This is a genomic window from Pyrobaculum islandicum DSM 4184, assembly GCF_000015205.1.
Taxonomy (GTDB): Archaea; Thermoproteota; Thermoprotei; order Thermoproteales; family Thermoproteaceae; genus Pyrobaculum; species Pyrobaculum islandicum.
On the sequence record NC_008701.1, the window covers coordinates 668777 to 724100 of the forward strand.

At 48.5% G+C, this 55324-nt stretch carries 65 protein-coding genes, 2 tRNA genes and 4 pseudogenes (2 of these 71 cut by a window edge); 34 read left to right on the forward strand and 37 right to left on the reverse strand.

Annotated features, from left to right (window positions below):
• Positions 1 to 707 carry the 5' end (the start) of an aldehyde ferredoxin oxidoreductase family protein gene (locus PISL_RS03800; protein WP_011762491.1) on the reverse strand. The gene continues 1138 nt to the left of window position 1, outside the view, so only the first 707 of its 1845 coding nucleotides appear in the window; the start codon lies at positions 705 to 707; the stop codon falls past the left edge of the window.
• A gap of 162 nt (positions 708 to 869) precedes the next feature.
• Here PISL_RS03800 and PISL_RS03805 point away from each other — a divergent pair, with 162 nt between their 5' ends.
• Both PISL_RS03805 and ilvD read left to right on the forward strand, forming a co-directional pair.
• Positions 870 to 1913: a radical SAM protein gene (locus PISL_RS03805; protein WP_011762492.1), complete on the forward strand. Its 1044-nt coding sequence runs from the start codon at positions 870 to 872 to the stop codon at positions 1911 to 1913.
• Positions 1914 to 1933: 20 nt separating this feature from the next.
• Complete coding sequence (ilvD, locus tag PISL_RS03810) at positions 1934 to 3622, forward strand: dihydroxy-acid dehydratase (RefSeq protein ID WP_011762493.1); 1689 nt, start codon at positions 1934 to 1936, stop codon at positions 3620 to 3622.
• 120 nt (positions 3623 to 3742) lie between these two features.
• On the opposite strand, the gene PISL_RS03815 is transcribed toward ilvD, so the two are convergent.
• Together PISL_RS03815 and PISL_RS03820 are read right to left on the reverse strand one after the other, a co-directional pair.
• The gene (locus PISL_RS03815) at positions 3743 to 3979 is read right to left on the reverse strand and encodes a winged helix-turn-helix domain-containing protein (RefSeq protein ID WP_011762494.1); all 237 of its coding nucleotides are present in this window, start codon (positions 3977 to 3979) and stop codon (positions 3743 to 3745) included.
• A complete protein-coding gene (locus PISL_RS03820) occupies positions 3955 to 4569 on the reverse strand; it encodes a hypothetical protein (RefSeq protein WP_011762495.1) in 615 nt (204 codons plus the stop codon). The genes PISL_RS03815 and PISL_RS03820 overlap by 25 nt, the downstream gene beginning before the upstream one ends.
• 132 nt (positions 4570 to 4701) lie before the next feature.
• Here PISL_RS03820 and PISL_RS03825 point away from each other — a divergent pair, with 132 nt between their 5' ends.
• Together PISL_RS03825 and PISL_RS03830 are read left to right on the forward strand one after the other, a co-directional pair.
• Complete coding sequence (locus tag PISL_RS03825; RefSeq protein ID WP_011762496.1) at positions 4702 to 5661, forward strand: DUF488 domain-containing protein; 960 nt, start codon at positions 4702 to 4704, stop codon at positions 5659 to 5661.
• Between the two features lie 250 nt (positions 5662 to 5911).
• On the forward strand, positions 5912 to 7114 hold the full coding sequence (locus tag PISL_RS03830) for a serpin family protein (RefSeq protein ID WP_053240303.1): 1203 nt from the start codon (positions 5912 to 5914) through the stop codon (positions 7112 to 7114).
• An 11-nt stretch (positions 7115 to 7125) separates the two neighbouring features.
• Here the strand turns inward: PISL_RS03830 and PISL_RS03835 are convergent, their stop codons facing one another.
• Both PISL_RS03835 and PISL_RS03840 read right to left on the reverse strand, forming a co-directional pair.
• Positions 7126 to 7794 (reverse strand): hypothetical protein, encoded by a 669-nt coding sequence (locus tag PISL_RS03835; RefSeq protein WP_011762498.1) that lies wholly within the window; start codon positions 7792 to 7794, stop codon positions 7126 to 7128.
• Positions 7795 to 7809: 15 nt separating this feature from the next.
• Entirely contained in the window at positions 7810 to 9192 is a 1383-nt protein-coding gene (locus tag PISL_RS03840; RefSeq protein WP_245218462.1) for a hypothetical protein, read from the reverse strand.
• Between PISL_RS03840 and PISL_RS03845 the strand changes: the two genes are divergently transcribed.
• The gene (locus tag PISL_RS03845) at positions 9176 to 9784 is read left to right on the forward strand and encodes an METTL5 family protein (protein ID WP_011762500.1); all 609 of its coding nucleotides are present in this window, start codon (positions 9176 to 9178) and stop codon (positions 9782 to 9784) included. The two genes, PISL_RS03840 and PISL_RS03845, sit on opposite strands and share 17 nt — an antisense overlap.
• Here PISL_RS03845 and PISL_RS03850 read toward each other — a convergent pair.
• Together PISL_RS03850 and PISL_RS11660 are read right to left on the reverse strand one after the other, a co-directional pair.
• Positions 9778 to 10253 (reverse strand): annotated as a pseudogene (locus PISL_RS03850) (TrpB-like pyridoxal phosphate-dependent enzyme); the annotation flags it as partial. The gene PISL_RS03845 and the pseudogene PISL_RS03850 overlap by 7 nt on opposite strands.
• Before the next feature lie 300 nt (positions 10254 to 10553).
• Positions 10554 to 11348, reverse strand: a pseudogene (locus tag PISL_RS11660) (TrpB-like pyridoxal phosphate-dependent enzyme); the annotation flags it as partial.
• 40 nt (positions 11349 to 11388) lie between these two features.
• Here PISL_RS11660 and PISL_RS03865 point away from each other — a divergent pair.
• Together PISL_RS03865 and PISL_RS03870 are read left to right on the forward strand one after the other, a co-directional pair.
• A complete protein-coding gene (locus PISL_RS03865) occupies positions 11389 to 12393 on the forward strand; it encodes a prohibitin family protein (RefSeq protein WP_053240305.1) in 1005 nt (334 codons plus the stop codon).
• Positions 12390 to 12728 (forward strand): MarR family transcriptional regulator, encoded by a 339-nt coding sequence (locus tag PISL_RS03870; protein ID WP_011762502.1) that lies wholly within the window; start codon positions 12390 to 12392, stop codon positions 12726 to 12728. Before PISL_RS03865 ends, PISL_RS03870 begins: the two co-directional genes overlap by 4 nt.
• On the opposite strand, the gene PISL_RS03875 is transcribed toward PISL_RS03870, so the two are convergent.
• The gene (locus PISL_RS03875; protein WP_011762503.1) at positions 12729 to 13244 is read right to left on the reverse strand and encodes a hypothetical protein; all 516 of its coding nucleotides are present in this window, start codon (positions 13242 to 13244) and stop codon (positions 12729 to 12731) included.
• Positions 13245 to 13606: 362 nt separating this feature from the next.
• Here PISL_RS03875 and PISL_RS03880 point away from each other — a divergent pair, with 362 nt between their 5' ends.
• On the forward strand, positions 13607 to 14641 hold the full coding sequence (locus PISL_RS03880) for an NOG1 family protein (RefSeq protein ID WP_011762504.1): 1035 nt from the start codon (positions 13607 to 13609) through the stop codon (positions 14639 to 14641).
• Between the two features lie 2 nt (positions 14642 to 14643).
• On the opposite strand, the gene rtcA is transcribed toward PISL_RS03880, so the two are convergent.
• A complete protein-coding gene (gene rtcA, locus PISL_RS03885) occupies positions 14644 to 15690 on the reverse strand; it encodes an RNA 3'-terminal phosphate cyclase (protein WP_011762505.1) in 1047 nt (348 codons plus the stop codon).
• Between the two features lie 56 nt (positions 15691 to 15746).
• Between rtcA and psmB the strand changes: the two genes are divergently transcribed.
• Positions 15747 to 16358 (forward strand): archaeal proteasome endopeptidase complex subunit beta, encoded by a 612-nt coding sequence (psmB, locus tag PISL_RS03890; RefSeq protein ID WP_011762506.1) that lies wholly within the window; start codon positions 15747 to 15749, stop codon positions 16356 to 16358.
• 1 nt (position 16359) lies between these two features.
• Here the strand turns inward: psmB and PISL_RS03895 are convergent, their stop codons facing one another.
• The 3 genes from PISL_RS03895 to PISL_RS03905 form a co-directional block, all read right to left on the reverse strand.
• Entirely contained in the window at positions 16360 to 17262 is a 903-nt protein-coding gene (locus PISL_RS03895; protein WP_011762507.1) for an electron transfer flavoprotein subunit alpha/FixB family protein, read from the reverse strand.
• The gene (locus tag PISL_RS03900; protein ID WP_011762508.1) at positions 17259 to 18029 is read right to left on the reverse strand and encodes an electron transfer flavoprotein subunit beta/FixA family protein; all 771 of its coding nucleotides are present in this window, start codon (positions 18027 to 18029) and stop codon (positions 17259 to 17261) included. Before PISL_RS03900 ends, PISL_RS03895 begins: the two co-directional genes overlap by 4 nt.
• A gap of 198 nt (positions 18030 to 18227) precedes the next feature.
• Complete coding sequence (locus PISL_RS03905; protein ID WP_011762509.1) at positions 18228 to 19289, reverse strand: asparagine synthetase A; 1062 nt, start codon at positions 19287 to 19289, stop codon at positions 18228 to 18230.
• A 190-nt stretch (positions 19290 to 19479) separates the two neighbouring features.
• Between PISL_RS03905 and PISL_RS03910 the strand changes: the two genes are divergently transcribed.
• Positions 19480 to 19752 carry an ACT domain-containing protein gene (locus PISL_RS03910; RefSeq protein ID WP_053240306.1) on the forward strand — a complete coding sequence of 91 codons (273 nt, stop codon included), beginning with the start codon at positions 19480 to 19482 and terminating at the stop codon, positions 19750 to 19752.
• Entirely contained in the window at positions 19749 to 21095 is a 1347-nt protein-coding gene (locus PISL_RS03915) for a PFL family protein (protein WP_011762511.1), read from the forward strand. Before PISL_RS03910 ends, PISL_RS03915 begins: the two co-directional genes overlap by 4 nt.
• Here PISL_RS03915 and PISL_RS03920 read toward each other — a convergent pair.
• From PISL_RS03920 to PISL_RS03945, 6 genes are read right to left on the reverse strand one after another with little or no spacing between them, the layout of a single operon-like run.
• Positions 21092 to 21646, reverse strand: coding sequence for a hypothetical protein (locus PISL_RS03920; RefSeq protein WP_011762512.1), 555 nt, complete (start codon positions 21644 to 21646; stop codon positions 21092 to 21094). The two genes, PISL_RS03915 and PISL_RS03920, sit on opposite strands and share 4 nt — an antisense overlap.
• Positions 21616 to 22617, reverse strand: a complete 1002-nt coding sequence (locus PISL_RS03925; RefSeq protein WP_011762513.1) for a hypothetical protein — start codon at positions 22615 to 22617, stop codon at positions 21616 to 21618. The genes PISL_RS03920 and PISL_RS03925 overlap by 31 nt, the downstream gene beginning before the upstream one ends.
• Positions 22618 to 22636: 19 nt before the next feature.
• Positions 22637 to 23887, reverse strand: a complete 1251-nt coding sequence (locus tag PISL_RS03930) for an RsmB/NOP family class I SAM-dependent RNA methyltransferase (RefSeq protein ID WP_011762514.1) — start codon at positions 23885 to 23887, stop codon at positions 22637 to 22639.
• Positions 23884 to 24390: a metallophosphoesterase gene (locus tag PISL_RS03935; RefSeq protein WP_011762515.1), complete on the reverse strand. Its 507-nt coding sequence runs from the start codon at positions 24388 to 24390 to the stop codon at positions 23884 to 23886. Before PISL_RS03935 ends, PISL_RS03930 begins: the two co-directional genes overlap by 4 nt.
• A 36-nt stretch (positions 24391 to 24426) precedes the next feature.
• Positions 24427 to 24966 (reverse strand): 50S ribosomal protein L5, encoded by a 540-nt coding sequence (locus PISL_RS03940; protein ID WP_011762516.1) that lies wholly within the window; start codon positions 24964 to 24966, stop codon positions 24427 to 24429.
• A 36-nt stretch (positions 24967 to 25002) separates the two neighbouring features.
• Entirely contained in the window at positions 25003 to 25827 is an 825-nt protein-coding gene (locus PISL_RS03945) for a proteasome assembly chaperone family protein (RefSeq protein ID WP_053240307.1), read from the reverse strand.
• A 244-nt stretch (positions 25828 to 26071) separates the two neighbouring features.
• Between PISL_RS03945 and PISL_RS03950 the strand changes: the two genes are divergently transcribed.
• The gene (locus PISL_RS03950; RefSeq protein ID WP_011762518.1) at positions 26072 to 26677 is read left to right on the forward strand and encodes an alpha/beta hydrolase family protein; all 606 of its coding nucleotides are present in this window, start codon (positions 26072 to 26074) and stop codon (positions 26675 to 26677) included.
• Positions 26678 to 26861: 184 nt separating this feature from the next.
• On the opposite strand, the gene PISL_RS03955 is transcribed toward PISL_RS03950, so the two are convergent.
• Positions 26862 to 26933, reverse strand: a tRNA-Ala gene (locus PISL_RS03955).
• 382 nt (positions 26934 to 27315) lie between these two features.
• On the opposite strand from PISL_RS03955, the gene PISL_RS11520 reads away from it, so the two are divergent.
• Positions 27316 to 27444, forward strand: a complete 129-nt coding sequence (locus PISL_RS11520; RefSeq protein ID WP_280531784.1) for a hypothetical protein — start codon at positions 27316 to 27318, stop codon at positions 27442 to 27444.
• 203 nt (positions 27445 to 27647) lie between these two features.
• On the opposite strand, the gene PISL_RS03960 is transcribed toward PISL_RS11520, so the two are convergent.
• Together PISL_RS03960 and PISL_RS03965 are read right to left on the reverse strand one after the other, a co-directional pair.
• Positions 27648 to 27953: a hypothetical protein gene (locus PISL_RS03960; protein ID WP_053240308.1), complete on the reverse strand. Its 306-nt coding sequence runs from the start codon at positions 27951 to 27953 to the stop codon at positions 27648 to 27650.
• A gap of 96 nt (positions 27954 to 28049) precedes the next feature.
• Positions 28050 to 28952, reverse strand: coding sequence for a radical SAM protein (locus PISL_RS03965; RefSeq protein WP_011762520.1), 903 nt, complete (start codon positions 28950 to 28952; stop codon positions 28050 to 28052).
• Between the two features lie 43 nt (positions 28953 to 28995).
• Between PISL_RS03965 and PISL_RS03970 the strand changes: the two genes are divergently transcribed.
• Positions 28996 to 29559, forward strand: coding sequence for a transcription factor (locus PISL_RS03970; RefSeq protein WP_011762521.1), 564 nt, complete (start codon positions 28996 to 28998; stop codon positions 29557 to 29559).
• On the opposite strand, the gene PISL_RS03975 is transcribed toward PISL_RS03970, so the two are convergent.
• Positions 29560 to 30753, reverse strand: coding sequence for a pyridoxal phosphate-dependent aminotransferase (locus PISL_RS03975; protein WP_011762522.1), 1194 nt, complete (start codon positions 30751 to 30753; stop codon positions 29560 to 29562). It abuts the gene before it with no gap.
• 86 nt (positions 30754 to 30839) lie between these two features.
• On the opposite strand from PISL_RS03975, the gene PISL_RS10650 reads away from it, so the two are divergent.
• Together PISL_RS10650 and PISL_RS03980 are read left to right on the forward strand one after the other, a co-directional pair.
• A complete protein-coding gene (locus PISL_RS10650) occupies positions 30840 to 30977 on the forward strand; it encodes a hypothetical protein (protein WP_167827614.1) in 138 nt (45 codons plus the stop codon).
• 353 nt (positions 30978 to 31330) lie between these two features.
• A complete protein-coding gene (locus PISL_RS03980; RefSeq protein WP_011762523.1) occupies positions 31331 to 31999 on the forward strand; it encodes a 30S ribosomal protein S3ae in 669 nt (222 codons plus the stop codon).
• Here PISL_RS03980 and PISL_RS03985 read toward each other — a convergent pair.
• On the reverse strand, positions 31996 to 32526 hold the full coding sequence (locus PISL_RS03985) for a KH domain-containing protein (protein ID WP_011762524.1): 531 nt from the start codon (positions 32524 to 32526) through the stop codon (positions 31996 to 31998). The two genes, PISL_RS03980 and PISL_RS03985, sit on opposite strands and share 4 nt — an antisense overlap.
• A 44-nt stretch (positions 32527 to 32570) precedes the next feature.
• Between PISL_RS03985 and PISL_RS03990 the strand changes: the two genes are divergently transcribed.
• A complete protein-coding gene (locus PISL_RS03990; protein WP_011762525.1) occupies positions 32571 to 33371 on the forward strand; it encodes a serine protein kinase RIO in 801 nt (266 codons plus the stop codon).
• Here the strand turns inward: PISL_RS03990 and PISL_RS03995 are convergent.
• Complete coding sequence (locus PISL_RS03995) at positions 33363 to 33890, reverse strand: indolepyruvate oxidoreductase subunit beta (RefSeq protein WP_011762526.1); 528 nt, start codon at positions 33888 to 33890, stop codon at positions 33363 to 33365. The two genes, PISL_RS03990 and PISL_RS03995, sit on opposite strands and share 9 nt — an antisense overlap.
• Positions 33875 to 35653 (reverse strand): thiamine pyrophosphate-dependent enzyme, encoded by a 1779-nt coding sequence (locus PISL_RS04000; RefSeq protein ID WP_011762527.1) that lies wholly within the window; start codon positions 35651 to 35653, stop codon positions 33875 to 33877. The genes PISL_RS03995 and PISL_RS04000 overlap by 16 nt, the downstream gene beginning before the upstream one ends.
• Before the next feature lie 82 nt (positions 35654 to 35735).
• Here PISL_RS04000 and PISL_RS04005 point away from each other — a divergent pair, with 82 nt between their 5' ends.
• Positions 35736 to 36005 (forward strand): DNA-directed RNA polymerase, encoded by a 270-nt coding sequence (locus PISL_RS04005; protein ID WP_011762528.1) that lies wholly within the window; start codon positions 35736 to 35738, stop codon positions 36003 to 36005.
• 539 nt (positions 36006 to 36544) lie between these two features.
• On the forward strand, positions 36545 to 37006 hold the full coding sequence (locus PISL_RS04010) for a bifunctional nuclease family protein (RefSeq protein WP_011762529.1): 462 nt from the start codon (positions 36545 to 36547) through the stop codon (positions 37004 to 37006).
• Here the strand turns inward: PISL_RS04010 and PISL_RS04015 are convergent.
• The 3 genes from PISL_RS04015 to PISL_RS04025 are packed head-to-tail and all read right to left on the reverse strand — an operon-like array spanning position 36993 to position 38760.
• The gene (locus tag PISL_RS04015; protein ID WP_011762530.1) at positions 36993 to 37232 is read right to left on the reverse strand and encodes a KEOPS complex subunit Pcc1; all 240 of its coding nucleotides are present in this window, start codon (positions 37230 to 37232) and stop codon (positions 36993 to 36995) included. The genes PISL_RS04010 and PISL_RS04015 overlap by 14 nt on opposite strands.
• Positions 37213 to 38277 (reverse strand): hypothetical protein, encoded by a 1065-nt coding sequence (locus tag PISL_RS04020; protein WP_011762531.1) that lies wholly within the window; start codon positions 38275 to 38277, stop codon positions 37213 to 37215. Before PISL_RS04020 ends, PISL_RS04015 begins: the two co-directional genes overlap by 20 nt.
• A 27-nt stretch (positions 38278 to 38304) precedes the next feature.
• Positions 38305 to 38760 carry a 30S ribosomal protein S15 gene (locus PISL_RS04025; RefSeq protein ID WP_011762532.1) on the reverse strand — a complete coding sequence of 152 codons (456 nt, stop codon included), beginning with the start codon at positions 38758 to 38760 and terminating at the stop codon, positions 38305 to 38307.
• A gap of 48 nt (positions 38761 to 38808) precedes the next feature.
• On the opposite strand from PISL_RS04025, the pseudogene PISL_RS04030 reads away from it, so the two are divergent.
• The 6 genes and pseudogenes from PISL_RS04030 to PISL_RS04055 all read left to right on the forward strand — a co-directional run bounded on the left by PISL_RS04030 (position 38809) and on the right by PISL_RS04055 (position 43100).
• Positions 38809 to 39610, forward strand: a pseudogene (locus tag PISL_RS04030) (SAM-dependent methyltransferase).
• Positions 39607 to 40485, forward strand: coding sequence for a deoxyhypusine synthase (locus PISL_RS04035; RefSeq protein ID WP_011762535.1), 879 nt, complete (start codon positions 39607 to 39609; stop codon positions 40483 to 40485). Before PISL_RS04030 ends, PISL_RS04035 begins: the two are co-directional and overlap by 4 nt.
• A gap of 1 nt (position 40486) precedes the next feature.
• A complete protein-coding gene (locus tag PISL_RS04040; protein ID WP_011762536.1) occupies positions 40487 to 41452 on the forward strand; it encodes an MraY family glycosyltransferase in 966 nt (321 codons plus the stop codon).
• Entirely contained in the window at positions 41449 to 41664 is a 216-nt protein-coding gene (locus tag PISL_RS04045) for a hypothetical protein (protein ID WP_011762537.1), read from the forward strand. The genes PISL_RS04040 and PISL_RS04045 overlap by 4 nt, the downstream gene beginning before the upstream one ends.
• Positions 41665 to 41781: 117 nt before the next feature.
• Positions 41782 to 42267, forward strand: coding sequence for a Rab family GTPase (locus PISL_RS04050; RefSeq protein WP_011762538.1), 486 nt, complete (start codon positions 41782 to 41784; stop codon positions 42265 to 42267).
• Positions 42264 to 43100, forward strand: coding sequence for a hypothetical protein (locus PISL_RS04055; RefSeq protein ID WP_011762539.1), 837 nt, complete (start codon positions 42264 to 42266; stop codon positions 43098 to 43100). The genes PISL_RS04050 and PISL_RS04055 overlap by 4 nt, the downstream gene beginning before the upstream one ends.
• Here PISL_RS04055 and PISL_RS04060 read toward each other — a convergent pair.
• The 3 genes from PISL_RS04060 to PISL_RS10660 form a co-directional block, all read right to left on the reverse strand.
• On the reverse strand, positions 43077 to 43763 hold the full coding sequence (locus PISL_RS04060; RefSeq protein WP_011762540.1) for a phosphoglycolate phosphatase: 687 nt from the start codon (positions 43761 to 43763) through the stop codon (positions 43077 to 43079). The two genes, PISL_RS04055 and PISL_RS04060, sit on opposite strands and share 24 nt — an antisense overlap.
• A gap of 23 nt (positions 43764 to 43786) precedes the next feature.
• Positions 43787 to 44335, reverse strand: coding sequence for a hypothetical protein (locus PISL_RS04065; protein WP_167827616.1), 549 nt, complete (start codon positions 44333 to 44335; stop codon positions 43787 to 43789).
• A gap of 33 nt (positions 44336 to 44368) precedes the next feature.
• Positions 44369 to 44484, reverse strand: a tRNA-Asn gene (locus tag PISL_RS10660).
• Positions 44485 to 44918: 434 nt separating this feature from the next.
• Here PISL_RS10660 and PISL_RS10665 point away from each other — a divergent pair.
• Positions 44919 to 45125 carry a hypothetical protein gene (locus PISL_RS10665; RefSeq protein WP_167827617.1) on the forward strand — a complete coding sequence of 69 codons (207 nt, stop codon included), beginning with the start codon at positions 44919 to 44921 and terminating at the stop codon, positions 45123 to 45125.
• Positions 45126 to 45138: 13 nt separating this feature from the next.
• Here the strand turns inward: PISL_RS10665 and PISL_RS04070 are convergent, their stop codons facing one another.
• Complete coding sequence (locus PISL_RS04070) at positions 45139 to 45543, reverse strand: hypothetical protein (RefSeq protein ID WP_011762542.1); 405 nt, start codon at positions 45541 to 45543, stop codon at positions 45139 to 45141.
• Positions 45544 to 45587: 44 nt separating this feature from the next.
• Here PISL_RS04070 and PISL_RS04075 point away from each other — a divergent pair, with 44 nt between their 5' ends.
• Positions 45588 to 46316: an MBL fold metallo-hydrolase gene (locus tag PISL_RS04075; protein WP_011762543.1), complete on the forward strand. Its 729-nt coding sequence runs from the start codon at positions 45588 to 45590 to the stop codon at positions 46314 to 46316.
• Here PISL_RS04075 and PISL_RS04080 read toward each other — a convergent pair.
• Together PISL_RS04080 and cobB are read right to left on the reverse strand one after the other, a co-directional pair.
• Positions 46295 to 46657, reverse strand: a complete 363-nt coding sequence (locus tag PISL_RS04080) for a GIY-YIG nuclease family protein (protein ID WP_053240540.1) — start codon at positions 46655 to 46657, stop codon at positions 46295 to 46297. The genes PISL_RS04075 and PISL_RS04080 overlap by 22 nt on opposite strands.
• 37 nt (positions 46658 to 46694) lie before the next feature.
• Positions 46695 to 47450, reverse strand: coding sequence for an NAD-dependent protein deacetylase (cobB, locus tag PISL_RS04085; RefSeq protein ID WP_011762545.1), 756 nt, complete (start codon positions 47448 to 47450; stop codon positions 46695 to 46697).
• A gap of 146 nt (positions 47451 to 47596) precedes the next feature.
• Between cobB and PISL_RS04090 the strand changes: the two genes are divergently transcribed.
• Positions 47597 to 49258 (forward strand): S16 family serine protease, encoded by a 1662-nt coding sequence (locus tag PISL_RS04090; protein WP_011762546.1) that lies wholly within the window; start codon positions 47597 to 47599, stop codon positions 49256 to 49258.
• Here PISL_RS04090 and PISL_RS04095 read toward each other — a convergent pair.
• Entirely contained in the window at positions 49248 to 49541 is a 294-nt protein-coding gene (locus PISL_RS04095) for a hypothetical protein (RefSeq protein ID WP_011762547.1), read from the reverse strand. The genes PISL_RS04090 and PISL_RS04095 overlap by 11 nt on opposite strands.
• Before the next feature lie 113 nt (positions 49542 to 49654).
• Between PISL_RS04095 and PISL_RS04100 the strand changes: the two genes are divergently transcribed.
• Positions 49655 to 50191: a hypothetical protein gene (locus PISL_RS04100; protein ID WP_011762548.1), complete on the forward strand. Its 537-nt coding sequence runs from the start codon at positions 49655 to 49657 to the stop codon at positions 50189 to 50191.
• A gap of 3 nt (positions 50192 to 50194) precedes the next feature.
• Entirely contained in the window at positions 50195 to 50950 is a 756-nt protein-coding gene (locus PISL_RS04105; RefSeq protein ID WP_011762549.1) for a recombinase family protein, read from the forward strand.
• An 80-nt stretch (positions 50951 to 51030) separates the two neighbouring features.
• Here the strand turns inward: PISL_RS04105 and PISL_RS04110 are convergent, their stop codons facing one another.
• Complete coding sequence (locus tag PISL_RS04110) at positions 51031 to 51576, reverse strand: phosphoribosyltransferase (RefSeq protein ID WP_011762550.1); 546 nt, start codon at positions 51574 to 51576, stop codon at positions 51031 to 51033.
• A gap of 367 nt (positions 51577 to 51943) precedes the next feature.
• On the opposite strand from PISL_RS04110, the gene PISL_RS04115 reads away from it, so the two are divergent.
• On the forward strand, positions 51944 to 53533 hold the full coding sequence (locus PISL_RS04115; protein ID WP_053240311.1) for a CTP synthase: 1590 nt from the start codon (positions 51944 to 51946) through the stop codon (positions 53531 to 53533).
• Positions 53534 to 53743: 210 nt separating this feature from the next.
• Here the strand turns inward: PISL_RS04115 and PISL_RS04120 are convergent.
• Positions 53744 to 54025 (reverse strand): annotated as a pseudogene (locus PISL_RS04120) (hypothetical protein); the annotation flags it as partial.
• 27 nt (positions 54026 to 54052) lie between these two features.
• Between PISL_RS04120 and PISL_RS11665 the strand changes: the two are divergent.
• From PISL_RS11665 to PISL_RS04130, 3 genes are all read left to right on the forward strand, one after another.
• Complete coding sequence (locus PISL_RS11665; RefSeq protein ID WP_011762553.1) at positions 54053 to 54436, forward strand: hypothetical protein; 384 nt, start codon at positions 54053 to 54055, stop codon at positions 54434 to 54436.
• Entirely contained in the window at positions 54424 to 54585 is a 162-nt protein-coding gene (locus PISL_RS11670; protein WP_425331204.1) for a zinc ribbon domain-containing protein, read from the forward strand. Before PISL_RS11665 ends, PISL_RS11670 begins: the two co-directional genes overlap by 13 nt.
• Before the next feature lie 239 nt (positions 54586 to 54824).
• Positions 54825 to 55324: the 5' portion of a metallophosphoesterase gene (locus PISL_RS04130; RefSeq protein ID WP_053240312.1), read on the forward strand. The gene runs 268 nt beyond the window's last position; the window shows 500 of its 768 coding nt (coding positions 1-500); the start codon lies at positions 54825 to 54827; its stop codon lies off the right edge, out of view.

The following is a 55324-nucleotide window of genomic DNA, read 5'->3' on the forward strand; positions in this document are numbered from 1 at the left end:
CCATTTGCTATTCTCTGCGCTAGCTTACTAGTTTCTTCTATCCATTTCTTTCTGTCTACAACTAGTGAGTACAAGTCGCGGGTACCCCATGCCACTATCCCCTTGAGTCTTTTCGAGCCCATGACAGCCCCTACGCCGCCTCTTCCGGCAAAACGCTCATAATCACTGAATCTAATGCCGGCTATTCTCGACAGATTCTCGCCAGCTGGGCCTATAGTGGCCACGCCTGCCTTACGCTCATCGCCTTCAAATCCGGCGTCTTCAAGCAAAGCCTTTGTCGCTGCGCCCGTCCACTTGCCCCAAATGTGCTTAGCTGGCCTTATACTTACTTCACCCTCTTTAATCAATATATAGACTGGCTCCTCTGCCTTACCCTCTACTATAATGCCATCATAGCCAGCCCTCCTCAACATGTATGCAAAATTACCTCCGGCGTTTGAGTGTGTAAGAGATCCTGTCAAGGGGGATTTTGTAACGACAGTTACCCTGCTCGTGGCAAGTGTTGCCAAACCACTTAGGGGTCCGGTGAATATGTAAAGTTTATTACTAGGCGAAAACGGATCTATCCCCCGGGGGATCTCCTTCAGAGCTAGGTAAGAGCCTAATCCTCTCCCGCCTAGGAACTTCCTCAAGACGTCTTCCTTATACACCTCTTCTGTTATTTTCTCGGTAGATAGATCTACTCGTATTACTCTAAATACAACCATACATTGTTGTTTAATGAATATTTTAAAGTATTTCTATTCTTTACGTATATTGAGTAATATTTTCTAAAATTAAAAATCTCTTATAAAAATTTAGTAACGATAAAGATAGCTTTAACAATTTGTAAAGATATAAATGGTACAAGACGAATTCTCTATCTGACAATGAATAGCCGCCCGGTATATAGGCTAAAGGCTGACACGCCACAGGTAGGCACTTTAGCCTTTGGAATAGTTGACAGAGGGACTAATATATTAGAAGTAAGGCCTACAAGTCTCTGCGCCTTGTCATGCATCTTTTGCTCTGTAAACGCAGGCCCTATGTCAAAAATTAGATGGGCTGAGTATGAAGTAGAGTTAGATGCTTTATTAACGGCTCTGGAGGAAGTTGTCCACTTTAAAAAACTAGATGACATAGAAATACATATAGATGGAATGGGAGACCCGGGCCATTACCCCGAGCTTGTGGAATTAGTAAAAGGCGCAAAGTCTATACGTGGCGTATCAATTGTATCTATGCAAACTCGTCTCTATATGTTTGACGAGAGTAAAATTAAAGAATTAGCGAAGGCTGGTCTCGATAGAATAAACGTTAGCTTAGATGCACTAGATACAAACCTTGCAAAAAGACTTGCAGACACCGAATGGTACAATGTCGAAAAGGTATTGCATTTAATCGAGGCGGCCCTTAGCGCCGGGATAAACGTAGTGATAAGCCCCGTGTGGGTACCTGGATTAAACGACGGCGAGTTGCCAAAAATAGTCAGATGGGCTGTAGAGCACGGAGTGGGGAGGGGGGTCTACACCCCGGTCTTGATTCAGAAATATATCCCGCATAAAAGAGGGAGACGGGTTAGAGTCAGACCTATGTCTTGGGGCGAGTTTTGGAAAAAACTAAGAGAAATGGAAAAGGAACTTGGCGTGTCTCTAGTTCCAAAACGTGGAGAGTATAACATACATAAAGCGCCGGAGCTTCCAAAGCCATATAAAGTAGGTGAGATAGTAACCGTAGAAGTAACTGCCAGAGGCATATTCAAGGGGGAGATGTTAGGCGTGCCGATTACAAGAAGAGGGACGGCTGTGTTAGATAGGACTTTTACAGTGGCCTACGGCTGGAGGGCTTCCGACGAATTAATAGGGCGTAGAGTAAAGGTGAAAGTGATAGAAAACAAGCACAACATCTACATCGCCAAGCCGTTGACTATATAAAGCCAAGTAGTTCCATATATATGGTAAAGGTCAGAATAAGATCTCCGGCGTGGTACGACGGCGTAGACAACACGCCCCATCGGTCGTATCTTCGTGCCATTGGTTTTACAGACGAAGATTTTACAAAACCGCTTGTCGGAGTCTTAGCGGCGTGGTCTGAGCTAGGGCCTTGTAATTACCACACGCTAGAGCTAGCTAAGTATGTAAAAGAGGGGATAAAAGAAGCCGGCGGCGTGGGACTCATAGCCCCCACAATAGTTGTAAACGATGGGATAAACATGGGGACTCCGGGCATGAGGTATTCTCTAATCAGCCGAGATTTAATAGCAGACACAATAGAAGCGCAGTTTAACGCCCATGGCATAGACGCATGGGTGGGCATAGGCGGATGCGACAAGACACAGCCGGGCATAATGATGGCTATGGTTAGGCTAGACCTCCCCGCTGTTTATATGTATGGCGGTACTGCAGAGGCGGGATGGCTCGGCGAGAGGGAGCTCACCATAGAGGACACCTTCGAGACAGTGGGGTCCTACCTGGCGGGGAAGATCACGCTGGAGGAGCTCAAGAGGATAGAGGAGCTCTCCTTCCCCACCTACGGCACGTGCCAAGGCCTCTTCACCGCCAACACCATGGCGATACTTTCGGAGGCTCTCGGCCTAGCCCTCCTCGGCTCGGCCTCGCCCCCCGCCACCTCGGCCAGGCGCAAGGCCTACGCCGTGGCCTCTGGACGCGCCGTTTTAAAAGCCGCCGAGCTCGGCATAACGCCGCGTAAGGTGGTCACATACGACGCCATCTACAACGCCGCAGTGACGTTGTTTGCCACTGCGGGCTCTACAAACGCGATACTCCACCTCCTGGCCATAGCATATGAGGCGGGGGTGAAGTTCACTCTGGACGATTTCGACGAGATAAGCAGGAGGGTCCCCGTCATAGCCGCCCTAAGGCCGGCAGGGCCCTACGCCATGCAAGACCTTGACAGAATAGGCGGCGCGCCGAGGATATTAAAGAAGCTCTACAAAGCCGGCCTTCTCAGACCGGAAGCCCTCACCGTCGAGGGCGAGACCATAGGCAAACTCCTGGAAAGGTGGCAGCCTCCCTCAGTGCCTGAAGACGGCATCCTCTACAGCGTGGAGAAGCCCTACAAGCCCTACTCCGGCATCAGAATCCTCAGAGGCAACCTAGCCCCAGACGGCGCCGTGATGAAGATAGGCGCCGCCGACAAGCTGAAGTTCGAGGGGAAGGCCAAGGTATACAACGGAGAGGCAGAGGCCTTCAAGGCAGTAGCCGCCGGCGAGATAAAGCCCGGAGACGTCGTAGTGATAAGGTACGAGGGGCCGAAGGGCGCCCCAGGCATGCCAGAGATGCTTAAAGTCACCGCCGCCATCGTCGGCGCAGGCCTTGGCGAGGCGGTAGCCCTGGTGACAGACGGCCGCTTCTCGGGAGCCACCCGCGGCATAATGGTGGGACACGTCGCCCCCGAGGCCGCCGTGGGAGGCCCCATAGCCCTAGTAGAAAACGGAGACAGAATAGCCATAGACGGCGAGACAGGCCGCATAACTCTACAGATCCCCCAGGAGGAGTTGGAGAGGAGAAGGAAAAACTGGACGCCGCCGCCCCCCAAATACTCCGGAGGACTCCTCGCCAAATACGCCGCATTGGTCCAACAGGCGGACAAAGGCGCGGTCACCGCCATACCACTGCGCTAACTCTTACAACCTTCTCAACAGCTGTCCAACACCGCCGTAGAGGCGTTTCTCTATGACGCATAGGCGCGTACGGCGGCAGGGTCTGCGAGCCCAACACCGGACGTTTCTGTGCTCGACGAGCTACAGTAGCTCGCCTAGCGCCTTGTCTAGGGCTTTAGCCACCTCTACGCCTTTTTCAGTCAGCGTCACTACGCCGTCTCGCTCGGCGATTAGGCCCCTCTCCCTTAGGTACTCCAGATACTCCAGGTATCTCGGGTAGTTGAGCCTGGTCCTCATGTAGAGTGCCGTCCTCCCCATGGGGCCCCTTAGCAGTAGGAGGAGGATCCTGGCGACTACGTCAAGGTCGAACTTAGCCATGTGACCAGCCTCCTCCTCGCCCTGTAGTAGTGGACGATCCCCCAGGCGCCGGGGATGGAGAGGGCGAGGTAGAGGGGAGAGACATAGAGCAAAGCCAGCGACGTAGCCACCGCCGCCGCCGAGAGGAAGCGGAGGGCCTTGAACCTCCTCCAACTGCAGAGGGGCCCGCGGCAAAGAGATAGGTAGAGGCCGTAGCCGTACAGGGCAACCCCAGCCCCTCCCAGCGCGACCGCCCAAGGCGGAGGGCCAGACACCTCGCCTGCAGAGATGGCGACGTAGTAAGCAGCTCCGAACCCGTCGACAATCGAGGTGTTGGATAGCGCGACAGCCGAGCGGTTGTGCAAGCTCACATTGGCGAAGCCCGCTACAAGCGTCAGGTTTGTTAACGTTGAAACGTAGATGTACGGCGCAGGGGAGATCCCCCCGTGTCGGGCGTAGGGGTAAATGGCTTGCGTAATGGCGGCGTTTCCCACGACATACGGCTCCGGCCCTCCCAGCTCGCCGCGGTGGGCCGACTGTAGCATTAGCTGGAATAACAGTAACGCTACTGCCGCCGTGGAGACCACCAGCATCGTGACTAGTCTCTTCATGATCTAACAGGTTTTATCCAAGACCACTTATAAATGTAATGTACTGGTGGTACATGGTGTACACTATTGGCTACTCCGGGTTTACACCTAGCGAGTTTATGCAAGAGCTAAAGAAACGGGGGGGTTGAGGTCGTGGTCGACGTTAGGAGGTTCCCACGGTCAAAGTACCCCTTTTACGCAGGCGATGCCTTGAGGTCTGCCCTGGCAGAGACAGGCATAAACTACGTATGGCTGGGAGAGCTCGGAGCTCTAGGTGTGAGGGGGCCGCGGGCCGGCTGCGTTGAATCGCACACCTTCGACGTTTACGTGTGGCGGCTCTACCACTACGCCCCTGCCCTCTTCCAACTCGAAGAGCTTGTCTCTCTGGCAGAGCGGCACACCGTGGCCATCTTATGTAGAGAGGAGAACTGGCGGGCATGCCATAGGCAGTTTCTAGCCGACTATCTAACTCGGCAGGGGCTTGAGGTGGTACACATCAGGAGGGTGGGCGAGGAGAGACATGTCCCAACGCCATGCTACAGAACGTATAACCCACCACCTCTCGACCTGGTGAAAAGGGTCTACCGCGACTTCCAGAAACTCTGCACGAACTCCTCGGTTTATCTATTCAGCGGCGCGCTGGAGGGGGGAGAAGACGTTGATGTCATCGTGTACGGCTTCGGCGGGGATTTGCCGCCGGGCTATGATGCACAAATCTTGCCGACGCCAGCCGACGATCTATTCCACTATTTCGTTACCCACACCGGCGTTTTGATATGCGGCAGGGCTTACGTGATAGACCTAGAGAAAGCACTCAAAGAAGAGGTGGCGGTAGCCAAGGCAAGAGCTCACGTCTTTCTAAAATCCAGCGACCCGGTGGCCGTCTGCAAATCCGCCAAGGGGTTAGTTTTTACAGCCGCGGCATTGCTCTGCGGCGCGGCACAGGTCTACACCTGGGCCAGAGCCGCTCGTTGTCTAGCTGAAAGAGGGCTAGAGCCGCCGCCGTACTTCAAGCGGTGTCTCAGCCCACCCCCACTCCAAGAGCTGAAAAAGTGGGCTAGGTATGTAGAAACACTGGCAGACGTCATAGCACATGTCTCCGGCCACAGATGACAATCGGCTAGCCTCACGTCACCATAGACCGTCTGCCCAAGACCGACATCTGTGTTGGACACAACGGGTTTCCACCCCTACGTCAAGGACGTCCGCGTAAAGACACCACGGGCTCACTCTCCTAAACTTCTCACCCGACTGCATGTAGCTAATATTGCGGCGCCGACAGATGGCTCATGTAGCATAGGCGGGGGTGTAGGTATGTACTGTCAGTACATTAGATATAAAAGGCTAAAAATGAGTCTTTGCCATGAGGCTGTGGGCTGTTCTACCGGTTGCGGTGGCTTTGGTAGTGTTGCTGATCGTCATCATGTCTCTTAAGGAGGCGTCCACGCACTCTCCTCCCACGTCTCCCACATCTGCTCCTGCGCCCCTCTCTCCCATCTCTCTGGAGAGCGGTAGCTATGGCGACTTCGCCGTCAGTTTCTATAAGAGAATAGCCTTGGAGAGACTTTACGAAAACCTTGTCCTCTCGCCGTATTCCGTGTATAAAGCCTTTGCCATGGCCTACGCGGGCGCGGCTGGGGAGACTAGAGAAGAGATCAGGAGGGTGTTCGGCTTTGGCGACGACGCCTGCGCCTTGGCTCAGGCTGGGCGTGGGGTCGAGGAGGCCGTGGCCGCATGGGTACAACGCGGGTTCCCGCTGAGGGAGGAGTATGAGCGGGGGCTGTCTTGTCTAGGGGCGGAGCTGAGGCGGGCGGACTTCGAGGATCGCTCCGCGCTGGTCGAGATAAACAGATGGATAGAGGAAAAGACCAGGGGGTACGTAAAGAACTTGATCCCTACTGACTACCCGCGTAGCCAGGATATACGCGTTGTATTGACTTCAGCTCTGTTTTTCAACGGTAGCTGGTGGCCGTTCCAGTTTGCGCGTATTGGAAAGAGAGAATTCCAGGGGGTAGGCCCAGTGGAGTTTATGAAGCTTGACCTTAGGTCTTGCGCCCTCCCCTCGCTCAGGGGGCGCGTCTCCGCCGATCTCACGGTGGTGGAGCTCCGGTTTAAAAATACAGATGTAGCGATGTACGTCATAATGCCAAAGTCGCTTGAGGACTATGTAAAAGGCTTGACCTATGAGAAGTTGAAGAGAGACATCACCGAATTGTCGGACGAGATCGTCGTCGTAACGATGCCTCTATTTACCGCAGAGTTTAAAGACTCTCTCAAAAAGGTATTAATCGACATGGGCATACGCTCAGCATTTGACAAAACCAGAGCAAACTTCACCCGGATGTCGCCTATCAGGCTTTATATAGACGAAGTTTTCCACGGCACGTACATAAAAGCTGATGAAAAAGGTGTTGTAGCAACAGCCGCCACTACCGTCGTATTTGTGCCCGTTTGCGCTAAGGTTGGAGGCATGGAGGTGGTAATAGACAAGCCCTTCCTCTTCGTGTTGGCAGACCGCATAAACGGCACGATATACTTCATCGGCCATGTGGTGAAACCAAATTAATTTTTAACGTCTTAACCTCTTGCCAACGCGTAGAGCGTTTCAGGTTTTGTAGCATCTCCCGGGAGTATTAGTAGCACTGAGTAGTTTGACGAGTCTACCCTATATATTCCAAAGGTCTGTTCTAGTTTTCCAATGACTAATACATAGGCCGCCCCGTCTTCTATGGCGTCTACATACGCGGTAAGAAATTGGTAGGCAAAGGCGCAAGTCTCGTCACAAAATAGATATACTTCGCGAACGCCGTGTCCCGTCCAGACGTAGCCCTTTTGTAGCCCCCTACGCATCTCAGGGATGAGAAATATGCCGCGGCCCTTGTTCAAAAATTCATAGACTTTTGCTGACGGGATGAGTTGTCGCGATATGGCAAAAAACGCGGGCTCTCCGTTAACTAATACCAAATATACAACGCTGATTCGATCTCTTAACCTTTGCAAGATTTCCCCCGTCCAGTTGTAATGGCCTTTTGTGAAAAATCTCTTTGTGAGGTTCATGTAGACAGGGCCGCCTTGGTCTACAGACGCACCCCACAGCCACATGTATTCGCCTACGTCTCTTAATTCTATAACTACGACAAGTTGATACCTATATGTCGGCGTTGGAGTTTGTGGAACTAGAGCCCAGTAGAGTAAGAGAGAAATCGCCATAACTATGAAAAGTGCCAAGGCCAGTTTTATTTTCACGAATAAAGTTAGGGTTTAAGAAAGTATCTTTGCTAACGCTTGTGCAACCGCTTCCGGCATCGGGAGTGTGGTTGTTACGTTCACCGGCCGTAGTCTGCCGTCGGCTACGGCGAACACAACGATGTTGACTCTCCTGTTGGCTAGGTCGGGCACTATACCCTTTATCGTCCTCTGGGAGAGCCACTGTGCGGTCTTGTCGTCCAGCGCCGTGGCGAGGAGGTTGGTGGCCCTCAGCACGAAGGCGTGGAGCAACACGTCGCCTGTGTAGTTGGCGGAGGCCAGCGCCGCGAGGACCCCCCTCGTGGCTTGGGATATGGCGTAGCTGGGCATATCTCCGCCGAAGGCGATAAACACGGCGTCTGGCCTATACTCGGCTATCTCCCTGGCGAGGGCTCCGCCGTCGCCCGTGTACACGATAATGCGGGTGGAGTTGGCCCTAGAGCTGGCGAAGGCCGCGCCCGTTAACGCGGCGCAGGCGGGGTCGGTGCCCGTGACTATGGCCACTCTGCCGTATCCCTTAAACAGCACGCCGCCGGCTACTCTGCCCACGGCAGATCTCAGAAACAGCGAGTCCGAGTCTGTGTACCTCCTAACGGCCTCGCCCGTCTCCCTGTCGGCCACCAACACGGGCGCCAGCGCGCCTGTCGTCACGTTTAGCCTAGACACCGTAACGTGGGTGGCGTTGGCCGACACCACATACACAGGCCTCGCCTTGACCCAGCCAGAAATCCTCGTGTCGTTGAGCACAGTCCTGAACCTGTCCGTCGCGGCGAAGGCCCTCCCGTTCACCACCAGCGCCCCCGTGAAGTTGGTCTTCGCGAGAGCCGCCAGGAAGTCCCTCATGGATCTATCCACCACAGCCGGCGCCTCCTCCCCGCCGAAGGCTAGAAACACGGCGGCCGCCCCGGCGGCCCTAGCCGCAGAGGCCTCCGGCAAGGTGGCGTTGTACAGCACCAGATACCCCCTGGAGTAGCTCGGCAGAGCGGCAAGCGACGCTGAGGCGAGGGCGCCATAGAGGACGTTGGGCTGAGCCACCACCGCCACCGTGGGGAACTGGCTGAGGAAGTAGCGGCCCATCAGCGACCCCACCGACCTCCTAAGCTCCACGTCCGCCGCCGACAGCCTGGGGACAGGAGGCGCGACAGTCGTGGTCTGCACCAACGTCTGGGTGACGGTCTGGACAGAGGTCTGCGTCACTACCGAACTCTGTGTCACCGTTGAAACCACCGTGGTTAGGGCGGGCTTGGGGGCGGCGTAACCCCCGAGAAGTGCGCCTACCGCTATTCCTATTATTAGCGTCATGGCCCTTATTATTTTCAATTTCATAGAACCAAATTCGATTTCCATTTTTAAACATAAAAAACCAGTGTGAAAAATAGCCGTGATCCCCGGAGACAAGAAGGAGCTAGAGATCTTCGTCGAGTCGCTCCCCACGTTCGAGAAGCCAAAACTCAAGCTGGAGCAGTATCCCACAGATGCGGCAATTGTTGCGACAGCCGTCTGGGATGCATATATGAGAGGCCTCCTTGTAGATGTCTTAGACTTGGGCTGTGGCACAGGGAGGTTCGCCTTAGCGGCGGCGGCCATGGGCGCCCGCCGCGTCTTATGCGTAGACGTAGACGTAGAGGCTCTGGCCGTGGCGAAGAGGGCCGCCGAAGCCCACGGTCTCGATGCAGTAGATTTTCTCGCGGCGGCTGTGCCATCGCTCCCTATTGTCAAGAAATTCAGAGTGGCCTTCCAGAACCCACCCTTTGGCATATGGAGTGGCAGAGGGACAGACATTGCCTTTCTCCACGCAGCAGTGGAGCACGCAGAAGTGGTCTACACCATACACAAGCTCCCCACCCTGGCCTACGTCCGGGAGGCCGCGGCGAGGTTGGGGAGGAGGCTGGAGGTGCTGGAGAGGGCGGTCTTGAACATAAAGCCCACCTACAGGCACCACAGGAAGAGGATACACAAGGTGGAGGTCTTCCTAGCCCTCGTCTACTGACAGAGCAGTGCCTTAGCCCTGGCGATGTTCGCCATAATCTCCTCCACAGTCGGCTCTACGTCCTGCAGAACCCCCCTCATATATTCGTCGTAAGCCGCCAGATCCAGAAGGCCGTGGCCCGACATGTTGAAGAGTATCGTGACGGGCCTTCCCTCCCTCTTGGCTTGCAGAGCCAGCTCTACGATGGCTTTCACAGCGTGTGCAGACTCAGGCGCTGGCACCACTCCCTCTGCCTGTAGGCCACCGCGGACACCTCCCCCTCTGCCACGAGCAGAGAGAGGGTAGGCGCGCAACCGTGGTACCTCAGACCCCCCGCGTGTATGGGAGGTAGCTTGTAGCTGTGGCCCACGGTGTACATCTTGATCAAGGGCGTCAAGCCGGCGGCGTCCCCAAAGTCGTATATGTACTCCCCCCTGGTCAAGGTGAGGACGGCCACAGGCTCCACAGCCACGAACCTCACATCCTTCTCGGCCTTCCGTTTGTCCCTAGGCGGTCATTGCTAATTATTGTTGGCCGCTCGCGCCTAGGGGCTTTCTCCTCGCCCGCGCCTTCATGGGCATCCATGATGCCTCCGGCGTGGGGTCATTGGGCATGGGGGGCAACGGCATAGCCCCTTCTTCAGGGACAGACCCGGTCGGGACACGGCCCCTCATGAGACTGCCCCTCACAGCCGTAGATAGACATGTACATGTATTTAAGCCTTCCGCCTGCGCCAGAAATACAGAATTTTTCTCGACGATCATCAAGAAGAGAACTGCCCCACCCTCTTCTCGTGGTAGAAGGGCCAGAAGAGGCCCGAGAAGGAGCTGCCGCCTCCGCAGGCTCCCACCACGTAGTCTGGGTAGTCGCCGAAGTACCTGATCTGCTCAGCCGCCTCAAGGCCGATCACAGTCTGATGGATAAGGACATGGTTGAGGACCGAGCCGAGGACGTACTTAGCCCCCGTCTTCACGGCGTCCGAGATAGCGATCCCCAGCGACCCCGGGTGGTTGGGGTCCTCAGCCAGGAACCTCCTCCCGGCCGCTGGGCACCACCTCCGCCCCCCACAGCTCCATCAGAACCCTCCTATACGGCTTCTGGCCGTAGGATGCTCTAACCATATAGATCGTCGCCTTTACGCCGAATAGAGACGCGGCAAAGGCGACTGAGGACCCCCACTGGCCCGCCCCAGTCTCCGTGGTGACCCTCCTCACCCCCTCTCTCGACACGTAGTACAGCTGGGCCACCGCCGTGTTTGGCTTGTGGCTACCCGGCGGCGAAACCCCCTCAAACTTGTAGTAGATCCTTGCCGGCGTCTTGAGGAGCTCCTCCAGCCTCCTCGCCCTCAGAAGCGGCGTCGGGCGCCAGAGGAGGTACACGTCTCTCACTGGGGGTGGCACGGGGATCCACCTCTCCCGGGAGAACTCCTGCCTAACTAACTCTTTTGCGAAAAGGATCTCAAACTCCTCTGGCTTAACTGGCTTACCGTCAGGCTTTAAATATGGTGGGAGTGGCTTGGGAAGATCTGTCACTATATTGTATCACAACTTGAACACCACCATTCCTCCTGTGGAGCCCCATACAGCAATGTGTTAAAGCTTTTATAAATGTGGCCCCAGGGGACTATGGCGTATATACCAGTAGAGGTCAGAAGGACGCCGAATATCCCAAAGAGGACTACGACAGTTTTTGTAGTAGCCGTGTTGGCCATAGTCGCCGTAGCGGTGCTGGTATCTCTCTCCGTCTACACTCTGCCGGCAGGGGTTGTAGCAGTGGTAGTCGACCCAGTCTCTGGGACTATAAGCAAGCCTGTGGCTGGGCCGGCTATAGGCTTTAAGGCCCCTTGGGCCTATATAATTGAAGACACCTACGCCATAGAGGTGATAGAGTTCGTACAGAGGGAGAAAGCGGCGGGCCGCTGGACTTTTACAGCCCCAGAGGTACTCACGAAAGATGGCGTGACTGTGACTGTAGAGATGGTAGTTAGATATAGGATTAGGCCAGAGCGTTTTGACGAACTAGTTAAGAAGTTCCCTCAGGTGGATTACGATGACAAAGTCCTCGTGCCTAAAGCGAGACAGCTTATTCGCGATGTAATTTCTAAGGTGTCGCTAGACTATCTCATAGAAAATAGAGACGTTATAGCTAAACAGATTGAGCAACAGTACAGAGAGTCTATAGAGAAGGACCCGGCAGTGGCCGGTCTTATAGATATCTTAGATGTGAATGTGTTGAACTTCATCCTTCCCCAACAGATTACTGATGCAATAAATAGGAAGGTGGCAGCCCAGCAGGACGCTATTAGGGCGCAGTTTGAGAGACAAAGAGTGGAGGAGCTGGCTAGGGCGAATTACACTAGAGCTGTCTTAGCCGCCATGGCCGAGGCTAACGCCACTATCACACGCGCCCGGGCTCAAGCTATGCAGATAATGCTTGTGGCAAACGCCACGAAAAACGCCATAGAGATGATCATAAAAGCCACAGGAGCTAACGCTACAGAAGCAACACGTATCGCGGAACTCTATCTCTATCTAGCAGGTCTCCGGGAGGTGGCCCAGACAGGAAACGTCCAAATTGTAGCTATTACAGGTGGAGGAGGCCAGATCGTGCCTGTGATACCGGTGAGATGAATAAATACCTCGCCGCGGCTCTTGCAATTATCGCCTTTGCTACAACGGTATCTATAGCATTTGTGAGAATAGCGCCGTTAGTCCTCCGCATATCTGCTATTGCCCTCATCATCGTCGGTTCACTCTGGCTATTTGAGTACATAGCCACTAGACCCCCGCCCCTCGCTAAAAGGATATTAAGTATACTAAGGGCCAAAGGACCTCTCACAGCCAGAGACGTGGCTAGAGAGCTTAACGCAGACCCTGCCGAGGTTGCACAAGCTATCCAGTATCTACTAGAGAAGGGCCTTGTCAGGAGGTATGAAAAAGGCGGGGAGGAGTATTACGACCTTTAACTACGATAGAGATGCAGTCCCATTGTAGATTTGGGCGCCTGGGGCGCCTAACAATTTGACTACTGCTTTATATCTGCCGTTGTGATAAGTAATGAATATAAGCTCTCTCCCCGTGTAGATCCTGACCATGACAAATTTAGACGCCACAACTCCAGATACAGACTTTGCGACGTAGGTGTTGTTGCCTAATTTTACAGTGCCAGTGCCATATACCACAACGCCGTAGATCGATGTGGCGTTTCTACTTACCAGATCTACCGTAAGTACCGCGTCTATCCCACTTCCAGAGATATACAACTGTCTTGTAGAGACATATGACGTGGAATTACGCCGCTCGCCCCTAGTAGGCGTACAACCGCTAGGGCGGTGGGGCACCCAGTGGCTAGGGCCGTAAACCAGAGACGGGTTGTGGACGTATCTGGGGTTTTCAGCCCCAACCCAACCCCAGTGGCTAGCGTATGTCAATACGGCGCCGAGCGCGAATATCAACGCTAGTATTACTAATGTCTTTCTCATGTATTTTCAGCGTAGACTTTGTTTAAAAGCCAAACTCACTACAGGTTAATATGATAGATTGGGCAACCCCCTGGCCCCTTTCCCGCCCTAGAGGGCGGGGTTTCTACGGCCGTTGCCCCTCGTCGAGGGCGGTGGATGTCCCCCGCCAGGGCCATCTTCGAGTTGACCTGCCCAACCGTATGAGGCACACCTCTAAGTCTTTCTTCACCACTCTGCTATGAGAAATATAAGTTGCCGACCACCCCAAAGGGCGAGACCTTTAAACGTTTCACTAATGTCCGTGTTGTTTAAAAATGTGCTATATCTATTATGAGCTGTCAATGGGATTCTAAGGTTTTTATACATAAATAGCTAATCTCGCTGTGGAAGTCGTTGATAAATCCAGATTGCCGTATGTTTATTCAGCAGATGAGTTAATTTCGATGTTTTTAGCCACGTATGAGAAGGAGGAGTCTAGGGGGTCTGTTGTCGAGCCTGCCTTTATAAAGCAGAAAAGACTTGAAATTAGACGTATTGTGTCTTCTGGAAAATCTTTAGCGTCTGTCTTGAGGGGAATAGCTCTTGCTATGCCGTTTCTAGACAGACTCCACCCCTTCTACAGAGATCTTATTGACGTAGTATTTGGTACACAGACCTATAAACATGCTGTTGCAAAAATAGGCAATGCTCACATGGCTATAAAGGCTATAGCAAGAGAGAGTATAGCAGCTGTACGTGCCGCCTCTGATAAGGGGGGCATATATGCCGCACGGAAGATGTATCGTGCTAGAGTTATAGATCTTATCAACGATTTAAGACCTGAGCTTGACAAATTACGAGAAATTGTACTTTTTCTACGGAAGTTACCCGCCATAGACCCTACGCTGTTCACCATAGTGGTAGCAGGAGCGCCTAACGTTGGAAAAAGTAGTTTTGTTCGTTGTGTCTCTTCTGCAAGGCCTGAAGTAGCTGAGTACCCTTTCACTACAAAGCAGATACATGTAGGCCACATTCGCTTAAGGGGAGATATAGTTCAGATTATAGACACGCCAGGTCTCTTAGACAGGCCTTTGAGCGAGCGCAACGTAATTGAGAAACAAGCCATATTGGCGTTGCGGCATCTTGCAGGTGCAATAATTTTTCTGATTGACCCCACGCCGCATAGCGGCTTCTCAATAGAGATGCAGTTAAATCTCTATCGCGAAATCACGGCGAATTTCTCGGCCCCCGTAGTGACGGTGGTTAACAAAATAGATATTGCAAACTCTGAGGAGTTAGAGCGGGCGAGGTCGCTATTTACGCCTATCGGCGAGGTTTCGACAATAAATTGTAGAGGTACTAGCGAGGTCGTTAATTATGTACTCAATAAATTCTACGTACCTATAGCCTTAGAAAAACTAAAAGCGGCAAGGAGATAAGCTTATCTACTGTAGCCTATGCCATCTACCTCAATTATATATCTTGCCCCTGTCTTCTCTAGTTTAAACTTCACAGGGAGGAACTGTTCTACGATATACATATTTGTCTGTAGGTGCAGTGTCGCCTCTGAGGTAGACATCTTGCTTCTGCCCTCTGCCAGAGCCATATAAACAACGGCCATGTCGGCCATATGCGGATCTAGAGAGACGCCGGTTTTTAATACAGCGGCAAGTCTCTCCGCCGCCTCCCGACCAACCTCCTCTGCAGGTTTACCCCTCTCTCCCAGGGCGTCTCCGCCAACAACATTTCCAATGTCTGATTCAGCCCAGAGCACTATGCCGCTACCAGGGCCCAGCCCGTCGCTTCTCGTTTCGACCTCTACCTCTGCCACGTAGCCCAGCTTAGCTAACGTCTCTTTAGCCGCTTTGGCCTGTCTCTCTGCGACATGAGTAGGAAGATTTACAGCGTGCGAGATGCCTGAAATCTTTACCAATCTGCCAAACTCAACATAGTGCACGGCTCTCAGTTTTTTAATAGGCTCGACATAGACTATGACTCTACCCCCGCCTCTCGGGTAGTGCCCTCTTCTCACGAGCTCTATAGCTATTTTTGCACCAAAGAGAGAGAGCACCTTTACAAATACATACCTCATGTAGTCTATAGGCGGGGCCCATGCCACGTCTGTACCGCCGGTGATGACTAACTTAGTGGGGCAGGGGGCGTAGAGGAGGATGGGGGCTAGGGTTTGTATCACGAGAGAGATGCTGCCGGCCGTCCCAATGTCTATGTTGAACGTGCCACATTTCAGCGTCTTTGGCTTGAAGTAGAGCCTCGTGGATCCCTTGGCGGCGCCTTCTATATCAGCGTCTGTCAGCAGTGCGGCGGCTGACACGCCGGTGAGGTGTTGAGGTTGGAGACCCGGGTTGGTCCTCTTGGCTCTTATGTTGATTATCTCAACGGGCTTGCCTAATAGTGCAGACAACGCGATAGAGGTTCTAAGTATCTGCCCGCCCCCCTCTCCATATGAGCCATCTATTTTGACAATCACAGAGCCTTCGTATAGATCTGTTTATAATGTTTATATAGAGGAGGTATGGATCTGCCATGGGCGAGGAGGTTCAAATTGGCGCAACTGCCGTCGGAATTAAAGCAAAAGACGGCGTTGTTCTAGCGGCTGAGAAGAGGGTGTCGTATGGCTTCTATACGTTAAGCTCTGCGGGAAAGAAAGTATTTATCATAAATGATAAACTTGCTATTGCCTCTGCCGGCATTATAGCCGACATGCAGACGTTGGCAAGGATTTTAAAACTCAACGTCATGTCATATGAGCTTGAGGTGAGAAAGAAACCCACCGTACGAGCTATGGCAAAACTTCTCTCAATTATTATGTTTAGCCGCCGTCTTTTACCATTCTATGCAGAAGTACTTGTGGGAGGCGTGGACGAGGAAGGCCCCCATTTAATTGTTATGGATCCCTTGGGGAGTCTTATCGAAGATAACTACGCCGCGCTTGGCACTGGGGCTAAACTTGCAGTGTCTCTGTTAGACGCCACATACCGGCCTGATATATCTCTTCAAGAAGCTAAAAAGCTGGCGGTACAAGCAATTAAGGCGGCTATTGAGAGAGATCCCGTGTCCGGCGGCGGCATAGACCTAGCTGTTGTAGATAACAACGGCGCAAGAGAAGAAGAAGTAAAAATACAGATGGTTATTTAGATTACTTCGCTTTTAGTTTTGAAATTTTATTTATCAATATGGGGACTATCTTGTAGAGGTCTTCTACTACTCCGTAGTCTGCGTTTTGGAATATAGGCGCCGACGGGTCGTTATTTATTGCTGCTATAATTCTGCTGTCTAATATCCCAGCTATGTGCTGTGGTTGGCCAGATATTCCAATTGCCAGATATAACTTAGGTTTAACCTTCTTCCCGGAGAGGCCAACCCAGTGCTCCTCTGGCAACCATTTTAGGTCTGCTGCGATAGGACGGGAACAACCTACTTGCCCCCCGAGCACCTTAGCAAGTTCAAACGCCATCTGGAGATCTTCCTTCTTCTTAAATCCTCTGCCTACAGACACTATGATCTCGGCCTCTTCTAATTTTACGGCGCCTCTGGGCTTTTCCTCTACAGAGAGTATCTTAACCTTTGGCGCTATCGCGACCTCTTCTACTCTCTCTACTATGCTCTGGACAGTAGGGGGCTCGCCTTGGAATCTCCCAAGGGCTATAGAGACGACAGCAGGAAGTTGCGCCTCTACCGTAGCCACCGCCTTATTGCCAAAGACGTATCTCTCCGCTTTTATAACTCCGCCCTCAGCTCTCAAAGACAACACATCAGTTAAAAACTCGGCGCCGAGTCTTTGTGCAATTAAGCCTCCGACAGTTCTGGCGTTTTTTGTAGATGGCAACATAACGAGGTCATGCCCTGGGAAGGCTTTGATAACAGCCTCAGCTACGGCGTCTGGCGACTTGGGGTCTATCTCAGCCACTAGGATTCTGTGTGCCTTTCCAGCTAATGCTTCTGCCTCTTTCTGACTGAATACTAAAGCGGTGATCTCGCCACCTAATGTAGATGCGGCATAGAGAAGCTCTTTATTTGGATATACGACAAGTGTTTTCATATTACTCCCTCCTGGCGTAAGTATTGTATAAGCTTTTCTGCCTTCTCCTCTGGAGTGCCATCTTTAATAATAATCTTTTTCCTCTGTATGACAAGTGGTCTGTAAGACGCTGAAATTTTCGGAGTAATATCAATTCCTAAGTCGGCAAGCGTTAATTTATTAATCGGCTTCTTCATAGCAGCTCTGATAGCTAGAAGCGTTGGTATCCTCGGCTGATTTATCTCCCTTGTTACAGATACCACGACAGGTAACGGCGCTTCTACCACCTCTACATGGTCTTCTAAGTCTCTCTTTGCCACTACTCTGCCGCCTTCTATCTTAAGCTCTCTTACATATGTCACTACAGGCCAACCCAACTCCGCCGCTACTCTCGCCGGAATTTGGCCAGTAAAGTTGTCTACGGTGGCCTCGCCCGCTAATACAATATCTGCACCAACTTTCTTTATCACAGCAGCTATGGCCTTAGCGGTAGCAGTGTGGCTAGCGTTTAGTAGTTTCTCGTCTACAACTAGGTAGACTTCATCTAAGCCCATTGCAAGAGCCTCTCTCAAGACGTTTTCTGCTTCCTGTATTTTTTTCTGTAGGGGGCCCCATTTTACTACGGTGACACCATATGCTTTATCTTGGCCTTTGAGTTTGACGGCTTCTTCAATAGCGTTCCTATCTATATCGCTTATCTTAAATGGCGTCTCTTCTATTACAACAGTATCTCTAACTCTCAGCTGGCCGGTGTCTAACGCCGTTTTGACTAACACGGCAACTTTCATAAGGCAGTTAATTCCACTTGTTTTTAAATTGTGACTTAAGCTATGTAACTAACCTCTTTCTTCAATTGGCACAATATCTAAGCCCTACTTGTCCCATATATCTCTTGGTGGGTCTTATGAAGCAGTCTAGTCACTTGTATAACAACCCCAGAGATCGCAAAAACAAGCATAGTATACTTCTAACGCGACTTTTACAAATTAGGGTGTGGGCGCTATGCCTGCCACCTTAGGATACGGCCTGGCCTCCCAGACGGCTCTCAGTCCACATATATACCTGGTAAATCTCTCAACGCCTATTCCGAAGCCGGCCGTCTTAAGTGGGTAGAGCTCCTTGAGCATCTGAAGAAACCACTCGTACTTCCTGGGGTCCTCCCCGCCCTCTCTTATCCTCGCCATGACACGCTTCGGCTCGTACTCCCTCTCAGCGCCGCTTATCGCCTCGCCAAAGCCCTCGGGATATAACATGTCAAAGTCGCGCAGAACCCCGGGTCTCTGCGGATCCTCCCGGTCGTAGAAGCCCCTGCTCCCCCTGGGGTAGTCGTAAACGAAGAAGGGCTGGGCGTGTAGGCCAGACATGAGCTTCTCGCACTCCCATGTCAGCTCCGACCTGGGGTCATTTCTACAGCCGTAGGAGTTGACTATCTTGATCGCTTCGCTGTGGGGGTACCGCTTGAAGGGCGGCTTGAACTCGGGAAGGCTCCTGCCGAGGACGTCCTCGAGCTGCTTGCCATACTCCTCCCTGACCCTCTTCACCACATAGGCCACGAGGCCCTCCGCCAACTCCATGGCCTGTCCGTAGTCCGCGCCGTACATCTCTATATCCACCTGGAAGAACTCCACTAGGTGGCGGCCTGTGTAGATGCTGTCGGGGGGCTCGAGCCTCAGGTTGGGGCTCACGAAGTATATCTTGCCTAGAGAGGCCGCCATGTACTGCTTGTAGAGGATGGCCGAGGACATGACCTTGTACTCATGGCCGTAGAAGTCAATAGACGCTTGCTTAGCGCCGCGGATGCCGGGATCTGTCACAGGGCCCACGATTGGAGGCAGAACCTCCACAAAGCCCCTTCCGTCTAAGTACTCCCGAATCGCTTTGACAATAGCCGCCTGCACCCTGAAGACCAACTTGTACTTCTCCGACTGGGCCCACCGCCAGGAATATCGAAGCCATTCCTCGACGGTCTTTCTGTACGTTTCTCTGTCGGCTACCAATTTTTCAAATTCTAACACAGCCGGGTGGTATCTAGGTTCTTTGTAATCCATAAGGCGCAGTAAGAATCAGTACTTGACAATATCTCGTACAACATACCTTCATGCCTGGGTTTTCTAAGTCTATATAACATAAAACTCCCTGGTAAATTGTTAATTTATTCATTGAAAACCTCGATTTCTCTGCACTATGTGCCAGCAGCTCTGGGTATGTATATTTAAATTCTTGCCTATAACGTTCTCTATGGAGCTTGCTGTTGTTTCTGTACTAGGAGCCGACAGAGTGGGCATCGTAGCAGGGATTGCGAGTGTTTTAGCACGCCACAACGTCAATATAATCGACATCTCCCAGACGGTGGTGAGAGACATCTTCTCTATGGTAATGGTGGTAGACATGTCTAAGGCGGATATCGATATTGCCCAGCTCAGGAAGGAGCTCGAGGAAGAGGGGAGGAGGCTCGGGGTGATGGTGGGGGTCTATCACATTGACGTGTTTAGGTACATGCAGAGGATATGAGGTTCGATCCTTCGGAGATCGGCGAGGTCCTCGAGATGCTCCTATTCCGCGAGCTGGATATCCGCGCCGTCACGCTCAGCGTAAACACGCTACCGGCCATACGGCCCACCGTGGGAGATACCCTGGCGGCGCTGGAGGAGACGCTGGAGCCCCTCTTGAAGAGGCTTAGACCTGCGGTGGAGCGGGTGGCCTCTAGACTCGGCGTGAAGATCGTCACAGTGCGGCTCGCCGTGTCGCCCATCTCCATAATGCTGGAGCCCATCGGGAAGGCGGAGGCCGCCGTGGAGATAGCGAAGCACCTAGACGGTCTGGCGGAGAAACACGGCGTAGACATGGTGGGAGGCTTCTCAGCCTTTGTACACGCCGGCGTCTCAAGGGGAGACGCCGCCCTCATGGAGGCCCTCCCCGAGGCGCTGAACTCCACGAGGAGGCTCGCCGGCTTCCTCAACGTGGCCTCCACCGCCACCGGGGTGAACATGGACGCGGTTAGAGCCGCCGCCGAGGCGGTCCTCAAGATGGAGCCCCACGCCGCGGCGCGGTTCGCCGCAACCGCCAACATGCCTGAGGACGTCCCCTTCATGCCCGGCGCCTACCACGGTCTCGGCCTCCCAGACGCGGTGGTGAACATAGCGGTTAGCGGCCCCGGCGTCATAGAGGCGGTGGTGCGGAACATGCCCAACGCCGACGTGAGAACTCTACACGACGCCATCAAGAGAGCCGCCTTCAAGATCACGCGCCTCGGCGAGCTCGTGGGGCGGGAGGTGGCCAAAGAGCTGGGGGTCCCCTTCGGCTCGGTAGACCTCAGCGTGGCCCCCTCCCCCAAGGTGGGAGACTCCGTAGCCGCCATACTAGAGGCGGTGGGCCTCCCCAGGGTGGGCGCGCCGGGAACCCTCTTCGCCCTCGCCCTCTTCGTAGACGCCGTCAAGAAGGGCGGTGCCATGGCCACCTCCACCATAGGCGGCCTCAGCGGGGCCTTTATCCCAGTGAGCGAAGACGTCGTCATGGCCGAAGCCGCCAGAGAGGGAGCCCTCACCTTCGATACCCTCAAGTCCACCCTCGCCGTCTGCAATACCGGCATAGACATGGCAGGCATACCCGGCGATGCGCCGCCAGACGCCGTGGCGGCCCTGATAGCAGACGTCATGGCCGTGGCGGTAGCCCTAGACAAGGCGCTTGGAGTCAGGCTTGTCCCAATCCCCGGCGCGAAGCCGGGAGACGTCTACGACCTAGGCGGCCTCTACGGCAGAGTAGTGGTGATGGACCTGGGGAAATACAGAGACATCCCCCTCGCCAGAAGAAAAGGAACCGCCCCGCCGGCCGTAGAAAGGCTCAAAAAAGGCTAGTGGGTTTCGATATACAGACCGGCTGGTACCCCATACTGACACGAGCCAGAGCTGTACTTGAACTTGCTTGTGGCTATGTACACATATTCGCGGACGTTATAATCATTGGGGACGCCCGGGTGGTCTCCGTAGTTTGTTACCCAGCCGTCTATATAGATGAATGGCCCGCTGGCGCTTAACGAGACGTCGAAGCCGCTTAATAGCACGCGGCAAGCTGTGCTAGCCGTGCCGCGGGTGATAGCCCCGCATGCGGCATCTGACAGTATAGCGCCGACTGGCAACCCCACTTCAAAATCTGCCCCACAGGTGTCAAATGTCCTGAATATGTCTGCGAACTCTGCCGTCTCGCCCGGAGATAAGAAAGTATCTACGAGAGCCCCGCTTGTGGTGCCAACAAGAGTCAGCGTATTTCCGTCGAAAAACCTCGACATGATCTCTGAGGGATAGCTATATTCAAAGCCGCCATCGAGGTACTTAGATGACCCTAGATAGTACGTCCGCACCTCCGAGACGTAGTTTGTTATCTTATCGCCGAGATATTCACACCCCATAATGGCGGCACAATAGTATACTTGATAGCCCTCAGAGACCACTCTTCCCCAAAGCCATATCCACCCCTTCTCTCTGGATCTAAAGTGAGACTGGCACTATATACAGCTCTGTCTCCCCAACTAAATACGTTGCCCTTCCATATTGTTACGCTAGGCAGGATATTGTTCTTCAGCTTTTCTGCGAGGTTATCCCCAAATCCAAACGTTGGGTAGATGCCGAATTGTACATCTGTCCTAACGGCGCGAAACGATATCGCGATCGTGCCGCTGTAGGTATATTTGTTATATGCAACAACGGCAGGTATCTTCATATAGAGCTTACCATCCGCTGTTTTGAAGTAGGTGGATGGATACAGCCTTGCCAAGTCTTCAGTAGCGACTCTGTAGATTAACACCTCGGAAATATACTCAAGGGTGGGCTCCGGAGTTGCTACATATGCAGCTACTGTACCTGTAGGTATCAAGGGGGGAGGTTTCTGTGTTTTCTCCACCTTAACCACGTTGCGCGCCCCCCTCTCCATATGTATCGTGTATATGTTTACCATCTCTATGTCAGCTGGACTTATGTCGATGTTGTCTATCACCAGGTAGATCGGCTTGTGCGAGGTCTTGTTGACAACGGCTACCGTGATGAAGAGGACGGTTCTGAAGTCCTTCACGTCGCCTCTCCTCCACTCGGCCCAGCGCCTCGCCCACTCCCTAAGCTTAGCAACCGGTATGTAGATGGAGCCGCCTCTGGCGGTGCCGTTGAAAAACACCACCCTAGACTCGTTGCGGCTGGGCGGGTCGATCCCATACACCAGAGCCACCACCGACACGTCGCCCCTCTGGAGAAGGTAGTCGGCGGGCTTTCCTCCGTCGTACAGCTTAAGCCTAATGTGCACGCCGGGCGGATCTCCAACCGTCGACGATATGACAAACGTGGCTACCAACGCCGCGGCGAGAATGCCGATGAGCCAGACCTTCCTCATATAAAACAAAAAAAACAGTTTATAAATTTTTTTGCACCAGAGCTATGTAGAAGGCTTCGCTTTTGTGTATGTGGGGGAAGGTTCTTCCTCCTGGGCCGCCTCTGTAGGCTGGGGCGAGGTCTGGGTGTGGTTTTTCGGCTTTTGCTGGGGCGCTGGCCACGACCTCTTCGCCTTCTTGGGGCATTATGCTACATACGGCGTATACCACCTTTTCGGCCAAGGAGAGGGCGTTGGCTAGGAGCTCTCTCTGGAGTGTGCCGTATCTGGGGGCCTCCTCTACCCTTGGGTATATCTTGACGGCCGGCTCCTTGGTGAAGGCGCCGCTTGAGGTGCAGGGCGCGTCTAGGAGGGCTTTGTCGAACCTCCTCGTCTTTAGCCTTCTAGAGTCCGCCCGTACGACCTCTACGGCGTCGCCGGCGCCCAGGGCCTTGAGGAGGTGCTTCATCCTGGCCACCCTCTTTGCGGAGAAGTCGGCCGCCACCACCTTGGCCCGGCCCTCCGCCAGCTGGACTATTAGGCTGGTCTTCATGCCGGGGGCGGCGGCTAGGTCCAGTATCTTTTCGCCGGGGGCGGGGTCGAGGGAGAGCACGGCGTATATCGAGGCTAGGTCCTGGGGGACCGCGGCGAAGGTCCTCACGGCGGTTAGGTACTGGACGGGCCTCTTGGCCTTCTTGAGGAGGAGGGCGAAGGGTATCCTGGGGTGGGGCTCCACCTCGGCCTCCCGCTCCAGCATCTTCAGCGCCTTGTCCACGTCTGTCTTTAGGGTGTTTACCCTGAGCCAGATCCAGGTGTTGTTTCCGGCGTCTAGTATCCTCTCGACCTCCTCCGGGGGGAGGTTGGCAAGTAGAGTCTCCACTATCGCCGGGTGGTAGCTGTATTTCACCGACAGGTAGCGGGGGAGGTCGCCCCTGAGGGTCTCAAGGGAGGCCAGCGCCTCCTCGGGCCTCGCCCTGGCCCTCTTTAGGACCCGCCTCCTGTATCTCTCCACGAGGTCTCTGTTGTAGAGGAGCTTGTCTGCGCGGTACACGAACCAGGTCCGCGCCACGGCTTTCGCGCTTGTGGAGCCCAGAAGCGCCGAGGCTAAGTGGCGGAGGAGGTAGTAGTGCCTAACCGCGTCGAAGGAGGCGTCGTAGAAGACCTTGAAGCTGTCTAGTCTCCTCCACCTCTGCTTCACCTTCTGGAAGGCGTAGTCCAGCGTGAGTCCGTTTTTTGTGACCTCGTATAGCACCCTGGCAATGAAGGCAACTAGCTCGTCAGCTGTCCAGGTCACGTTAGGAAGAGCAGCTCCGCCTCTAGCTTGGCTAGATCTACCACGGCCACCGTGGAGCGGCCGGTGAGACACCCACAGACCTCCCCTGGGTTGACCACCAGCGTCTTGCCGCGCCTCTCTATGGCGGCTTGGTGGGTGTGGCCATAGATCACCACGTCGTACAGCCCCGACTCGACCAAGGCCTTCAGCAGGACCGAAGATGCGCCGTGGTAGAGGGCGATCCTCCTCCCCCCGGTCTCCAGCTCCGCTGCCTCGCCCACTATCTCAACGCCGTATTTCCTCGCCACTTCCATGAAGTAGAGCCTCTCCCCCTCGTTGTTGCCCCAGACCCCAACTACCCTCACGCCTTCTCCCAGGGCCTCTCTGAGGGCACGGGCTGAGAAAGGCGCGACCCAATCGCCAGCGTGGAGGACTAGCCTAATCTCTCTCTTTTTAAACTCCTCAGCCGCCTTTTTAATTGCCCAAATGTTGTCGTGACTGTCTGACAAAACGCCGATTAGCACGAGAGATCGAAACAGACAGTATAAAAGTGTTTTAATTTAGTCTACTTGTACTCCTAGGACTTTTTGGAAAAACTCTATCGCCTCCTCTCTTGTCACTAGTTGACGCTTGCCTACTTTCCCCCTTCTACGTCTCCTTAGCTGTACTCTTAAGCCTGGCTTAGCTAGCTTTACACAGACGTCCATACCCCAGATGCCGACCGCCGGGTCGTACTTTACGCCTGGTAAAAGGATGTGTTCTTTTATGCCAAAACAAACGTTGCCCCTGTTGTCGAAGCTCGACCGCTTTATTCTATTGTTAATAGCTTGTAATGCGCGCATTAGGAATTCCACCGCTTTATCTCTTCTCAATGTTACCGCAACGCCGATAGGTTCGCCTTTTTTTATGCCGAAGTCTTTTATAGTACGTTTTGCTCTTCTCTTGGATGGCTCAGCTCCTGTCAGTTCCTTAAGCAAACTGGCGGCTTTTTCTAATTTCTCGCCTCCTGTTCCAACGCCTATATTTACTACAACCTTCTCAATAAAAATCCTCTGCATAGGGTGTTCTTTCACTAACACCAACTCCCTCCAATTCGGCATCGAAGGTAGAGCTTCGCTAGATTTAATAAATTTTTTCTAGAAGACAAGTGGAATCTCCTTCCCGGGGACTCGGGCGGTTGTCTCCACCGGCTTAAATATCGCTTCTATGTTTTTCTCTATGAGAAACGCATATTTAGAGGCGTGTTCCTGTAGTCTTGTCGTGTCTATCTGGGTCTCCGCTAGTTTAGCCACGGCGTTTATAAGCTTGAGAGCTGCTCCTACGTCTGGCCCAACGCGGCCTACTAGATCGTTTAAAATTAGCATAACGTCGCGGTGTGTCGAAATCTTGCCGCTGTCTACAAGTCTTTTTATTGCGGTGAGCAGCTTGGATTCTGCAATTAACAAAGCTCCGTCTATACCACGGCCTAATACAGCGTCTAAATAAGCACCTTCTAGCCCAGTCACGGTGGCCTCTTTTATAGGCTCAAAACCGTATTGTCTAAACTTTTCGACTAGGTTTTCCTCAGTGACGAAATAAACAGCGTCGCTTTCTTTTTCGCCTACGGCAGGCATGGCCGAGAGACAGACGGCCAGTTTTATCTTGTTTTCCTCTGCCCAGTCTAATACCCTGCGTATGAACTCGGCGTATATCTGCGGAGGGATTGGGACATGTTGTCGAATGGCCACAATACCAGCTTGTCTAGAGTAGAAGATTCTATATGGTAACTTCGCAGCGCCGTTTACAACGGCAATAACAGGCGGCATTTCTGTTATCCTAATAGCGCCGATCTCCTCCATAGATAGCGCATCTATTAGATACTCCACGGCAACTACACCAGCGAGAGAAGGTTCGGGACATGCCATAACTAGGATATTTTTCTTGTCTCTAGGCAAGCTACTCATTTTTACCTCAAGCCGCATGCACATGTCCGGTGCCTATTATATAAATATTTCCCGCTCCTCAGTCTCTACACGCGACAATCCCAAGAGTAGCATGAGAACGTAATCTTAAAGGAGTTTTTTAATACAACTTCCGCATGTTAATAACGGCGATCTAAGCCAGGTTTCCATAGTCCACCCCTGGCTTTTAAATGTACCTTTTTTGCGCTGCTAAATATTAGGTTTAGGCTAAAGTTTTTAAAAAGATTGTAAAATAGTCGTTGTTATGCCGAAAGCGTTGGCTTTCCACGGACGCGGAAGTTCTCCAGAGAATATCTTGTGGTTAATACAACCTCTACAGGAGACCGGACATGAGGTCGTGGCGCCTCAGATTAGGGACGTAGAAGACGGCTATGAGACTGGTCTTAAGGAGTTGCCTGTAGCCATAGCAGCTGGCCACAGCATGGGCGGAACTGTGGCATTACTTCTTGCAGCTAAGAATCCTGGCGCCGTCGGATGTGTAGTAGCTATCGCGGCGCCTGTAGACAGAAGGCTGCAACTTCAGTATATGCTTCAGTCTGGAGACCCCTACCTGAATAAACTAGCAAACGAATTAGCTGCACTGGGAAATAAGCTTGAACAAACATCTCCTTCGCGTTTTATAGGTAGCGGTATGCCGCCTGTACTTTATATAAGGGGGACAAAAGACCGTGTAGTCCCTAGAACGCAAATAGATATCTTAGCCGGTCTCTCAGACAAGTTCAACTTCCCTTTGGAAGTTGTGGAGATCGAAAACATGGGACATAGCCCTCAAACACCTGAACATCAAAAAGCCATAGCAGACGCGATAAAACGCTTTATAGCACATTGTTCACAAGATAGAAGAAAGTGACAATCTCGCTCACGCCGTCGTGGGTATCCAAGATACTTCGGAGTCGTCGGGCGCAGGGCTAGGCGACTACAACCCTTCTTGAAGGGTAAAGCCTCTTTGATCTGCACAGTCTATACATCTACCGTATGGAAATACGGACAACGACCTCTCCCGCCCTGAAAGACGAGACTTTCCCCCGTAAAGGTGGACCGGCCGGGATTCGAACCCGGGATCTCCCGCACGCCAAGCGGGCATCCTTCCGCTAGACTACCGGCCCTTGTTTCTTGATTTTCTTACTTTATAAGCTTTATAGCGTTCTATGGTCACACGTCTTTTAGAGCGTATTTACGACTAAATCTAAACCTATCTATTTGTACTTTGTACACAGTACGTCGGGAATTCGCTGGTAGGTACTGCATCACTAGTGTTTTTTCTCATATCACATAGAGAAATGAAATAAGTTTAGGTTAGATTGGTAAAAATTTTTAAATAATTTATAACTTTAAGGCTCTCTTAGCCATCTACGTGAACTAAACAGAGACAGCGAAGATAGGGGTGTCGCCGAGATCTACGCTGGGTATACCGAGGACGTTGTATAGGATACATAAAATGAAGACGCCGTAAACATCCGAAATCGCCGACAACAGTAGAGAGATTCAGTGAAGCTAGCGGAATATGGGATATGGCAGTATGTCGTAGATAAGAACGACACGTCAAAGACATTAATATGCAACGAAATTCACAGAAACGGTGGAGTACTCAGAGAGACTCCACAAGCAATTCAATAATAAACATAACCAAAACATAACTACATTGGATATAAGACTCCACTGCCAACAAAAATCGAGTCTTACTACGTTACGACAAACCGACCATTAACCTCGGAAAGGGGTAACGCCCGAGACCTCATAGTGCGGATTCTGCACAAGCGGATAGACAGTTTGTTAACAAATATTTTAAATTGATGTACTAATTCATTATATAAAAATAATCATAGATTATTTACAAATTCTGCTAATAGATACATTACGATTGCGCCCATGATCATACCACGTCCGCCGTATTTATTAATACCGGAAAAGTATAGAAATGCACCAATTAGCCCCAATATTACAGATAACGTCTTTGCCATAGAGGCTATATGTATCTTCAAGATATCTTTTAGATTTTGAAGAAAATTATCAACAGACGATAAGATACTATCTATTGTCTTATATATTTTTACGAAAGGGTCTGTTGCATTAGAAATTGCAAATGTTAACGAAACGAGGAGCAACATCACAATAGCAATTTTCACAATAATAATTACTACCCTTAAAAACCAACTGTCGGCTTTACGCAACAATGTACGGCCCGCGCTCCCGCCCTAAAGGGCAAGGTTTTCAGTTGTAACCTAGAGGACTTCTAACGTTTTTACGCCAACGCTTAGTTTAATTCTTATCTTCTTTGCATTTAAGCTGTTGGGGTGGTACCCGTCCTCGTCGTATATCACAGTGCCGTCATCTTGGACGTATTTATTGGGCTTTGCTATAGTCATCATGTGTCTAAAGAGTCGTGTGCCAATCTGTATCGTGTCTTTATACCTACTAGTACATATATGTGCAGGCGCCTTCACCATCTCCGCTATCCTCTCTGCCGCCTTTAAACTACCATATACACTATGGCCTTCGATTTTGTAGCCCATAGCCTTTAGCCTTTCTAAGTTAGACTCAGAGATGTCTAACTCGTTTATATTTACAAAACTTATGTATGGCACAAGGGCGTTCACAGCTTCAGCAATCTGTTGTTCAAAGCCCGGCAACGCTGGCACCTCCGCACCAATAGTTTTACCAGATGCGACCAACGCCTTTACATATTTTTCTCTGCCCTGAAGTTGCTTAACGGATGTGATGTGTATCCGCACCTCATCTACTCTACTTGACGCTATAATTCCAACTCTCTTTCCATCGAGATTTAGTATGTGTGTATACATGTGGATATGGAAATCCTCGCCAAACTCCCTCTTTAAGAGGTCTGCAACTATCTTAACACGTTCAGCAACAACTGACGGATCTCCGCCAGTTATCGCCGCGCCTTCTGAAGAGTATTCAGCCACCACCTTTGGTATATCCTCTATTTTATCCACGGGGATGTCGTTGACATATATTACGTCTTTTCCAAACCTCTCCTTACTAACAGGACAATAGAAACAGCTAAGGGGGCACAAACCTGTTATAAATATAACACTTTTAGCGCCTAGTAAACAGAGCTCGCAGCCTCTGGCAAATTCTCCACGAAACACCCTGTTGTAATACACGGTCTATAAACGGATTTTTATTTAAATACACACTGATAAACTTATGGCAGAAGAAGAGAAAACTGTAGAGCGCGCCCACGTAGAGGAACGCGGCGGTAGGCAAGTATTAGTTCTAAGATGGAATACCGGTAAGACGTCAGCAGGCCGTCTCTTCGGCAGATATGGCGTGGGGGGAAGGCCAGATTTCTTTAGGCTGTTATTTGGAGCCATTGCTGGCTCATTAAAGGAGAAGTTCGGCCCCCAGGGGGACGAGATATTTAATAAGATTAGAGACTCAAGCGAATTTAGGAAAAGTAGTAGGGAGATTTTTGACGCTTTGAAAGATTGGTTTTTCAACGAACTTGCGCCAAAGTATGGGTTAGACAAAGGCGATATTTTTATGATAATTACAGAAATAGAGTTAGATATAACGACGGGAGAGTTGAAATGGCATAAGGACAGAACAGAATTCTACTACTGGGTGAGAAGCGACAGATGCCACCAGGTATCGGTGCCAAAAGAGTGCCAAGAGCTGGCCGAAGAAAATACAAAACTAAAGCAAGAAATAGAGCAACTACGCAGAGAGCTAATGCAGATAAAAGAGAGATTGGCCAGTATATTAAAATAGCTATGGTTTTTCTAAACCGGTGGTCACAGCCTCGCCTATTCTTCTAATGCCCTCCTCAATTCTCTCAGGAGTTTCGGTTACAAAGGATATACGCACTGCGGCTCTATATATTCCACTAAAATATGACCCAGGCACTACTGCCACGCCGTACTTCTCCAGTAGTTTTTTGGCAAACTCTTCACCATCGTAGATATATCTAGAAAGGTCGACGAATATAAACATAGAGCCCGAAGGTACAATAAATCTAGCCTCTGGCACATATCTTCTCAACGCCGAAACAGCGATATCTCTTTTATGGCGGTATATCTCAACAACTTCTCTGATATACTTCATTCTGACTTCAGAACGTAAATATATAGACACTAATCTCTGTGCAAAAGACGGGGGGCAATATACCATTTCTTCATTCATTAGCTTTATTTTCGGTATTACCTCTGGGGGGCCGTATACATAGCCTAATCTCCATCCAGGTATAGCCGGGTCCTTAGAAAATGTATTTATCGAAATTGTATGTTCAGGCGCGAATTTGTAGATGTAGACATGATGCCCCTCATATATTAATGTCTTATAAGCCTCGTCTGTAATAATCCAAAAATCGTAGTCTCTTGCCAAGTCTGCAATAGCTTTTGCAATATCTTCTCTTAGAACTCTGCCTGTTGGATTATCTGGGGAGACTAAGATAACGGCCTTAGTTCTCCTACCAATTGCAGACTTCAGCACCTCAGGCTCCGGCTGAAAGCCGTTTTCAAGAGTTGTCCTAACCGGTTTTACGGTGGCGCCGAAGTACTCAATAAGAGGTCTGTAGCCGAAGTATGTCGGATCTGTCACAACGACCTCATCCCCTGGCTCTAACAGCGTGGCAAGCGTTGAAAACATAGCGGCTTGACCGCCCGCGGTTAACACAATTTGCTCCGGAGGAATATCGAGCCCTCCTAGCCTCTTCAAATCCTCGGAAATCGCTTGCCTAACCTCGTAGATGCCTTGAGAAGGCGTATAACCATAGAGTTCCATAGAATCTATTTTGAGAAGCTCTCTCATTACTTCTCTCACCTCTCGAGGAGGGGGAATACTAGGCTGGCCTGTAGACAACAGAATCACGTCTCGGTTCTCTCTTTTTAGTCTCTCACGTAACTCGTCGATCTTCCGAGTTGGCGACTCCCTTAACGCGGAAATCCTAGGCGAAAACCCCCTCATTGAGAGAGGTAAAGAGAGTCGTATATATATGTTTACGTGTACGTTTTTTGTAAAGGGGGTATAAAACTTTGGCCATAGCTTAAGCCATGGAACAGATTATCATACCTATTTCTGAAGATGAGCTAGAAAAAATAACAAGAATATGTAAAAAATATGGATTTGAAACACTTGACGACTGCATAAATATGGCGTTAGCACAACTTATTTACATTTACAAAGGGTAAACTTAGTGGGTTGGAAATTTTTCTTAACTACTTAGTATTCTCGAAACCAAAAATCTAACAGTCCCTAGGTATTGCCTACCTGTCTTAGCCTAGGTAGTATGCCTTGTTAACAAAAGGTGCAGATAGAAAAGGTGATATCTAAATACCTGCTGATACCGTGGACAAAACTCGCCGTGGAGAAGTCATTTTTTGTAAGAGTGTTCTTGATTTTATTATTTATCAATTTATACGAACCTTGTTGTGTGGTATACCGGCAGGCTCTGGCTGAGCGGTGTTGTGGCTTTAGCGTGTAATCCTGCACAAACACGGAGGTGGTCGTAAAATTTATATTCCATAGTACACAGCTTTTTTCAATGTCTGAGAAGCAGAAAGCTGTAGCCGCACAGGAGAGAGTTACAATTTCTAAACGAGATCCTTGGGCATTAAAGAAATGGTTCAGCGTATATGCGCCTTCGTATCTTGGTGGAGTATTTTTAGCAGAAGTACCAGCCTCAGAACCTCAGAAGCTGTTGTTAAGAACTCTTGAAGTTTCGCTTTTTGACATCACCAAGGACTTGTCGCATCTACCTATTAAATTGAGGTTTCAGATACATAAAGTCGATGGCTTAAAGGCCATTACTAGATTTAAAGGGTTAGAGCTTACAAGAGATTATATAAGATCTCTTGTAAGAAAAGGCACAAGTAAAGTATCAGCCATTGTAGAAGTAAAGACAAAAGATGGGTGGGTTATGAGAATTGCGGTATTGGCAATAACCACACATAGGATAGGCTCTGCCCAAAAGTCGGCAATGAGAAAGAGAATGTTTGATGTATTGACTAGGAAAGCCTCTGAAATGGACATAGGCCAATTCCTAAAGGAGGTGCTTGAAGGCTTACTTACGGCTGATCTCTTTGTGGCAGGAAAGAAAATTGCCCCGCTGAGAAAGGTTGAGATAGCTAAGATAAAGGTGTTAAAATACCCGCCAGAGGAGGAGCAAACCACGGTAAAAGAATTAACAACAGAAACAGTAGCCGCTTCTTAACTACCACGGCCTTTTGCACCCTGGATAAATTTATACACCGTGTTGTGTTTCTTACCTTCGATTAACATCTCTACCGCACGTCTTGCTATTTCAACATCCTCCATCTTGCCTAAGATAGCCACGTAGTTGTCTCCCACTACCATATGTACCTCTGCTAGATACTCGATCGTGCGCCTTGCGCGACCTTCTTCACCAATTATCCTGCCTTTAATACGTCTCAAGTGATTTGGTTTATCTGTGTACTCTTTTAGATCTATTACGACGAGTGTATATTCATCGTTCTCTAACTCAAGTGCTTGCTCTGGCGTGAATCCAAGCGCTATGGCTTTAATCATCTCCCTTAGTTTAAGCACGGAATCCACTGTTACATCGGGGCCTGGCTTTACTTTGATATAGAGCTCTTTCTCGTCTAATTCTACCCTAGCTCCAAATCTGCCATCTACAAGTTTCACAAACTCTCTCGCCGCTTTTATCCTCTTTTTTTCAATCGGCTGTAGTATTTCTCCTCTTAAGTAATCTGATGCCACACTATAATTAGGCAAGAAATTTAAATTCGTTTACAAAGATTCACGTGAGACGTTTTAAGACTGAGAAAGATAGCGATTATTTCAAAATTGTAGATGATGCCATAAATGCCTACACATGGGCTGCTATAGTTAAATTACAGGAGAGGAAAGTTATCGATGATGTGCTAGGCGCCATAGGTCAGGGAAAGGAAGCAAAGATAATACTAGCAAAAAGAGGAGAGTCATACGCTGTTTTAAAGGTGTTTTATCCTATCTTAATAAGATTTGTAAAGAGTAGATACGGCTATATCTTGGGAGATCCAAGATTTAGAAGACTAAAGATAAGCGACCAGTTGCACTTGGTAGAAACGTGGTGTAGGAAAGAGTTTGGAAATTTATCAAGGGCATATTCCGCTGGAGTTAAAACGCCAAAGCCGTACGGCTTCTATAGAAATGTTATGGCAATGGAATTTGTTGGCATTGATAAAACTCCCGCCCCTCTTTTAGCAGATGTGGGATTAGAAAATCTTGAAGATCCAGACCACGTATTCTACGAAGTTGTGAAAAATCTTGAGAAAACATATATATTTGCAGGACTTGTACACAGCGACTTAAGTCCATTTAATATATTATACGACGGGAAAGATCCGTGGATTATTGACTGGGGCTCTGCTGTCAGACGCGGACATCCAAAAGAACTCGAATACCTCAGACGCGACGTGGAGAGAGTCTTGGAGTTTTTTGAGACTCCACTTCCTCCAGAGGATCTCTTTAAGAGACTTGTAGAGAGGGGCGCTTGGCGAGGTTCTATTGATATAGATGAGGAGGGGTGGTTGTTAATAGGGGGAAAGAGAATCTTAGATTAAGGACATACCTCTTAAAAATGCCTTTCTATTATTTTCATCTAAAGATGGCGGCATAGAGAGGCCAAGCAATTTAGAGACAAAGCCTAACATTACGGAATTCTCATATAAGACAGAGCCTAGCTCTAGAGCTATGTCATAACAAGGCACGATGTATGTTTTTATGCCAGATCTCCTAATTGCGTCTAATGTGTCATTTAAGTTATACCATTTCCCAGGCGGCTGAATTATTCTCTTATTGACAACTAGTATGCCATTTGGTTTAAGATAACGATATGCCCTAAGCGCCTCGAGGGCCTCAAGCGCTATGACAAAATCTGCGCCACCCTCCTCAACTATTGGGGCGTACACCTCTCTGCCTATTCTCACATGAACTTCCACAGAACCGCCACGTTGACTCATGCCGTGTACTTCAGCAATTCTCACGTCGTAGCCTTCTGCCATTGCCGCCTCGCCTAACCATCTCGCCAAAGTTAATACTCCCTGTCCACCGACTCCTACAATAACTATGCCTGTTTCCATATCTCTAGCCAAATTTCTTTTCTGCCTTCAAGTTTAAAGGCGTTAAACGGACATACTTCCGCACATACACCACAACCTACACATAACGCAGGGTCGACATACGCTTTCCCGTCCGGTCTTTTCGAAATAGCGCTACATTTTAATAAATTATAGCATAAACCACATGATTTACATTTCTCTAAGTCAACTTGATACTTAGGTATCTGAACTCCCAACCTTCTAGCCTTACGAATGGCCATTAATACGCAAGGCCTCCTAGAGATGACAACAGCGGGCTTGCCGTTTTTTACAATCTCCACAGCCTTTTTAACAATCTCTATAGATCTCTTAACGTCAACGGGGTCTATGACAAAAGTAGGCAAACCCAGCGCCTCTGTTATCTTTTCAGCCGGTAAAAATCTACTGGGACTAGGCTGGCCTCCTGTCATAGCCGTATAGGAGTTATCCATAACTACAATGAGAATAGGTATCGACTTCCCCACCACATCAATTAGTTGGGGTAACGCGGCGTGGTAAAAAGTGGAGTCGCCTATTGTAGCTACCACAAAGTGTCGCCCCGCAACCGTAATCCCAGAGCCCAGCCCCACCGAAGAACCCATATGCGTTATTACATCCTGTTGGCCCATGTTAATGCCAAGAGAATAACAGCCAATATCTCCAGACCACACCGGATTTAATCCAGCAGTCGCAACCTTAAGTATATAAAAGGTAGCCATATGTGGACAACCGGGACATAAAACAGGCGGTCTTGGAGGGGGCTCAAGAGGGGGTCTCGGAGGTTGAGGTGGGTTATATGGTACTCCCACTGCCTTTGCGATTCCCATCGCGACCTTATTTATATCAAGTTCCCCAAATTTAGGGAAATATCCGTTTAGCTTCCCTCTTGTGGATATGCCTAGACTTCTCAGCTGGAGTTCCAACACGGGATCTCCCTCTTCGACTACAACAGCGGATTTGTCAACTATGTCGGCTACTTTCCTGGGCGTGGGTACGACAATCCCTAGTTTCACAATTACCGCCTTGATGTTTAAGCGTCTTACAGCTTCTTTGACGTAATTATACGCAACGCCAGATGTGACAATAAATACATCGCCAGAACCCTCCGTTTGTATATACTCACTTGCAATATCTTGTATTTTCTCCCACTTTTCTAATAACGCCTTTTTTCTCTCTCTGGCGTTTGTAGGTACAAGACAGAACCTCTTTACATCTTTTGTAAATCTGCCCCATTTTGGCGGAGCTGGATGTTCTATCTCTACAGGCGCTCTTACATGGCTAACTCTAGTAACACTTCTTAACATAACTGGATGCTTTAACTTTTCGCTAAGGGCAAAACCATCTTTTGCCATTTTATAAGCCTCTACAGGATTTGATGGCTCTAGCACAGGTATATACGCTTGTAAACCATACCACCTGGTATCCTGTTCATTTTGAGAAGAGTACATCCAGGGATCGTCAGCGGTAATTATGAGGAAGCCGCCCTCCACTCCTGTATAAGCGGCGCTGTGAAGAGGATCTGACGCAACGTTGAGACCTACGTGTTTCATGGCAACTAGAGCCCTTGCGCCTGCAAGCGCTGCACCGTAGGACAGCTCAAATGCCGTTTTTTCGTTTGCCGCCCAATATACAAATCTGTCTTTAAACTCTTCCAGCGTTTCTAATACCTCAGTCGAGGGGGTTCCTGGATAGGCTGTGGCGACGGCGACGCCGGCAGCTAAAGAGCCATATGCGAGAGCCTCGTTGCCGAGGAGGAGAAGTCTCATATGTAATTATGATATATAGACTATAAATGTTTTTATAGATGGAAGAAGTAAGGCTTAAATACTTAATATTACAACCATAGGAATGCGGTTTTGTCCTAGAGACGGAACTTTGATGATCCCGCAGAAAAAAGACGGCATCACGGTACTGAAATGTCCAAAATGCGGCTATGAGGTAAAACTTACAGAAAAAACAAAAGAGGCTTATAGGCAACGGTCAGAAGTGTCGGAAGAGAGAAAGAGAGGAGTTATGGTCGCCGAAGAGAGAAAAATTGAGTACGACCAGGAGGAGGTAGAGGAGTTAAGAAGACAACTACTCGAAAATCTACAAGAAGCCGAGAGAGAGAGCGATTAATCAGCCTGGTTTAGGACATTTCACCATGTCATAAGCCGTTTCTCATCACCTATCGTCATGACATAGGTAGGGCCCGTTATATTAAACTTGATTCTTGAGGTAAAGATCCGCACCCAATAATTACCGTTAGCATGTCTGTCATACTTACATCCCCCTCTACATCTTGTACTTTTTTCTAGTCCGCTAAGTCTGTCGCATGTTGTACAATTAGGCCATCCCCCGTTTGTACATGCCGGGCGGCGTGTCTGCCCACTGAGCTTTTCCAATAAAACTCCTATGGCGTTTTAACGCCGTGGTTTAGAGGAGGGCGGTGGGGAGACAGCTCTTCTGCTGACTTTAAACCGACTATTCTCTATGGAAGACTTAGAAGAGAATGGCAAAGGGCCGAAGAAGAAATGGAAGAAAACGCAGGCTAAGAAGGGCCCCACACCCGAGGTGTCTTGGATACCGATGAAGACGTAGGCGGAGAGGAAGTCCCTAGGTGCAATAGCCTAGGGACAGACGGTAAAAGGATTTAAAGATGTGATACTTATTATGCAATGGTTAGATATCTCAAGGCGGAGCTTATCAGCGTTATAGAGACTGTTGATTCCTATGGACAGCTTGTGGGCATAATGCTAATAGGGGCTGATGAGTGGGGTGATAGAGCGGTTCCTATTATTATAGGATCTGCCGAGACTTTATCTATAAAAAAAGGGCTTGGAGAGGTTGACTTCCCCCGCCCCCTAAGCCATGATCTATTCGTTGATATCCTAGAAGCTCTGGGCGTGGTTATTGAGAAAGTTACTATTGACGCGCTGGTGTCTAATACATACACAGCTACTGTATACATACGCGACAAAGAGGGAAAAACGCATACTTTTGACGCAAGGCCCAGCGACGCTGTGGCACTTGCTGTAAGAGTAGGTGCGCCTATTTATATTTCTGAAAACTTAGAGAAATATGCCGAAGATTTAAGAAAATATATACGGCCTCCAAGCGGCAAGATTACCGAGGAATAGACTTTTCGATAAGTTGAAGAGCCCTAACTATGTCGTCTATCGTGTTCTTTAGAGTTAAAATATCTTCGGGATTCTCAACGGTATAGTAAATGAGTATATGGAGCCGGTCGTTTGTACAAACGTAATGTATTTCCATATCTTCTGGAAGTTCTATATCATCTGGACTTAGCGCGTCTTTAAAGATACAATCTAGTGGCGTCTCTATTCTACTTATTAACTTCTTCATATATCTTTAGAAAATCGGCATATTTGTCTGATTCGATATAAGCTATGAAGTGCGTTGGAAATACTAGTGTCTGGCCGATTTCGCTTAACACATTTGCAAAATTCTTTAGCATATCTCTCTTGTTCATAGGAGGTATCACTGCAAGAATAAAGCCTCTTGTAGTTTCGTATCTTAGTATAATCCACTCTGTTAATTTCATATAATAGGATAAATATGGCGGAATTTTGTAGATATAGAATGGATTTTGAATTGTTATAACGCTATCCTTTATTTTTTTCAAAAGCAGATAGAAAGTCTCCGCAAGATTTGAAACGTAGACGCTTATGTCTCTGTTAATAAAGCCTGCTAAATCGGCCTCTATTCTTATCGCAATATCTGCCGGTTTATACGTAAATGAATAAGGCTTTATTGCCTTGTCAAAAACGGCGGTATGAAAACCCTCGTTATAAACCACGCCAAGAGCCCGGTCTAAAAGGGAGACCGCTTCCTCAGACGACATGGAAGCTATAGACTTTGAGTTCTCTGCCCCACGCCCTGTGATCCCCGGGAGTATAGGCAGGGTAGATAGCGATAAGGCCTTTTCCACAGGTAAAGTGTCGAGAAATGGAAAGACTATTGCCAGTTTTTCATCTCCTTTTAAAAGCTCTTTGGGAATTGGACATTTATATTCACAATAGTCAACAGACCAAGAGTAATGACCTGCATAGAGCGCCCTATGTATATGTTCTTCAAGCGGAGAAAGTGATTGTATGATTATAGCAACAAGATGACTTATAGATGTAAATTCGACATTGTATCTATCGTTGTCTATGCCAACCTCACGCTCTGTTATATACATCCCCTCACATTTGAATCCTATGCAGATGCCGCTTTTGGGCGGCCAATCTACAACTGATAGTTGCGCAGTCTCGCCAAAGGCTTCTATTAAAGCATAAGTAGCGAGATATGCGTCTACGGATCTTCTAGTGTAAATAATAAGCGGATTTTGTTTTAGATACTCTAGCACCCTGTCGATGTGGTCAATGACGAAGTTTTTGAAATCCACGTAGAAATAGCCCAAGTACTTTTAAAGCTAGGTCGCCAGATGAGACAAAGCCTCAGGGTTATAGACAAATTCCTTTGGTAACTTACCAACTCTCTTGTAATACTTTATCAATCTATGTATTTTAGACTCTACAAGTTGCAACCCCCTTCGAGACGCCATATCTTTGGGGTGCTCCTCTAAATGTTTTCTAATTCTCAAGGCTCTCTTTATTAAATTTAACAAATCTTCCGGAATCTCTTGTCTTATACCGTGCTCTTCTAGAATTTTTGTAAGTTTTTTGCCAGTTATAGGCTTTACAAGAGGGATGCCATATTGATCCCTTAGGATTATTCCAATTTGCGAAGGGGGAAAGCCGCGACGTGCTAACTCCACAACTAATTGCTCAACTTCGTCTGGTGTATATTGTATCCAAGTAGGCACTGTTGGATGGGCGGGTCTTACAGATCTCGAACGCCCCTTTTTGTGACGAGATCTATGTGGCACGTCGCTAAGTTTTTTACAGCTTATAAAGTTTTCAACCTAAGGCGATATATGAACGAGACACCCCCTTGGCTCTGGGATCTCCCCTTAATAAATTTATATAATACTGACGTCGTTGGCTTTATGTACGATGTGCCTTTCGTAGCAACACCGGAGGTAGTCGTCCGTAGAATGCTTCAATTAGCTAAAGTCCAGCCAGGAGAGGTTGTATATGATCTAGGGTCTGGCGATGGGAGAGTTGTTATTATAGCCGCGAAAGAGTTCGGAGCTAGGGCTGTGGGAGTTGAAATTAGGAAAGATCTATACGAACAGTCTATGACACGTATCAAAGACCTAGGCCTATCTGATAAAGCGGTAATAATAAACGCGAGTTTACGAACAGTCTATGACACGTATCAAAGACCTAGGCCTATCTGATAAAGCGGTAATAATAAACGCGAGTTTCTACGATGTACCTCTCACTGATGCAGATGTAGTAACAATGTACCTTTTGACTAGCGTCAACGAGCGGTTAAGACCTAAGCTTGAGAAAGAGTTAAGACCTGCGGCAAGAGTTGTTACCCACGATTTTGAAGTGCCAGGGTGGCGCCCTATTGTCATAGAGGAGATATATGAAGATTGGCGTAGTCACAAGCTCTTCCTCTATAAGATACCTGGCAAAGAAATACCACTCCCAGGTAAAAACAAAGCTCTGGAGGACAAGTGGCTCAGACAAGTGGCAGAGCTCATAGATGGAGTACATTCACTCGAGGAAATTGCTTTGAAGCTGGGCGTTACAATTAGAAAAATAAGGGAAACAATAGAAGAACTAAAGAAAATAGGTGTTGTTGAAGAGGTGAAGATCATTAAATGAGGGAGATTATAGAGCTATATAGAAAAGTTGGCGGATTTCAAGCTCTCCACGTTGTAGAGGCCTATGATATACTAAAAGAGGCTATTAAAGAGGCAGATTTACGCTTTCTCTCTTTTACAGGCAACTTAGTAGCCACAGGTTTACGGGAAATTATCGCCGAGACATTGAGAAAAGGGTTTTTTAACGTAGTAATAACCACAGCTGGGGCGCTTGACCACGATATAGCAAAAGCCATGGGGGCTGTGTACTCTCCAGCTTCTTTTGACCTCGACGATGTAGAGTTGGCAAACAGAGGATTGCACAGGCTTGGTAATGTTGTAATCAAGAGAGAGGAGTACGGCCCCTTTGTAGAGAGGTTTGTACTTAAGCTCTGTGAAAAGCTAGGCGGTAGATCTCTTGGCACGTATGAAATAGCCGAGGAATTTGGGAGAGAAATGCCTGAAGACTCAATATTGGGATCTGCGGCTAGAGCTGGCGTAAGGATATTTGTGCCAGGACTTGTAGATGGCGCAGTTGGCACTGCGTTGTTAACATGTAACGAGCTGGCAAGAGCCAGAAGGGGGGGACTTAGGTTACACATAGACGTTTTAAAAGATGAGGAAATGTTGAGAGAATTGGTGTACAACAGTAAGAAATTGGCTGCCTTAATCGTAGGCGGCGGCATTAGTAAGCATCACGTAATTTGGTGGGCCCAGTTTAAGGGAGGATTAGACTATGTCGTATATATCTCAACTGCCGTAGAATACGACGGCTCACTTAGTGGCGCTAGACCGAAAGAAGCTATAAGTTGGGGGAAAGTTAAACCGACGGCAAAATCCGTGTATATATTCGCAGAGGCAACATTAGTGCTACCGATATTACTTAAGGCTTTGTGATATGTTAATTGAAACTCTCTCCATAGCTATCACATTTGTCATAGGTGTTCTTTTTGGCAACTGGTGGATCTCTTACCAGAGGAAGATAGGGCTGACGTCGCGAGATATCTACAAAGGTATCGACGGCGTCCCTCGCGCCGGCGGCCTTATCGCTATGGTTTCCGCCGTCTCTGGCTACATGATAGTTTTACCCCAATCTAGAGATGTGTTGCCCCTACTCATTATCATAATACTCACAGGCATATTAGGCCTTTTAGACGATATAAAAGGAGTTAGTGAATATGTAAGAGTGTTTGTTCCCTTCTTTCTAGCATTGATGTTGGCACGGGCTTTAGAGAATAAACTAAGGTTAACTATGCCGTTTATAGGGCTTTTCTACGGCGCCACTGGGTGGCTAGCTGTATTAGCTATACCTATTTTGACAAATGCCTTTAATATGCTAGACCCTGTTAATGGCTTTCTTCCAGTTGCAAATATAGTAATTGGGAGTACTCTAGCCATTATTTCTATTATCAGAGGACAGATAGAGGCTGTCTCTTTATATGCAGTACATGTGGCAGCCTCTGCCGCATTGTATTTCTATAACCGCTATCCCGCCAAGACATTCAATGGTAATGTGGGTAGCTATTTTTTGGGGGCCAATTTGTCAACTCTAGCCGTGATATATGACATGGTTCCCTACCTAATTTTGGCAGCCCTCCCCTTTGTGGTAAATGGGGCGTTAATTATATTCTCTTCAGGAGGTATCAGAAGGCGTGAGAAGATACAAAGGCCGACCATGCTCGTTAACGGCATAGTTTCGCAAGACTGCTCTTCGCCCATAATATCGCTAGTGAGGTTAATAGTAGCCGATAGGCCTATGACGGAATATGATATATTCAAATCTCTCGTTTTAATAACTAGCGTAACTTCAGCGTTAACATTGATACTTGTCGTGGTTATTAAGGCGTTACAACTTCCCATATGAAAAGAGCTCTATATCTTGTATTAACCTCCTACGCAGCTCTTCTCCTACTGTTTACAACAGGCTCAGTAATGCTACCGCTTCTTAGAAAGAGGATTATCGGCGGTTTTACAATCGGCGATGTGGTTATAATAATAGCGGTCCTATCCTATGGGTTATTCATATATATCTTTGGTCTCTGGCTAATACGTGTCAGTTGCAAAAATAGACGTTGAGACTTTGAGATGTATAACGGGAGAGACAAAATGGGAGTTTTGCATCAGACTAAAGACTATCCGTAACACACTAGAAGAGCTAAGAGCTAAAGTCGAGAATTTGCTCCAATCTTTGCCGTGAGACGGTATTCAGTTGCTGTATTAGGCGTCGGCGGAGTTGGAAAAACTACCTACGTATTTAGACTACTAGGTCTTTCACTTAAACCCAGGGCGACTCTTAGGCCCGGCATATACCGCTTATATCTAGGCGACAAAGAGATAGATTTTATAGATGTACCAGGCCAAGTGGCTACTGAGGTGGCGAGAAACTTCTCTAGAGCTTGGTCGTTTTACGTCGATCTAATGATCTATATGTACGACTTAACTGATCAATCCTCGCTTTATGCTATTGCAGAACTTCACAGCGCACTGCTAGATAGAGGTATTAAGCCATATAGAAAAGTAGTATTAGTTGGCAATAAACGAGACTTAGCAGAAGAGCTAGGGCTTTTCGTAGAGGGAGATGAGATAGCAGTTGCAGTTGGTGCGTCTAAGGTATATTATATGTCTGCTCTAAAAGACAACATAGAGATTTTATACAGACCAATAGGAGAAAATATATGATCCCACGTGATGACATTATAGCAGGTATAGTTTCCACGCCTATATCGGCTTTCCTCTTAGAGTTAGAGGAGATAAAGCCAAGTCCCCGTGTTAAATCTCTCATAGACTTCTTTGTAGATATTGGCGTCCTTCAGAAAAAGTGGGATAAATATAGAAAGGGGGGACGTGTATCCCCTCAAGAGTTATCCCCGCTTGCAGAAGCTGTATCGACATTATTTCAACAACTAATTTTTCCATATCTAATACTTGGCAAGAAATTCGATAGAATAAATCAAGATATTCAAAGAGCGCTCTATATCTACACCTCGGCTTTTCAAACAATGCGTATAACTATAGTACAGGAGCTATTGAAATACGGCGGCCTAACTCTCGTAGCTGGGTGGTTCCCATGCGGCTTCTCCTCTGAGCTTATGTCTATTGCTGGAAGAGACTTAGTTATTGTAGAAGAAAGAGACGACATAATTGCGCTAGAGATAGATAGACTTTCTCTAATTCCCTTAGCCACAGCACCTATTGGACGAGAGCTCGCCGCAGCCAGTTTCTACGCCTTTGAGAACATGTCTCTAGAGAAGTTGGGAGAGATTTCTGAAAAATATGGAAAATTTGAAACAGCTATTGTGTGTCAAAGAGGCGCAGATTTAGCGCTATTACAGAATGTTGCAAACGAGATATATTACATAATTCCAAGAGACAAGATAGTGACGTTTTTAAACAACGCGCTCATAGACGCTCTAGGGCTATCTAACTATAAGGGAAGCACATTTAAAAATGCCGAAAGACAAGAAATAGGGCCTTTCGACGTATATATACTAAGGGGTACAAGCGTCTCCTGAGAGAATTAGGTTGACGGCTTCTTTAAAGCCAAGGCCGCTTGGCTCTTCGACAACCACACGTGCAGCTTTTTTGGCAGCCTCTGTGGCATTACCAACGGCAATACCCCATGCAATACTTAACATCCCTACATCTACATCACTATCTCCAACCGTAGCAACTTGATGGCACGAGACATCGAGTTTTCTACAGAGCCAACTGACAGCAACTCCCTTGTCTACTCCGGCAGGTCTTACATGTATTGCATATCCACTAGACTCGACAATGTAGCCAGTACCAACAACAGCTCTTACTTTCTCTAGCGTGTCTTTAACAAGAGGTATATATGCCATATCGTACTTTCTACATCTATTCTGAGGACTCGGTATAACAGCCCCTGTTGAAATAATTACCTTATCTACTATAGACATATCGCCGGAACATAGCTCGTACGTCACTCCATCAAGGTGAATAAGACAGCCATTTTCGGCAATTACGTCACGAACACCCAAATACCTAGCTATAGTAAGCGCAAAATCTAGACCGTTAGCCGTGGCTAGTACAACTCTTAAGCCACTGTCGCGGGCTTTACGTAAAGCCAAAAGCGCCTCTACGGAAAGCTCGTAGGTGTTTCTACTCAGAGTCAACGTGCCATCTAAATCTGCTACTAAAATCTTACATTTCACACAAAATATAGATGTCGAAGTTTTTAAATCCTCGGCAAAAAGTGCGCTATTAGAGGAATCGCATCTTCTACAGACTCGCCACACTCTATAGACATATAGCGACTTTCAACTAGACACTGTGTTAATTTTACATCGCCTAGTATTTTCAACGCGTTTGGGCTTGGCTGACGGTCTAAAGGCTTCCAACGCTCATATACTTCAGCATTTATATAACCATAAACTACCTCTTTTATACCTGTGGGATATGCTAGTGCGTAGAGTGGAGACAAGTCGCATTTCTCAGACCAACAATTTACCATCGCTAGATGCGGAACTCCGTCTACTAAGCCATAGGCTTCGTACATCTCAACTAATTGCACCTCATATGTTCTGTCATTTGCCTTTATAATTAGTTTTGGAGGCATCAATGTGTCTTTTGCAAGAGTGACGTAGTTTATAACAGCCCTCACCTTTTTATCTGTAAATGTGGCCAACTTATTTATAGGCACTGGGATTGGAGGCCATAGAGTTGCTACAAAACCACGTTGAATAACAGCCCAGCCCTCTCTAGTTAGTATCTTACTCCAAGACACTATAAGTTTAGGGCACATATATAAATACGAAAGCGCCGCCGCCGGGATTCGAACCCGGGACTTCCGCCTGAAGCCCAGCCTACGGGTTAACAGCTTCGGCGGACCCGCTCGAGTCCTCCGCCGCTCTAACCGGGCTGAGCTACGGCGGCAGGATAGAAAAAGTTGTATTTTAAAAAATTTGTCCCATAATACAAGGCTGTCGTGAGAGATATACGCAAGGGTCTCCGATATAATAATTCTTAGTTAATTATACGGCACGCGCTGGTGAAACTCTCCCTATGAAGCCACGCTGCCCCCGACAAGCGCCGTCTTGACGGCGCCTCTGTGGACACAACACCGCCGGGGCAGACCTTCGGCCTTAGGCTCTGCAGCGATAGGCCGCCGCTTACAACGCCGCTTGGCTTGTACACACGGCGTCGCTTGCTCTGCAGACGCCGCCGGATCCGAAGTACTTCGAGTTGGCGCAGTCTCACCTGGCTGATATCGTCGAGGCAGGAAGCACTACCTCGCCCTATATGCCCACAGCGTCACCGACAGGCTGGAGGCAGAGGCGGCGAACTACGTCGGCTACTACAGGAGCCTCTTGTCTTCTCTAGCCAAGGCGCTGAGGTCTGCCGGAGAGGCCGTCGAAAGCGCTCTTGCACGCGCCGCCGGAGCGCTGAGAGAGCTCGGCTCTAAGTTCGCCTCGCTGGCTGAGGAGGTCGTTTCGCACTTGAGGAGGGGCAAGCAAACGTCTCAGTTGCCATCTTCTCACCGTACGGCGGCTAACCACTGGGCTAAGGTGAGTTAAAAATTTCTTGGTTTCACCTCTCGAGAAGAGTTTTCACATACTCCGCAAGCGAGGTTCTAACCTCAGCATCTTCTAGCTGAAGGGCTGTTGCCAGTATCAACTGGGCAAGGATAGGCTTTCTATCCTCTGGCGGGAGTACATTAAGTAGGTTGGCTATGATTGTAGACACGAGCCCTATTGTCTCATCTACTTTAAGTTCCATATCTGAAAGCATGCTTAGCACCTTATCTTCTGTTTTATATAATGTATAAACCGCGACCAGCATTATGAAGTCGATGGTCGATATTTGAAGTCTCTCGACCCACTCTTGGACTTTCTCAGGATTTTCTGTCATATATGTAACAAACTTCTCTAGTTCACTTCGCGGAATTTGGAACATTTTCTCAGCGTCTACGAGAAACTTCTCAACCCAACTCACATATGTGTTGACGCATTATTTAAATAAGGTTTACATAAAAAGCGGTGTTTTCAAGAGCTGGTGTTGGATGGGCGTGTGACGGATTTTTTGGTGTAGACACACCTGAAGATGTTAACATTGATATCGTATTAGTGACGCATCACCACGAGAGACATGTGTCAGGAGCGCGCAAAGCAAAAATAGTGATAATAAACCCGATAGAGTACGGGATGGCTGCAGATGCCCATAGAGCGACGAGGTACGCAGAAGTTGTACTAAAACGCGCTGGGGCGCCAAGAGATTACAAGCCATTCGTGTCTACAGCGCCTTTCAACGGCACGGTATATAAATTCACAGCAGGGTGGGTGGATCTCGGCGATTTGTCGGTTAGAGTGATACCCTGCGGTTCTCATACTTGGGGACACACGTGTTATAGTATAGACAATGTTATATTTGTAGGCGACCTTGACAGTTGGATCGTTAGCGTCAACACGTTTATAAGAGTTCTAGCCTCTCTAAGAAAACTAAGAGATTACATAGCTTATACAGGTCGCGGCGAAAGGAAACCTCTAGAGGAGTATATAGATATTCTCAATACTACATTCAAGAGATTAGTAAGGAGATATGTCGAATGTTTAGGTGAAAAAACCCCATATAAGATAGCTCTTTGCGCTAGAGGTGGGGGCGACCCCCTTAGATTATCAGAGGAAGGCATCGCCTTTGTTAAGTACCTCGTAGAGAATGGCCTGGCCAAATTGATTAACTCTTTACCCTATACTGTCAAACCGATATAGCGCACAACTTCGGCTAAGTTACAGCGAAATAAATGGCTGGGAGACTCCGGATCGTCTGTAGAGCCGAAGTGTGGCACATAAGCGCAAACCTCCGCAAGCTTCTTCGCTAACTCTCTTTCGCTAAAAGGCACAACAACTGCATATAATGTCTCACATTGTAGATAATCTACGTGCCACCTCTTTCTGGCCGGCTGTTCAAGATGTCGTAGTATACGCTTTTTACACGATACGCCACAAGAGCCGGCGTAAGTATATACGCCAGTCTCAATCACAAACCTAGCGGTGTTTGTATTTATTGTCTGACTTGGACATTTAAAAAACACTAGATAGCCTTGTGCCATGGCTGTGAAGAGCCGATGGCTGGCGTGAGACGTGACGTTACCCATGGCGGGTGCTGAGCCTCCTCCTTATTTCTCTAACCAACGCCGGAAGTACTACACCAGCTCTCCCCTTGATGAATATATCTGCGATTGGGGTAATAGCGGATTCTTCTGTGTTAATTTCTATGACTAACGCTCCATTTCTTTTTGCGATGTGTGGTATATACGCCGCGGGATATACAACGCCGGAAGTACCGATTACTAAAACTACATCGGATTTATGCGCTAGTTCTACGGCTTTGTTCCACACATCTTGAGGTAATGGCTCGCCGAACCATACAACGTCTGGTCTCAATAGACCCCCACAATTGGGACATCTGGGGAGTATCTCCTCCACTGGGCGCTCTAATCTATACGTTAGGCCGCATTTTACACATCTAGCTCTCCAGAGAGAGCCATGTAGCTCCACTACGTTCTTGCTACCAGCTCTCTGGTGGAGCCCGTCTACGTTCTGTGTGATAATCGCTTTTATAACTCCTAAATTCTCTAACTCTGCTAAAGCCAAATGGCCGGGGTTCGGCTTGGCATTATATACTAACTCCTGTCTCCATCTATACCATCTCCAGACAAGTTCTGGATTGCGTTCAAAAGCCTCAGGTGTGGCCAATTCCTCTGGTTTATACCTCTCCCATAATCCTCCGGCACCTCTAAAAGTGGGTACGCCGCTTTCAGCAGAGATTCCAGCCCCCGTAAATGCTATACAAAACGCCGACTTATGTACCAACTCTGCAGCTTTTAAAACAGCTACATCCATATAAAGCCACCTATGATAAATATATAAGTGATGAGCCAGGCAATACGGAAATGTGACGCACCACGACCTCCTCTGAGTTACAACGCTGATAAACTTAAGGACGTGCAGTGAGTTACTTTTTTATACAGTGCGCGGAGGGTGGTGACATGAGAAAGGCATTTGTGCTAGCTTTAATCGCCACAGCGCTTACGCTGGCTTTATGGCAAGCTTACACCGTAAGGATCGCCTCAGTGGAGATCAATGCCTTAGCAGTAGGGCCCTCTGGGGGCGCCGTTTTGCCCATAAGGGTCACACTTCTGACGCCAGGCGACGGGAGGGCCTATGTGGCGGGAGTTCCCGAAGCAGGACAGGGATTTGGCCCGTCTGCTCAAATAGCCCTATATGTTGCAGCTCGATACTCTGGCAAGCCATATATAAATTATACAGCTCTATTGAGAGTGCTCGCAAGCGATGCACAAGTAGGCGGCCCCTCGGCCAGCGGCTATATTACTGTGGCTATGTTTGCCCTCATGAATGGTCTACAGCTTAGAAACGACACGGCTATGACTGGTATAATACTACCCGACGGGCTAATCGGCCCCGTGGGCGGCGTTTCACAAAAGGTCGCCGCAGCGGCGGAGAGAGGAATAAAGACCGTTCTCGTTCCAATTGGCGAAAAGCCAAGTGGCATACGTGGCATCAGAGTGATAGAGGTAGGAACTGTAGAAGAGGCCATATATTACCTAACTGGTTATAGAGTTGAAACACCACGGTCGTCGGTGGTAGATGACACAATGTTTAGAGAGATATCTAAAAACCTCTTTGATGCAGTATACCGATATTACAACCAGACAGTAGGTAGGGGGTATGTAGACACATCCCTAATAGAAGAGTTAAAGGCTAAAGGCGACTACTACACAGCAGCATCGTTAATATACCAAGGCATTGTGAATTACTACAGCGACCAAGCCGCCTCCTCTAGGAGGATGGCTCGAACACTTTATGATCAAGCTCTCCAGCTAGCTAAAGAGGCCGAGAGGGAGCTTTCTAAAATCCCCATAACTATTAACAACATAGATCTCGTAGTAGCGGCGTACACCAGAATATATGAGGTATATCTACAGGCTAACTCAACGTCGCCTCAACCAGGTGTTATGTATGCCCGCGCAGTCACGCTAAAGCCGTGGATTGAGGAAGCTCGTAAAATGGCCTACGGTCCTGCTGTAAATGAGAGTGGATTAGCAGAGGCGGCCAGGATGTATCTAGACTACGCCAAAGCTATGTATGCGTATTTAGAGACGACATATGGCGTCACTATTGGCGATTATTCAACCGCCGTACAGCTCGCCGAAGATCTTTACGGCAAGAGACTATATCTCGCGTCTATGGCTAACTCTATAGAGATCATTGCCGAATCTGCCGCCGCTCTCATGGCATCTGCGTCAGACAAGTATCTTTCTATAGCAAAAGACAGGGCGTTAATAAATATGGCGCGTGCTGCGCGGTGCGGCTATACAAACACACTGCCTCTCAGCTATCTCCAATTTGGCGATTATTACAGCCAGCAACCAACTAGAACGCAAAACGCCTTGACCTACTATATTATGGCATCTGTATATTCGACAGCCATGGGGGACGTCGCTTGTACCTCAAAGAGCGAAGTGGTATATCAACGCCCGACTTTCTCAGCGTCTGAAAGCAAAAATATAACTGCTTCAACTATATATACAGCAAGTACTAGAGAAGATGTAGAGGGGAAAAGTCTCTGGCTACCTCTCGTATTAGCACTATTGGCCGCTTTAGCTCTAGTCTACTCCTCTAGACGGTAACTATTTCGCCGTTGATATGTCGCTTTTTCTTGCGGCCGCTTTTTCTACCAGGAAGTAGCGTTAATGTAAAGAAGACAACCGGTACTAAATATTCCCAGTAGGGTGCATACATGTAGATTGTCGCTACTAACCTCTCTACAATATCGCCATTTATAGTCACGGCAGGGATAGATATTAAGACTAAACCCGCAACTGCTAAAGCGGTTAATACTCTGTCACGTACTCTTCTTAGAGCAAGTGCTGTTAGTATAGCTATTATAGTTAACGCAATTAATCCAGTCATAGGCTACGCCTACCTCGTCTATTATATGTCTATCAGTTATTATGTGGCAAGTTATTATATTACTTTCGGCATCTCAGAACGTCTTTACGCCACTCAGTGTATTGTTTAAATATGTGTATAATCATTACGTCGTGTGGTTCCTCCCGCTTAATAGAGGCGAGGCAGTAGAAGTTATAAAAAGAGCGTATGAAATTGCGCGGGAACATGCAAGAAAAGCCGGTGGGAGATTAGAGCCTATACAGCCAAAACATATCTACGGGGGGGAGGCCGATAAATTTGGCTATACTCTGCAGGTTGGCAGAATAACTGTAACTCTACCGCCAGCATCAACTCTTGTAATATGGGGGTTTTATAACGCAGATGAGTATCTAGATTTTATACGGTTTATACACGACGGAAGAGTATATGAATGGTTTGTCGAACCTATTGCTTACTACCCAGAGCGAATTGGGGTGTGGTTAGAGGAGCCTCTTATATTTAGAAATACGCTATATATAGACGTACATACTACATCTACAGAAGGTAGAGATCGGGTTTATGGTTGGCCTCTTGGCTATTTTATCGCGCCTCTACAGCCGCCTCAGGAAGTAAAAACGCCACGTAAACCTAAGAGTGGACAATCTAAAAGAGGGAAGGGAGAGCAGACATAGGTCTTGATTACCGCAATCACGTATATACGTGTATCTACCGAGGAGCAAGACCCAGAGAACCAACGCGACTTCTTAGAGAAATGGGCGAGTGGACGCGGCTTATACATACTTAAACACTATATAGATGTAGGGGTATCGGGGGTTGTTGAGCCTTGGAAAAGACCCGCATTTAAACAGATGGCGACAGAAGTGGATAAGTTAGAGCCGAGACCCAAGGTGCTTTTAGTATATGAAATTTCGAGATTAGTTCGCTCTTTTCAAGAACTCTTCACACTACTAGATCTCGTGGAAAACAAGCTGGGTCTTGTAGTTGTATCAGCGTCGGAAAGAGAGCAAGCGCTTCAGAATCTCGACGGAGTTTACCGTCAGTTTCTTCGCGCAGTTCTTGCATTTGTGGCCACTATGGAGAGAGAATTCATACGACAAAGAACTAAGATCGCACTCGAAAGGGCGAGAGCAAGAGGCAAGATCTGGAATGTGGCAGAGAAAAGAAATGACATAACACAAGCTGTAGTGGAAATGTACACTTCAGGCGCTTCATTAAGAGAAACCGCCAGAGCGTTTGGACTTTCCTTATATGAAGTCAGAAGAATACTATCTAAAGCCGGTGTTTATCGGCCTAGCGCCTACACATGCCCCCGGTGTTTCTCCCGCCTAAAGGTGATAGAGAGAACGGCGAAAATAGTGGATAGCAGATATACGGTTACAGAAAGACTATATTGTTCTAACTGTGGATACGAAGAGATAAGAGAAATCTAGATCCGTACTTAAAGGACACATCATTGATCAGCGAGGTGAAGCCACTTCATTTAAAATACCCTGGGCTGTGGTTTATATCTTTAACAGATCTTCTCTACATACCTAGATATATCAAATCCCCGTTTTTTGAATTCCCGGAGATCCTCATAGCGACTCCAGGGGTACGAAATCCAAACCCATTCCTCAATCTTCTCCACATAGTAATCCGGCACATAACTACTGGTTGTCTTTAGATGTAACACCGCTGTTTTTGTCTCCGAAGCACCTACTAAATCAAGAATATTCTTGACAGTCATCAAAGTATGCCCTGTGTCGGCTACTTCGTCAACTACTAAGACAGACTTACCTCTAACTACGCCTGGCTCTACGTTATGGTAGACTATCGGTCTCTCAGCACGTCTCTGAGCCAGCCCCCAATATTTTACTCCTATTGATATTATATCGTCAATCCCTAAAACATCACTTATTATACGCGCTGGGACAAGACCGCCGCGAGAAACTGCAATGATGACCTCAGGCTTGTATCCAGACTCCTCTATTTTCTTTGCTAAAATTTCGCTTAAAGTTATCCCCTCGGGCCATGAGATAAATCTCACCTTTACTCCCCCTATCTCGATAATAGGCATGTATGAAGGGTTGGAGAGGTATAAAAACACGTGTCAGCGCCCGCCACCGTTGGGCAGGCTCTCGTCATCAATACCGCGTGGGTTCAACTCTCCACCAATAGTTATGGAAGTCCATAAATATAAAAATAATGCCCCCTTCATAATAGTTTAGTTGTCTCTCAAGAACTCGACTATAATCGAGATGGACAACTCTATACAGGGAGTCATGCCCCTGTAGTTTTGTCGATCGCCTAAGGACAAGGATTCATTACTGGGAGCAAATTTCGCTCTTTGTGACGCAGGGAGTAGTCGTAACCGGTCTGGCTACGTATCTTGATAGTAGATAAACAAGACCGCCGGGTTTTTATACTCATATCTCCTCTATATGGTGCCGAAACTTATTATTGTCACGGGCGGCGTGCTTTCTGGAGTAGGCAAGGGAGTTGTAGTGGCAAGTATAGGAAGAATACTGAGGGCGCGTGAAATATCGGTAAACGCTATAAAGATAGACCCCTATATCAATGTAGATGCTGGCACAATGAATCCCTATGCTCATGGCGAGGTATTTGTGACGTACGATGGCGGTGAGACAGACCTTGACCTCGGCCACTACGAGAGGTTTCTCGACGTAGAGCTGTCAAAGAAGAACAATATAACTTCGGGCCAAATATATCTCTCTGTAATTGAAAAAGAAAGAAGGGGCGAATATCTGGGGCAAACAGTACAGTTAATACCCCATGTAACAGACGAGATTAAGAGAAGAATTATAGAGGCTAGTGGAGGTTATGATGTAACTCTAGTGGAGATAGGGGGTACTGTAGGAGATTATGAACAATTGCCGTTTCTAGAGGCAGTGAGACAGTTGAGGTTAGAACTTGGCGATGACGTGATATTTATACACGTGGCACTAGTGCCATTCCTAAAGACGACAGGGGAGTTCAAAACTAAGCCTCTACAACATAGTGTAGCAGAACTTAGGAGGTATGGCATACAGCCAGACGCTGTGGTTGTCAGATCAGAGAAACCCATCGACGCCAACTCTGTGAAGAAAATCGCGCTATTTGCTCATGTACCTCCACATGCGATATTTAATTCCTACGACGTAGACACGATTTATAGAGTGCCTCTTATTCTTGAACAACAGGGCATGGGAGACTTTTTAGTCAAGAGGTTACGTTTGGCATCAAAAGAGCCGGATCATAAAAAGTGGGAAGAGTTTATATCAAAACTTACATCGCCTCGGTATAAGGTGTCTGTTGGCATGTGTGGAAAATATGTCGAACTTCCAGACGCCTATCTCAGTATTATTGAGGCACTTAAACACGCTGGCGCTACATTAGATACAAAACCAGAGCTCGTATGGATAAACTCTGTAGAAGTAGAGAAGAACCCCGACATGTTATACAAACTTAACATAGACGCCATGGTTGTCCTACCTGGCTTCGGCAAAAGAGGCACCGAGGGCATGATCGAATGTGTAAAATATGCCAGAGTTGAAAAAATACCATTTTTAGGCATTTGTTTCGGCATGCAGTTGGCAGTAGTGGAGTTCGCCCGTAATGTCCTAGGCCTCAGAGAGGCCAACTCTACAGAGCTTGATCCAGAGACCCCACATCCGGTGGTACACCTCGCGCCTGAGCAACGGGAGGTAAATGTAATGGGCGGTAGCATGATTCTTGGCGATAGAGAGGTGGAAATTATGCCGAATACGCTGGCGGCGTCTATATACAATACTTCAGTAACTACCGAGAGACATAGACATAGATATGAAGTCAACCTCTCCTATCTGCCTAAACTTATCGAAGCAGGATTGGTTGTGTCTGGATGGAGAAAAGATGTGAGGAGAGTAGAAATTATAGAGCTACCAAGACATCCTTACTTTATTGCAACACAGTTCCACCCAGAGTTTAAGTCTAGACCCACAAGACCGCGGCCAGTGTTTCTAGGCCTGTTAAAAGCAGCACTTGAAAATAGATAACAATATTCTTTTATACATAATAGCAAAACTTTTGTTAAAAAATAATAGATTCAAGAAAAGAACTTTGCAAAGCTTATTAAAAGAGAGTTGCATAAGGCCTTTCCCTCTTTATCTCTTAGAGACCTCATAATTTCTTGCCGCTTGTCCCTAGGCTATTGCGACTAGGGACTTTCACCCCGTCCACGTTTTTATTGACAGCTGGGCTACCTCCGGCGCCACTTCTCTAGTGAAGACGGGGGCGACGTAGAGCTTGTCATAGGTCGGCTTTTTCTTGCCCTTCCGTCTTCCTACGCCCAAGAACGCCAACTTGAGTCTGGCGCCCTCCTCCAACCGTTTTCTGATCCAAGAGATGTCGCCCTTCTTCAATTTTACAACAAACGGCGGTATGCCCAACTTCCGCACTCTGAGAACGCCGCTCTTTAGGTCGACAAAGACGACTCTGCTTATGTCTTTCTCATTTTTGATTCCCAGTTGGGCGTTTAACGGAACCGCCTAGACCACTACATAAAGGTTGGCCTCGTGGCCGACGACAGAGTTGTGGAGTTGCAGAAGTTCCCCAAGAAAGAGCGGATACGGAAGCTTGAGAGGATTCATGCCCACATAAGCCGGCTTAGTAGAGCTCTCGCGCGTGTGGACGAGGACAGAGACCCACGCAGAGCGTTGGATCTCCAAAGACAGCTGTGGAAACTTGAGACAAAGCGCTACGGCGTAATCCGCGACGTCGTTATAAACGCCGCCCGCGAGATCATAAAGTTGGCCAGAGAGCACCAAGCCGCCGTCGTAGTTGACGCAGTGGAGGAGGAGAGCTACCGAGAGCTGAAGGAGGGGGGCGGAGAGAAGAAACACCTCCTAGACGGCCTCGGCCAGCTGAAGAGGCGCAGTGGTACGGCATTCCATATGTAGAGGAGCGACTCTACAGCACGGTCTGCCCCCGTTGTGGAGCTAAGATGGCGGAGGAGAGGGGCCGCGTAATGCATTGCCCCACCTGCGGCTTCGGGGCACATAGAGACAGCGCCCCCATGACATGGCGGAGAAGAGGTACTGGGGGCTAGAAACAACCCCCTCGGCGACCACCACCTAACCCCCCAACTACACCTCCCACATGAACGACGCCGGCCCCGGGCGGCAGACGGAGAAAATCGACGACCTACGGCCACATAAGACCCACCCCCCGCCCCGGCACACCCAAAACAGACCCCCAAGCCCCCCAGGGAGAGGCCAAGAAAGAGTTAGGGAGATACACAAAACCCCTATGGTATCTCAACTTAAAAAAATACAGTCGTGGTACGACGTGCGCGGTGTAGTTTTGCCACTTCGACATGAAAAAATCTTGCTATTAGCAGATACCCACGTTGGTTACGAAGTTGAACTTAGAAGAGAAAGAGGGATAAACATAATCAGTCAAACTAACAGACTGGTAGAAAAGATCCTAGAACTCGCGGATTTTCATAATGTCTCTTCTGTTGCAATTCTTGGCGATGTAAAACACGAACTTCCCATCCCGCGGGAAAGCATAGACGAAGTTAAGACATTTCTCAGAGCTATAGCAAAGAAAGTCCCCTTGCTTTTGATACCTGGAAACCATGACTCATTACTACAGGAAATAGCAGCTGACATAGAAGGTGTCGAAATTACTTCAGCACGCGGAGTGTTGCTCAATAAGTTTCTACTTCTCCACGGCCATGTAAAACCGGTGGCACAAGACTTAGAAAAAGCAGAAGTAATCGTGATGGGACATACACATCCTGCTGTCGTAATTAGAGATGAGATCGGATACACAGTTAAAGAACC

Bases quoted from the DNA above. Each gene is read 5' to 3' on its own strand.
- PISL_RS03920 (WP_011762512.1), bottom strand. From the start codon at position 21,646: ATGGGGTGTGAATATCTCGGCGATAAGATAACAAACTACGTCTCGGAG.
- PISL_RS04015 (WP_011762530.1), bottom strand. From the start codon at position 37,232: ATGAAGAAGTTAATAAGTAGAATAGAGACGCCACTAGATTGTATCTTT.
- PISL_RS04005 (WP_011762528.1), top strand. From the start codon at position 35,736: ATGCGGTTTTGTCCTAGAGACGGAACTTTGATGATCCCGCAGAAAAAA.
- PISL_RS03925 (WP_011762513.1), bottom strand. From the start codon at position 22,617: ATGAGGAAGGTCTGGCTCATCGGCATTCTCGCCGCGGCGTTGGTAGCC.
- cobB (WP_011762545.1), bottom strand. From the start codon at position 47,450: ATGGATGTAGCTGTTTTAAAAGCTGCAGAGTTGGTACATAAGTCGGCG.
- PISL_RS03950 (WP_011762518.1), top strand. From the start codon at position 26,072: ATGCCGAAAGCGTTGGCTTTCCACGGACGCGGAAGTTCTCCAGAGAAT.
- PISL_RS04000 (WP_011762527.1), bottom strand. From the start codon at position 35,653: ATGAGACTTCTCCTCCTCGGCAACGAGGCTCTCGCATATGGCTCTTTA.
- PISL_RS03815 (WP_011762494.1), bottom strand. From the start codon at position 3,979: ATGGCTAAGTTCGACCTTGACGTAGTCGCCAGGATCCTCCTCCTACTG.
- PISL_RS10650 (WP_167827614.1), top strand. From the start codon at position 30,840: ATGGAACAGATTATCATACCTATTTCTGAAGATGAGCTAGAAAAAATA.
- PISL_RS03830 (WP_053240303.1), top strand. From the start codon at position 5,912: ATGAGGCTGTGGGCTGTTCTACCGGTTGCGGTGGCTTTGGTAGTGTTG.
- PISL_RS03915 (WP_011762511.1), top strand. From the start codon at position 19,749: ATGAGGTTCGATCCTTCGGAGATCGGCGAGGTCCTCGAGATGCTCCTA.
- PISL_RS03970 (WP_011762521.1), top strand. From the start codon at position 28,996: ATGGCAGAAGAAGAGAAAACTGTAGAGCGCGCCCACGTAGAGGAACGC.
- PISL_RS03900 (WP_011762508.1), bottom strand. From the start codon at position 18,029: ATGAAAGTTGCCGTGTTAGTCAAAACGGCGTTAGACACCGGCCAGCTG.
- PISL_RS03805 (WP_011762492.1), top strand. From the start codon at position 870: ATGAATAGCCGCCCGGTATATAGGCTAAAGGCTGACACGCCACAGGTA.
- PISL_RS04040 (WP_011762536.1), top strand. From the start codon at position 40,487: ATGTTAATTGAAACTCTCTCCATAGCTATCACATTTGTCATAGGTGTT.
- PISL_RS04045 (WP_011762537.1), top strand. From the start codon at position 41,449: ATGAAAAGAGCTCTATATCTTGTATTAACCTCCTACGCAGCTCTTCTC.
- PISL_RS03865 (WP_053240305.1), top strand. From the start codon at position 11,389: ATGGCGTATATACCAGTAGAGGTCAGAAGGACGCCGAATATCCCAAAG.
- PISL_RS03975 (WP_011762522.1), bottom strand. From the start codon at position 30,753: ATGAGGGGGTTTTCGCCTAGGATTTCCGCGTTAAGGGAGTCGCCAACT.
- PISL_RS03995 (WP_011762526.1), bottom strand. From the start codon at position 33,890: ATGGAAACAGGCATAGTTATTGTAGGAGTCGGTGGACAGGGAGTATTA.
- PISL_RS04010 (WP_011762529.1), top strand. From the start codon at position 36,545: ATGGTTAGATATCTCAAGGCGGAGCTTATCAGCGTTATAGAGACTGTT.
- PISL_RS03940 (WP_011762516.1), bottom strand. From the start codon at position 24,966: ATGCCGAATTGGAGGGAGTTGGTGTTAGTGAAAGAACACCCTATGCAG.
- PISL_RS03875 (WP_011762503.1), bottom strand. From the start codon at position 13,244: ATGAGAAAGACATTAGTAATACTAGCGTTGATATTCGCGCTCGGCGCC.
- PISL_RS04035 (WP_011762535.1), top strand. From the start codon at position 39,607: ATGAGGGAGATTATAGAGCTATATAGAAAAGTTGGCGGATTTCAAGCT.
- PISL_RS03945 (WP_053240307.1), bottom strand. From the start codon at position 25,827: ATGCGGCTTGAGGTAAAAATGAGTAGCTTGCCTAGAGACAAGAAAAAT.
- PISL_RS03980 (WP_011762523.1), top strand. From the start codon at position 31,331: ATGTCTGAGAAGCAGAAAGCTGTAGCCGCACAGGAGAGAGTTACAATT.
- PISL_RS04090 (WP_011762546.1), top strand. From the start codon at position 47,597: ATGAGAAAGGCATTTGTGCTAGCTTTAATCGCCACAGCGCTTACGCTG.
- PISL_RS03905 (WP_011762509.1), bottom strand. From the start codon at position 19,289: ATGGATTACAAAGAACCTAGATACCACCCGGCTGTGTTAGAATTTGAA.
- PISL_RS04055 (WP_011762539.1), top strand. From the start codon at position 42,264: ATGATCCCACGTGATGACATTATAGCAGGTATAGTTTCCACGCCTATA.
- PISL_RS04080 (WP_053240540.1), bottom strand. From the start codon at position 46,657: ATGGCACAAGGCTATCTAGTGTTTTTTAAATGTCCAAGTCAGACAATA.
- PISL_RS03895 (WP_011762507.1), bottom strand. From the start codon at position 17,262: ATGAAAACACTTGTCGTATATCCAAATAAAGAGCTTCTCTATGCCGCA.
- PISL_RS03910 (WP_053240306.1), top strand. From the start codon at position 19,480: ATGGAGCTTGCTGTTGTTTCTGTACTAGGAGCCGACAGAGTGGGCATC.
- PISL_RS03820 (WP_011762495.1), bottom strand. From the start codon at position 4,569: ATGAAGAGACTAGTCACGATGCTGGTGGTCTCCACGGCGGCAGTAGCG.
- PISL_RS04095 (WP_011762547.1), bottom strand. From the start codon at position 49,541: ATGACTGGATTAATTGCGTTAACTATAATAGCTATACTAACAGCACTT.
- PISL_RS04110 (WP_011762550.1), bottom strand. From the start codon at position 51,576: ATGCCTATTATCGAGATAGGGGGAGTAAAGGTGAGATTTATCTCATGG.
- PISL_RS03870 (WP_011762502.1), top strand. From the start codon at position 12,390: ATGAATAAATACCTCGCCGCGGCTCTTGCAATTATCGCCTTTGCTACA.
- ilvD (WP_011762493.1), top strand. From the start codon at position 1,934: ATGGTAAAGGTCAGAATAAGATCTCCGGCGTGGTACGACGGCGTAGAC.
- psmB (WP_011762506.1), top strand. From the start codon at position 15,747: ATGGGCGAGGAGGTTCAAATTGGCGCAACTGCCGTCGGAATTAAAGCA.